General features: G+C 65.0%; 54 protein-coding genes and 1 pseudogene (1 of these 55 only partly in view). 33 read left to right on the top strand and 22 right to left on the bottom strand.

The window, feature by feature from the left end:
• Window positions 1-289 precede the first annotated feature (289 nt).
• A complete protein-coding gene (locus tag JQ591_RS04300) occupies window positions 290-1,405 on the top strand; it encodes an ATP-dependent DNA helicase (protein ID WP_211394778.1) in 1,116 nt (371 codons plus the stop codon).
• 171 nt (window positions 1,406-1,576) lie between these two features.
• Here the strand turns inward: JQ591_RS04300 and JQ591_RS04295 are convergent, their stop codons facing one another.
• Window positions 1,577-3,274 carry a tetratricopeptide repeat protein gene (locus JQ591_RS04295; RefSeq protein WP_211394777.1) on the bottom strand — a complete coding sequence of 566 codons (1,698 nt, stop codon included), beginning with the start codon at window positions 3,272-3,274 and terminating at the stop codon, window positions 1,577-1,579.
• Window positions 3,275-3,519: 245 nt separating this feature from the next.
• On the opposite strand from JQ591_RS04295, the gene msrA reads away from it, so the two are divergent.
• The 4 genes from msrA to JQ591_RS04275 all read left to right on the top strand — a co-directional run bounded on the left by msrA (window position 3,520) and on the right by JQ591_RS04275 (window position 5,454).
• The gene (gene msrA / locus JQ591_RS04290) at window positions 3,520-4,224 is read left to right on the top strand and encodes a peptide-methionine (S)-S-oxide reductase MsrA (RefSeq protein WP_211394776.1); all 705 of its coding nucleotides are present in this window, start codon (window positions 3,520-3,522) and stop codon (window positions 4,222-4,224) included.
• A 30-nt stretch (window positions 4,225-4,254) separates the two neighbouring features.
• Window positions 4,255-4,674 (top strand): peptide-methionine (R)-S-oxide reductase MsrB, encoded by a 420-nt coding sequence (msrB, locus tag JQ591_RS04285; protein WP_211394775.1) that lies wholly within the window; start codon window positions 4,255-4,257, stop codon window positions 4,672-4,674.
• A gap of 108 nt (window positions 4,675-4,782) precedes the next feature.
• Window positions 4,783-4,947 (top strand): DUF3309 family protein, encoded by a 165-nt coding sequence (locus JQ591_RS04280; protein WP_211394774.1) that lies wholly within the window; start codon window positions 4,783-4,785, stop codon window positions 4,945-4,947.
• 213 nt (window positions 4,948-5,160) lie between these two features.
• Window positions 5,161-5,454 carry a hypothetical protein gene (locus JQ591_RS04275; RefSeq protein ID WP_211394773.1) on the top strand — a complete coding sequence of 98 codons (294 nt, stop codon included), beginning with the start codon at window positions 5,161-5,163 and terminating at the stop codon, window positions 5,452-5,454.
• Window positions 5,455-5,545: 91 nt separating this feature from the next.
• Here the strand turns inward: JQ591_RS04275 and JQ591_RS04270 are convergent, their stop codons facing one another.
• The gene (locus tag JQ591_RS04270) at window positions 5,546-6,103 is read right to left on the bottom strand and encodes a DUF4112 domain-containing protein (protein WP_211394772.1); all 558 of its coding nucleotides are present in this window, start codon (window positions 6,101-6,103) and stop codon (window positions 5,546-5,548) included.
• A 61-nt stretch (window positions 6,104-6,164) separates the two neighbouring features.
• Window positions 6,165-6,590, bottom strand: a complete 426-nt coding sequence (locus JQ591_RS04265; RefSeq protein WP_211394771.1) for a DUF5413 family protein — start codon at window positions 6,588-6,590, stop codon at window positions 6,165-6,167.
• Between the two features lie 145 nt (window positions 6,591-6,735).
• Between JQ591_RS04265 and JQ591_RS04260 the strand changes: the two genes are divergently transcribed.
• From JQ591_RS04260 to JQ591_RS04250, 3 genes are all read left to right on the top strand, one after another.
• On the top strand, window positions 6,736-6,981 hold the full coding sequence (locus tag JQ591_RS04260; RefSeq protein ID WP_211394770.1) for a hypothetical protein: 246 nt from the start codon (window positions 6,736-6,738) through the stop codon (window positions 6,979-6,981).
• A 37-nt stretch (window positions 6,982-7,018) separates the two neighbouring features.
• Window positions 7,019-7,213, top strand: a complete 195-nt coding sequence (locus tag JQ591_RS04255) for a hypothetical protein (RefSeq protein WP_211394769.1) — start codon at window positions 7,019-7,021, stop codon at window positions 7,211-7,213.
• A 292-nt stretch (window positions 7,214-7,505) separates the two neighbouring features.
• Window positions 7,506-7,781 (top strand): hypothetical protein, encoded by a 276-nt coding sequence (locus JQ591_RS04250; RefSeq protein WP_249136385.1) that lies wholly within the window; start codon window positions 7,506-7,508, stop codon window positions 7,779-7,781.
• Window positions 7,782-7,854: 73 nt separating this feature from the next.
• Here JQ591_RS04250 and JQ591_RS04245 read toward each other — a convergent pair whose 3' ends face one another.
• Window positions 7,855-9,480, bottom strand: coding sequence for a hypothetical protein (locus JQ591_RS04245; RefSeq protein ID WP_211394767.1), 1,626 nt, complete (start codon window positions 9,478-9,480; stop codon window positions 7,855-7,857).
• 37 nt (window positions 9,481-9,517) lie between these two features.
• Complete coding sequence (locus JQ591_RS04240) at window positions 9,518-10,810, bottom strand: adenylosuccinate synthase (protein WP_211394766.1); 1,293 nt, start codon at window positions 10,808-10,810, stop codon at window positions 9,518-9,520.
• Window positions 10,811-11,216: 406 nt separating this feature from the next.
• On the opposite strand from JQ591_RS04240, the gene mgtA reads away from it, so the two are divergent.
• The 5 genes from mgtA (at window position 11,217) to JQ591_RS04215 (ending at window position 16,502) form a co-directional block, all read left to right on the top strand.
• Window positions 11,217-13,715 carry a magnesium-translocating P-type ATPase gene (gene mgtA, locus JQ591_RS04235; protein WP_211394765.1) on the top strand — a complete coding sequence of 833 codons (2,499 nt, stop codon included), beginning with the start codon at window positions 11,217-11,219 and terminating at the stop codon, window positions 13,713-13,715.
• A 158-nt stretch (window positions 13,716-13,873) separates the two neighbouring features.
• On the top strand, window positions 13,874-14,809 hold the full coding sequence (locus tag JQ591_RS04230) for a DMT family transporter (RefSeq protein ID WP_211394764.1): 936 nt from the start codon (window positions 13,874-13,876) through the stop codon (window positions 14,807-14,809).
• Between the two features lie 87 nt (window positions 14,810-14,896).
• Window positions 14,897-15,184, top strand: coding sequence for a hypothetical protein (locus JQ591_RS04225; protein WP_211394763.1), 288 nt, complete (start codon window positions 14,897-14,899; stop codon window positions 15,182-15,184).
• 119 nt (window positions 15,185-15,303) lie between these two features.
• The gene (locus JQ591_RS04220; RefSeq protein WP_211394762.1) at window positions 15,304-15,819 is read left to right on the top strand and encodes a hypothetical protein; all 516 of its coding nucleotides are present in this window, start codon (window positions 15,304-15,306) and stop codon (window positions 15,817-15,819) included.
• A gap of 8 nt (window positions 15,820-15,827) precedes the next feature.
• Window positions 15,828-16,502, top strand: coding sequence for a class I SAM-dependent methyltransferase (locus tag JQ591_RS04215; protein WP_211394761.1), 675 nt, complete (start codon window positions 15,828-15,830; stop codon window positions 16,500-16,502).
• A gap of 3 nt (window positions 16,503-16,505) precedes the next feature.
• Here JQ591_RS04215 and JQ591_RS04210 read toward each other — a convergent pair whose 3' ends face one another.
• Together JQ591_RS04210 and JQ591_RS04205 are read right to left on the bottom strand one after the other, a co-directional pair.
• Window positions 16,506-19,697 carry an adenylate/guanylate cyclase domain-containing protein gene (locus tag JQ591_RS04210; RefSeq protein ID WP_211394760.1) on the bottom strand — a complete coding sequence of 1,064 codons (3,192 nt, stop codon included), beginning with the start codon at window positions 19,695-19,697 and terminating at the stop codon, window positions 16,506-16,508.
• Between the two features lie 223 nt (window positions 19,698-19,920).
• Window positions 19,921-20,310 carry a DUF1330 domain-containing protein gene (locus JQ591_RS04205; protein ID WP_211394759.1) on the bottom strand — a complete coding sequence of 130 codons (390 nt, stop codon included), beginning with the start codon at window positions 20,308-20,310 and terminating at the stop codon, window positions 19,921-19,923.
• 105 nt (window positions 20,311-20,415) lie between these two features.
• Between JQ591_RS04205 and JQ591_RS04200 the strand changes: the two genes are divergently transcribed.
• Window positions 20,416-21,351 (top strand): DMT family transporter, encoded by a 936-nt coding sequence (locus tag JQ591_RS04200; protein ID WP_211394758.1) that lies wholly within the window; start codon window positions 20,416-20,418, stop codon window positions 21,349-21,351.
• Window positions 21,352-21,585: 234 nt separating this feature from the next.
• A complete protein-coding gene (locus tag JQ591_RS04195; protein WP_211394757.1) occupies window positions 21,586-22,563 on the top strand; it encodes a Bug family tripartite tricarboxylate transporter substrate binding protein in 978 nt (325 codons plus the stop codon).
• An 87-nt stretch (window positions 22,564-22,650) separates the two neighbouring features.
• On the opposite strand, the gene JQ591_RS04190 is transcribed toward JQ591_RS04195, so the two are convergent.
• Window positions 22,651-24,336, bottom strand: coding sequence for a methyl-accepting chemotaxis protein (locus JQ591_RS04190; RefSeq protein ID WP_211394756.1), 1,686 nt, complete (start codon window positions 24,334-24,336; stop codon window positions 22,651-22,653).
• Window positions 24,337-24,587: 251 nt separating this feature from the next.
• On the opposite strand from JQ591_RS04190, the gene JQ591_RS04185 reads away from it, so the two are divergent.
• The 8 genes and pseudogenes from JQ591_RS04185 (at window position 24,588) to JQ591_RS04150 (ending at window position 33,142) form a co-directional block, all read left to right on the top strand.
• Window positions 24,588-25,631 carry a C-terminal binding protein gene (locus JQ591_RS04185; protein WP_211394755.1) on the top strand — a complete coding sequence of 348 codons (1,044 nt, stop codon included), beginning with the start codon at window positions 24,588-24,590 and terminating at the stop codon, window positions 25,629-25,631.
• A gap of 87 nt (window positions 25,632-25,718) precedes the next feature.
• Window positions 25,719-27,062, top strand: a complete 1,344-nt coding sequence (locus tag JQ591_RS04180) for an ABC transporter substrate-binding protein (protein WP_211394754.1) — start codon at window positions 25,719-25,721, stop codon at window positions 27,060-27,062.
• A gap of 140 nt (window positions 27,063-27,202) precedes the next feature.
• Entirely contained in the window at window positions 27,203-28,159 is a 957-nt protein-coding gene (locus JQ591_RS04175; protein ID WP_211394753.1) for a carbohydrate ABC transporter permease, read from the top strand.
• Window positions 28,152-29,048 carry a carbohydrate ABC transporter permease gene (locus tag JQ591_RS04170; protein ID WP_211394752.1) on the top strand — a complete coding sequence of 299 codons (897 nt, stop codon included), beginning with the start codon at window positions 28,152-28,154 and terminating at the stop codon, window positions 29,046-29,048. Before JQ591_RS04175 ends, JQ591_RS04170 begins: the two co-directional genes overlap by 8 nt.
• 132 nt (window positions 29,049-29,180) lie before the next feature.
• Complete coding sequence (locus JQ591_RS04165) at window positions 29,181-30,152, top strand: MBL fold metallo-hydrolase (protein WP_211394751.1); 972 nt, start codon at window positions 29,181-29,183, stop codon at window positions 30,150-30,152.
• Between the two features lie 50 nt (window positions 30,153-30,202).
• Window positions 30,203-31,209 (top strand): annotated as a pseudogene (locus tag JQ591_RS04160) (alpha/beta fold hydrolase).
• A 19-nt stretch (window positions 31,210-31,228) separates the two neighbouring features.
• Window positions 31,229-31,702 carry a DUF6130 family protein gene (locus JQ591_RS04155; protein ID WP_211394750.1) on the top strand — a complete coding sequence of 158 codons (474 nt, stop codon included), beginning with the start codon at window positions 31,229-31,231 and terminating at the stop codon, window positions 31,700-31,702.
• A gap of 84 nt (window positions 31,703-31,786) precedes the next feature.
• Window positions 31,787-33,142, top strand: coding sequence for an esterase-like activity of phytase family protein (locus tag JQ591_RS04150; protein WP_211394749.1), 1,356 nt, complete (start codon window positions 31,787-31,789; stop codon window positions 33,140-33,142).
• A gap of 128 nt (window positions 33,143-33,270) precedes the next feature.
• Here JQ591_RS04150 and JQ591_RS04145 read toward each other — a convergent pair whose 3' ends face one another.
• From JQ591_RS04145 to JQ591_RS04120, 6 genes are all read right to left on the bottom strand, one after another.
• Window positions 33,271-34,098, bottom strand: coding sequence for an energy transducer TonB (locus tag JQ591_RS04145; RefSeq protein WP_211394748.1), 828 nt, complete (start codon window positions 34,096-34,098; stop codon window positions 33,271-33,273).
• The gene (exbD, locus tag JQ591_RS04140; protein ID WP_211394747.1) at window positions 34,098-34,544 is read right to left on the bottom strand and encodes a TonB system transport protein ExbD; all 447 of its coding nucleotides are present in this window, start codon (window positions 34,542-34,544) and stop codon (window positions 34,098-34,100) included. Before exbD ends, JQ591_RS04145 begins: the two co-directional genes overlap by 1 nt.
• Window positions 34,545-34,547: 3 nt before the next feature.
• Window positions 34,548-35,324, bottom strand: coding sequence for a tonB-system energizer ExbB (exbB, locus tag JQ591_RS04135; protein ID WP_211394746.1), 777 nt, complete (start codon window positions 35,322-35,324; stop codon window positions 34,548-34,550).
• A 27-nt stretch (window positions 35,325-35,351) separates the two neighbouring features.
• On the bottom strand, window positions 35,352-35,867 hold the full coding sequence (gene hutX, locus JQ591_RS04130) for a heme utilization cystosolic carrier protein HutX (RefSeq protein ID WP_211394745.1): 516 nt from the start codon (window positions 35,865-35,867) through the stop codon (window positions 35,352-35,354).
• Window positions 35,868-35,894: 27 nt separating this feature from the next.
• The gene (locus tag JQ591_RS04125; protein WP_211394744.1) at window positions 35,895-36,227 is read right to left on the bottom strand and encodes an antibiotic biosynthesis monooxygenase family protein; all 333 of its coding nucleotides are present in this window, start codon (window positions 36,225-36,227) and stop codon (window positions 35,895-35,897) included.
• A 96-nt stretch (window positions 36,228-36,323) separates the two neighbouring features.
• A complete protein-coding gene (locus JQ591_RS04120) occupies window positions 36,324-38,669 on the bottom strand; it encodes a TonB-dependent hemoglobin/transferrin/lactoferrin family receptor (protein WP_211394743.1) in 2,346 nt (781 codons plus the stop codon).
• Between the two features lie 258 nt (window positions 38,670-38,927).
• Here JQ591_RS04120 and JQ591_RS35220 point away from each other — a divergent pair, with 258 nt between their 5' ends.
• From JQ591_RS35220 to JQ591_RS04100, 4 genes are read left to right on the top strand one after another with little or no spacing between them, the layout of a single operon-like run.
• A complete protein-coding gene (locus tag JQ591_RS35220) occupies window positions 38,928-39,134 on the top strand; it encodes a hemin uptake protein HemP (protein WP_249136489.1) in 207 nt (68 codons plus the stop codon).
• Between the two features lie 6 nt (window positions 39,135-39,140).
• Entirely contained in the window at window positions 39,141-40,094 is a 954-nt protein-coding gene (locus tag JQ591_RS04110; protein WP_211394742.1) for a heme/hemin ABC transporter substrate-binding protein, read from the top strand.
• Entirely contained in the window at window positions 40,091-41,188 is a 1,098-nt protein-coding gene (locus JQ591_RS04105) for a FecCD family ABC transporter permease (RefSeq protein ID WP_211394741.1), read from the top strand. The genes JQ591_RS04110 and JQ591_RS04105 overlap by 4 nt, the downstream gene beginning before the upstream one ends.
• Window positions 41,185-41,994 (top strand): heme ABC transporter ATP-binding protein, encoded by an 810-nt coding sequence (locus JQ591_RS04100; protein ID WP_211394740.1) that lies wholly within the window; start codon window positions 41,185-41,187, stop codon window positions 41,992-41,994. The genes JQ591_RS04105 and JQ591_RS04100 overlap by 4 nt, the downstream gene beginning before the upstream one ends.
• On the opposite strand, the gene JQ591_RS04095 is transcribed toward JQ591_RS04100, so the two are convergent.
• Window positions 41,991-43,670 (bottom strand): mucoidy inhibitor MuiA family protein, encoded by a 1,680-nt coding sequence (locus JQ591_RS04095; RefSeq protein WP_211394739.1) that lies wholly within the window; start codon window positions 43,668-43,670, stop codon window positions 41,991-41,993. The two genes, JQ591_RS04100 and JQ591_RS04095, sit on opposite strands and share 4 nt — an antisense overlap.
• Between JQ591_RS04095 and JQ591_RS04090 the strand changes: the two genes are divergently transcribed.
• Window positions 43,567-43,845, top strand: a complete 279-nt coding sequence (locus JQ591_RS04090) for a hypothetical protein (RefSeq protein WP_211394817.1) — start codon at window positions 43,567-43,569, stop codon at window positions 43,843-43,845. The two genes, JQ591_RS04095 and JQ591_RS04090, sit on opposite strands and share 104 nt — an antisense overlap.
• 9 nt (window positions 43,846-43,854) lie before the next feature.
• On the opposite strand, the gene JQ591_RS04085 is transcribed toward JQ591_RS04090, so the two are convergent.
• Window positions 43,855-44,475 carry a response regulator transcription factor gene (locus JQ591_RS04085; RefSeq protein WP_211394738.1) on the bottom strand — a complete coding sequence of 207 codons (621 nt, stop codon included), beginning with the start codon at window positions 44,473-44,475 and terminating at the stop codon, window positions 43,855-43,857.
• 200 nt (window positions 44,476-44,675) lie between these two features.
• Here JQ591_RS04085 and JQ591_RS04080 point away from each other — a divergent pair, with 200 nt between their 5' ends.
• Window positions 44,676-45,713 carry an AraC family transcriptional regulator gene (locus JQ591_RS04080; RefSeq protein WP_211394737.1) on the top strand — a complete coding sequence of 346 codons (1,038 nt, stop codon included), beginning with the start codon at window positions 44,676-44,678 and terminating at the stop codon, window positions 45,711-45,713.
• Window positions 45,714-45,715: 2 nt separating this feature from the next.
• Here JQ591_RS04080 and JQ591_RS04075 read toward each other — a convergent pair whose 3' ends face one another.
• Entirely contained in the window at window positions 45,716-46,927 is a 1,212-nt protein-coding gene (locus JQ591_RS04075; RefSeq protein WP_211394736.1) for an NnrS family protein, read from the bottom strand.
• A 128-nt stretch (window positions 46,928-47,055) separates the two neighbouring features.
• Between JQ591_RS04075 and JQ591_RS04070 the strand changes: the two genes are divergently transcribed.
• Complete coding sequence (locus tag JQ591_RS04070) at window positions 47,056-47,766, top strand: Crp/Fnr family transcriptional regulator (protein WP_211394735.1); 711 nt, start codon at window positions 47,056-47,058, stop codon at window positions 47,764-47,766.
• Window positions 47,767-47,891: 125 nt separating this feature from the next.
• On the opposite strand, the gene JQ591_RS04065 is transcribed toward JQ591_RS04070, so the two are convergent.
• Window positions 47,892-48,089 (bottom strand): DUF1858 domain-containing protein, encoded by a 198-nt coding sequence (locus JQ591_RS04065; RefSeq protein WP_211394734.1) that lies wholly within the window; start codon window positions 48,087-48,089, stop codon window positions 47,892-47,894.
• 98 nt (window positions 48,090-48,187) lie between these two features.
• A complete protein-coding gene (gene hemN, locus JQ591_RS04060) occupies window positions 48,188-49,540 on the bottom strand; it encodes an oxygen-independent coproporphyrinogen III oxidase (RefSeq protein ID WP_211394733.1) in 1,353 nt (450 codons plus the stop codon).
• 159 nt (window positions 49,541-49,699) lie between these two features.
• On the opposite strand from hemN, the gene JQ591_RS04055 reads away from it, so the two are divergent.
• Window positions 49,700-49,906, top strand: coding sequence for a hypothetical protein (locus JQ591_RS04055; protein ID WP_211394732.1), 207 nt, complete (start codon window positions 49,700-49,702; stop codon window positions 49,904-49,906).
• Here the strand turns inward: JQ591_RS04055 and JQ591_RS04050 are convergent.
• Window positions 49,903-50,118, bottom strand: coding sequence for a hypothetical protein (locus JQ591_RS04050; protein WP_211394731.1), 216 nt, complete (start codon window positions 50,116-50,118; stop codon window positions 49,903-49,905). The genes JQ591_RS04055 and JQ591_RS04050 overlap by 4 nt on opposite strands.
• A gap of 29 nt (window positions 50,119-50,147) precedes the next feature.
• Between JQ591_RS04050 and nirK the strand changes: the two genes are divergently transcribed.
• Both nirK and JQ591_RS04040 read left to right on the top strand, forming a co-directional pair.
• Window positions 50,148-51,245, top strand: a complete 1,098-nt coding sequence (gene nirK, locus JQ591_RS04045; protein ID WP_211394730.1) for a copper-containing nitrite reductase — start codon at window positions 50,148-50,150, stop codon at window positions 51,243-51,245.
• Window positions 51,246-51,295: 50 nt separating this feature from the next.
• On the top strand, window positions 51,296-52,174 hold the full coding sequence (locus tag JQ591_RS04040) for an SUMF1/EgtB/PvdO family nonheme iron enzyme (protein WP_211394729.1): 879 nt from the start codon (window positions 51,296-51,298) through the stop codon (window positions 52,172-52,174).
• Window positions 52,175-52,436: 262 nt separating this feature from the next.
• Here the strand turns inward: JQ591_RS04040 and JQ591_RS04035 are convergent, their stop codons facing one another.
• Together JQ591_RS04035 and JQ591_RS04030 are read right to left on the bottom strand one after the other, a co-directional pair.
• Window positions 52,437-53,087 carry a 3-oxoacid CoA-transferase subunit B gene (locus tag JQ591_RS04035; RefSeq protein WP_211394728.1) on the bottom strand — a complete coding sequence of 217 codons (651 nt, stop codon included), beginning with the start codon at window positions 53,085-53,087 and terminating at the stop codon, window positions 52,437-52,439.
• A gap of 15 nt (window positions 53,088-53,102) precedes the next feature.
• Window positions 53,103-53,282: the end of a CoA transferase subunit A gene (locus tag JQ591_RS04030; RefSeq protein WP_211394727.1), read on the bottom strand. The gene runs 528 nt beyond the window's last position; the window shows 180 of its 708 coding nt (coding positions 529-708); its start codon lies beyond the right edge, outside the window; its stop codon occupies window positions 53,103-53,105.

The following is a 53,282-nucleotide window of genomic DNA, read 5'->3' as shown; positions in this document are numbered from 1 at the left end:
GTCCTCCCTCGAATCTTTGCAAATCCGAAGGAATCACAGGCCCGCCAATGCCGCTCACCTTTTTTCGGTCAGGCTCTGAGGTGCGAGGCTGAGCGGCATCTTTGCCCGTCGACATTGCTGCCGCGCACTCCACCCTCGTCCTGAGGGCCCGCCAAAGGCGGGCGTCTCGAAGGATGGGCCGCGGAGAAACAGCCTTGAAATGCGATTGCCCTGCGCTTGAACCGGCGGTGCGAATGGTTAGTTTTGGGGCTGGCGAATCGCTCCGTTTCGCCCCCTCCTCAAGACAGACATGGCCACATTCACCCCGCATCAGGACGCCGCGCTCAAAGCCGTTGGCGACTGGCTCAAGGCCAAACCCGGCCGCAACGGCACGCCGCCGGTTTTCCGGCTGTTCGGCTTTGCCGGCACCGGCAAGACCACGCTGGCGCGGCACATCGCCGACGGCGTCGACGGCGAGGTGAAATTCGCCGCCTTCACCGGTAAGGCGGCGCTGGTCATGCGCAACAAGGGTTGCGACGAAGCCTCCACCATCCATTCGCTGATCTACCGCACCCGCGAATCCGGTGAGGAGCAGCCCAGCTTCGAGCTGTGGGACGACGCCCCGGCCTCCAAAGCCAAGCTGATCGTGATCGACGAATGCTCGATGGTCGATGCCGAATTGGGCCGCGACCTGATGTCGTTCGACTGCCCGCTGCTGGTGCTGGGCGATCCCGCGCAGTTGCCCCCGATCCAGGGCGGCGGCTTCTTCACCAATACCGAGCCGGACGCGATGCTGACCGAGGTGCACCGCCAGGCCCAGGACGACCCGATTGTGCGGATGTCGATGGACGTCCGCGAGGGACGCGAGCTCGACATCGGCCGCTACGGCGAGAGCGAGGTGGTGTCGCGCAAGGATCTCGATCCCGATCGCGTCATGGGCGCCGACCAGGTCCTGGTCGGCCGCAACAACACGCGGCGCGCGTACAACATGCGGGTGCGCCAGCGCCAGAACATCGAGGACACTTTCCCGGTCGCCGGCGACAAGCTGGTCTGCCTGCGCAACAATCGCAAGAAGGGCCTGTTCAACGGCGGGCTGTGGCGCGTGAAGTCGCGCAACACCTCGCGTTCGAAATCGCGCATTCTCAGCATGCGGCTGTCGCCGGACGAGGATCTCGGCCACAAGGTGACGAAGGTTTCGGTGCGCGCCGATTGCTTCGAGGGCGGCGTCGAGGCGATCTCCTGGGAGCAGCGCAAGCCCTATGACGAGTTCGACTACGGCTACGTGCTGACCGTGCACAAGTCGCAGGGCTCGCAATGGGACGACGTCGTGCTGTTCGACGAGAGTTTTGCGTTTCAGGAGAGTCGCGCGAGGTGGCTGTACACGGGAATTACGCGGGCGGCGAAGCGGCTGAGCATCGTGGTGTAGCCGTCGTCCCGGCCTAGTGCGCACTTGCGCACGGGGGCCGGGACCCATACCGCGTCAGAAGGTTCGATCACTGTCAGTCTTCGTCAAACCACGCCCGTTGGCTATGGGTCCCGGCCTCCGCCGGGACGACACCTAGTGTGAGGGGACGAAGGTGCGCCCCACAAGCAGCATTCACTTCCCCGCGACGAAATAAAAATCCTCGCGCCCCGGCGGCGAGCCGTACGAAAACGGCTGCTGCTCGTGCTTGGTCACAACCCAGACGTCGTCGCGAACGATGTCGAACAGCTTCCGGATCTCGACGCGCGGCACCTTGATTTCGCGGGCGAGCGCGGTGGCGAACGGACTGTCGGCGCCGCCGTCGCCGTCCATTGCGGTCTCGCCGTGCTTGGCGGCGTAGACCACCATGAAGCCGGCGCCGGGCTCGATGTTGGAAAAGCCCTTGTCCACCAGCTTGAGCGACAGCGTACGCTGCATGGTCGGCGCGAACGGATTGTCGCGGCAGGCATCCAGCATCACCAGACGCACCTTGCGCGCGGCGCCGACGGCGGCAATCACCTGCTCCAGCGCAACCGCCTGGGTCTCCGCGTCCCTGTCGGCGGCAAGCTTGGCATCAACGGGAACGAGATAATTCACGCCGCCGATCTCGAAACCGTGGCCGGCGTAATAGACCACCGCCCAATCCGCCTTCTCCGCCTCGGCAGCAAACGCCTGCAACGCTTCGAAGAACTTGTCGCGGGTCAGGTCGCTGACGGAAATCACGGTCTGGAAGCCGACATCGCGCAGCACGCCTGCGATCATCTTCGAGTCGTGTGGCGGATTGGGCAAGGCGTGGACGTTCTTGTAGGCGCCGTTCCCGATCACAAGCGCCACACGGCGCCCCGTGGATCCGGCCGGCGCCTGCGGGGTCAGCGCGGCTAATCGCTCCTGCGCGATCGCGCGGGCGCGCGCGACATCGAGCTCGTCGAACTTCGTCAGCGAATAGGCCGCCGCACGATAGTCGGCACGGGCCTGGGCGAGGTCTTTCCTGCGCTCGTAGATCTGGCCGCGACCCGAATGTGCCCGCACATTGTTCGGGTTGATCTGGATCGCCGTATTGTAGTCCTTCAGCGCGGCGTCGAGGTCGCCCTTCATCATGTTGACGTCGGCGCGGTTGTTGATCGCGAACACGTTTTTCGGCTGCTTCTCGATCAGGCCGTCGCAATCCGCCAAGGCCTGGTCGTACTTGCCCATCATGCCGTAGGTGATGCAGCGATGGCCGGCGATCTGCTGTGCGTTCGGATCGATCTTGCCAGCTTCGGTGAAATCGGCAACCGCGCCGTCAAAATCCTTCATCAGCGTGCGCACGCGGGCGCGGTTGGTGTAGCCGAGCAGGAGCTTTGGCGCGTATTTGATCGACAGGTTGAAATCGTCGAGCGCGCTTTGCAGCGCCCCCCGGCGCAACTGGATGATGCCGCGGTTGTTGTAGGGCACACCGTAGGTCGGGCGCTTCTGGAGCGCGAGGTTGTAGTCCGCCATCGCATGGTCGTCCTGGCCCGTCCGCTCATAGGCGAGGCCGCGCAGGTTGAGCGTGGCGACGTTGTCGGGATCGAGGTCGACGGCCATGGACAGGGTCTCGATCGCGTGGACGTAGTCGCGCTTGTTGATCAGCGTATTGCCGCGCACGGAGAGCGCGATGGCCTTGTCCTTGCCGGTGACACGGTCGGCGTTGAGCAAATTGTCGCAGGCCTGCGCCCTCGCCTGCGCGTCCGCCTGGCGGTCGCGGCAAATGGCGAGGTTGTCGCCGGGTTGCGGTTCGGCCGCCGCGATCGAGCTCCAGGCGGCCAGGATGGCGAGCACGGCGACGAGGGTCTGGGATACGACGCGCAGCATGTTGTCAGGTCAGCTCCAGCAACGATTCCTTTAAGTCGATCACCGATCGCGCCGGTTCATCTAGCGCGGAGTTCCGGTCCTCGCCAAGCCGGGCCGGTCCAAGCGGCGCGTTTCACAGACTCGTGTCCGTCCGGCCGTAACAATCGCCCGGCCGGCCCGTATCTCGAATGTCCGAAAATGCCGGGCAGGCTGTTCGCCCGGCTCCAACAGCCGTAGACTGTGAGACCTTCCGAAAGAGGATCGCCATGCGCCGACCTGCCGTCCTGTCCCTGCTCGCCGCAACCACCGCCCTGACGCTGGCTTTTGCCGCGCCGACCCGGGCCGCAGAGGATGCGGTCGTGATCCCCGCCCCCGCCGTTGATGCGGCGCCCGCAAGCGGGATGCAGACCGCCGTGATCGCCGGCGGCTGCTTCTGGGGCGTGCAGGGCGTGTTCCAGCACACCGCAGGCGTCGTCAACGCGGTCTCCGGCTACGCCGGCGGCACCAAGGCGACGGCCGACTACCAGACCGTCTCGAGCGGCCGGACCGGCCACGCGGAATCGGTCGAGATCAAATACGACCCGAAGAAGATCTCCTACGGCAAGATCCTCCAGATCTACTTCTCGGTCGCGCACGACCCGACCCAGCTCAACCGGCAGGGTCCCGACACCGGCACGCAATATCGCTCGGCGATCTTCACCACCTCCGACGAGCAGAAGAAGGTGGCCGAGGCCTATATTGCCCAGCTCAACGGCGCCAAGGTCTTCAGCAAGCCGATCGCGACCAAGGTCGGCGCGCTGGAGGCGTTCTATCCGGCGGAGGCCTATCACCAGGATTATCTGACGCTGCACCCGAACCAGCCCTATATCGCCTACAACGACCTCCCGAAGGTCGAGAACCTGAAAAAGCTGTTCGCGGATAACTATATCGAGAAGCCGACGCTGGTGAGCGCCAGCAAGGCTACCAACTGATCGCGAGATCATCGAAAAAACGGGAGACCCATGCCCGACACCAAGACGAAAACCACGGACGACAAGGTCATCAAGAGCGAAGAGCAATGGCGCAGCGAGTTGTCGCCGGTGCAATACGCGGTGCTGCGCGAGAAGGCGACCGAGCGTCCCTTCTCCGGCGAATATGAACACGACCACCGCGCCGGCACCTATACCTGCGCCGGCTGCGGCAACGAGCTGTTCGAGTCCGACGCGAAGTTCGATTCCGGCTGCGGCTGGCCGAGCTTCACCCAGCCTGCCGTCGAGGGCCATATCGAGGAGGAGCGGGACGTCAGCCACGGCATGATCCGCACCGAGGTGCTGTGCGCCAAGTGCAGCGGCCATCTCGGCCATGTCTTTCCCGACGGCCCGGGGCCGACGGGCTTGCGCTACTGCATCAATTCCGCAGCGCTGAAGCTCGAACCCAAATAAACCTTGCGAGTCGCCTGGTTCCGACATGGAACCGGGCGGCGCGATGTGCTTTTCTTCCCTAGTGGTGCGGCCGACCATGACGTTGCGGCGGCCGCCAGGGAGGATGCCATGACGCTTGGGACCATCCTGATCATCCTGGTGATCATTTATCTCCTCGGCGGCCTGTCGGGCCGCTTCGGTGGCTACGGCTACGGAATGGGCCATTCCGGCATGGGGATCGGCGGCCTCGTCCTTGTGGTGCTGCTCGTGCTGCTGCTCCTTGGTAAGCTGTAAACCATTCAAGCTATTGATATTATTGCAACTTTCCGAGTTGCGGAGCTGCCATGCGTGGATTCATCATCTCGCATCGCAGGGGTCGCAATTTTGTCAAAACGGACTATATTAGAGGACGAAAATGACATGTGCGGCGGGCCCGCCTGATGGTGGCCCTCGCCCGTCCAAACCCCACGCGCTTAAAGCCCCAGAGAGATCACGAGGTCTTTGACCATGCGTCCACTGCGTCCGTTCAACTTCAACACCTCCGCCGAACTCTTCCCCGCCGCGATCCGCAAGAAGAAGCGCGCGGGCTTCACCTATCGGCGGTTCGGCACCGCGGCCGAGGCCGTCCAGTTCGCGATGGAGCAGTTGCCGACGGACTCGCTGAACGGCGCCTATCTCCAGGTCGAGGAAGCGCGCTTCGACCAGAACGGCATCCGCTCGCTCTACGAGAGCGAGGCCTTCCCGCTGCCCCGTCACCGCAAGCCGGTGGAGACCAGCACCGACGCCGCCGACGCGGCATAAGTTTTCGTAAAGCGCTGCGATGTGCGCCGAAGGCGCGATGGCCGAAAGGCCGTCGCGCTTTTTGCGTTTTGGGGAGTCATTTTGGGGCGTGTCAGATGCGCGGCTGCTTGTCGAGCCAGCGGCGTAGCAGGCGCACGTTGCGCATGTTGGCACGGAACATGACGTCGAAGGCGTCGCCCGCCAACGGCACCATGCCGATCACGCCGTCGACGGCGACATTGCCGAGCATGCGCGCGGTGATGTACCAGGGCGCCCCGAGCGCCCTCGCCTCTCGCACCAGCCAGAGCGAAATCGCGGTGGTGATGATGTCGCCGACGATGGGGATCAGTCCGATCAACCCGTCGATGCCATAGCGGATATTGGTTCCGGGCAGGACGAAGGCGATGTCGAGCAGCTTTGCGATCGCCTCGATCCGCGCGATCCGCTGCTCGCGCGTCAGATTGCCGAACGGGTTGCCAGCGAAGGGACTGTCCTTCCCGAACTCGAAGCGAAACTCGCGAAAGCCCTGCTCCAGCGTTTCGGGCCGGATCTCGCGACCGTCCTGATCGATGATCGGCCCGCGCGCCTCGGTGCCCGAAGAGGCCGCACCCGAGCGGTTTCCCGGACGGGATCGGCGCGGGGCAATAATATCGTCATCGGACATGGTCATGGCCCCTGGAGAACGCGCCAGCGCGGCGGAGGTTGCTGCGCCGCGCCCGAACGACGCGCCCTCACGTCGGTGCTGCCGCCGGCAGCGGCTCCTCGACATATCGATGCACGAGCCAGGATGAAATCACCGCCGGCACGAAGCCGACGAGGCCGTACAGGATGAACTGCACCGCGCCCGAGTCCGGCCCGCGCGAGCTGTAGGTCAGCGAGGCCAGGATGAAGGCGAACACGCCGACCAGCAGCATCCGCAGCACCGGGCCGATCCGGCGGATGTGGACCAGGATGTCGTCGACCGCACCGATCATCAGCGAGGGCAGGAAGCCGAACAGATAGCTGTATTGCAGGGATTTGAAGAACACTGCGAACAGCTTGCCGACCTCGCCAAGACTGGTCTGGGTCCAATAGCCGGACTGATAAGTCGTCGTCAGCAGCAGCAGGAACCCGCCCACGAACGGGCCAACCAGCGCAAACACGAGATAGCGTTTCATCAGGCACCCTCATCCTTCGCCCCGTTATAGCAGCGTCACGGGAACCTTGAATAGCGGCGGGTGCGGCTCGGCCTTTAGGGAACAAGCGGCACATCGACGAGTTCAGACAGGACTTGAAACTCACCTGTCAGATTTGGAGCCGCCGATGTCCCGCAAATTGTTCTTCCTGGCGACGATCGCGCTGACGGCCCTGACCGGCCTGTCGAGCCTGCCTGCTCGCGCGCAGGGCCACATGGGCAGCTCGCAGGAACAGCAAGCCTGCTCGCGCGATGCCTCGCGGCTGTGTCGCAAGGACCTCGGCAATGACGGTGCGGTGCAGGGTTGCCTGCAAGCCAACCGGGCAAAACTGTCGCGGTCTTGCAGCAAGGTGTTTGAGAGCCACGGCATGTGAGGACCGGAACCATCCCCGGCGAACGGAGAGTGAAGCCATGTTGCGCGACGAACAGCTCTCGATCCTCAGGGACATCAGCCAATCGTTCGCCTTCGCCGATGATCGGCAAGGCAAGGTGGGACAACTGATCGCCGACGGATACGTGATGAAGGACGGCGATCTGTTCGAGCTCACGGCAAAGGGCGTTACGGCTGTCGAGGAACACGCAGCGCTCGGCGCGGGCGACGCGTAACCAGCGTGCGTATCCTCCGATCGGTTGATCTGATCGGGCGCGCCCGCATTGTGCGTGACGTGCGCGCAACAATTGCGAATTGATTTCTGCTTGCCATTGCGGCCGCGCGACAATGGCGCATACTTGGCTCGGGCGGCGCAGCACTTTTCGATTCGAACATCACGAGAGATCGAGCGACCACATGCGGGATTGAGATCCCGGCGTGAAGGCTGTGACATGCGGCAGATCAAGCCGCGTGCGGCGCCCCAAAACCAAGTGGCTCAAGCCCACGGAACTCGGGGACGCATTCCGCATGACACGCTACCAGACGATCGCAACTCTCTTCGCCGTCACAACCGCAGCCGTCGCATTCCAGACATCGCCCGGCCTCGCCTTCTCGTCCGAAGCGCAGCAGATGTGCTCCGGCGATGCCATGCGGCTGTGCTCGAGCGAGATCCCCGACATCCCCAGGATCAGGGCCTGCATGGTGCAGAAAAAGGCTCAGGTCAGCCCCGGCTGTCGCGCCGTGATGGACCGCGAGGCCGCAGCCGCGACAGGATCGCGCAAGCGGGAAGCTGCCGCGCAATAGGCACGGTTCAATTTCGGTTGGATCGTCGAGAGGGCAGCTCACCTCCCCGGAAGAGAGGTGAACATGAGCTACCCTAATCGCCCCACTGCGCGAACGCGTCGTTGAAGGCGCGCTCGCCGGGAGCGCCCTTCTCGATGGCGATGATGGCGCGGCGCTGGTTGGCGTAGACCAGGGGCACGTCGAACCAGGAGCGCTCCTTCAGGAGCTGGACGTTGCGGCTGCGGTCGGCATCGACGTTGGAGAGGCCGACCAGGAAGAAGCCGTCGGTGACCTTGACCGCGAGCCCTGCGAGCGGCGTGCCGCGGGCCTGCTCGTTCGACTTCATCAAAATGCCGGGCACGTTGGAAACGCTGCCGCCCGGGAAATCCTGCGGCAGGATGAAGGTCAATTCCGCGGTGTGGCTCGCCGGCAGCGACGAGTCGGTGTTGCGACGGAACGACATCGTCATCTTGAACTTGCGGTCGGGGATCTCGATGTCGGCGCGCACGGCGACGTCGGCCTTCTGGTTGCCGGACGCCTTGATCGGCTCGAGCCGCCACACCACCGAGCCGACATATTGCTTGCCCTTCGGATCGGACGGATCCTCGTCATAGAGCACGACCTTCTGCGCCACCGGCGCGACCGGTTGGTCGCTGGCCGAGGGCTGGCCGACGCGATCCGGAATCTTGGGCTTGCTCTGCGGTTGAGACGGATCCTTCGGCGCCTCCACCACCTGCGTCGGCGAAGACTTGAACAGGTTGCTCGCGGTCTGGACCAGTTGCTTGCCCCAGAGGATGCCGGCACCGACCAGGATCAGCACGATGCCGACGGCGATTGCGCTCTTGAACGGAAAGACGGAGCCGGTGCGGGCGCGCTTCTTCCTGGTGTCGCGGTCGAGAACGGGGATGTGCGGACGCGGCGACGGCGGCTGCGACTGGGGCGCGTAGCGCTCGGCTTCCTCGATCGATTCGTCGTAGGAGTAGGGCGCGTCCGCCCCGGCGGCGCGATTCTCCAGGCTCGGCTCGAGCCGGTCGAATTCCGGCGAGGGCGAGGGCACGTTGGCGTAGGTGCGGCGCGCGGCACGGTTGGCCTGCGCGGCGGCGCCGCCGAGATCGTTGGCGTCGGCCGTGATGTCGCGGAAGCCGCGCACGCCCGGTGCCGGCGGCAGCGGCGGCGGAGGTCCCATGTCCGGCGGACGGCGCCCACTGGCGCGATCGCGTCCGGCCGGCGGAGGCTCCGGCATCGCCGGCGGTGCCGACGGACCCGGCTGGCGCGGCGCGTCGAAACGCGGAGCCCGCGGCGCACGCGGGGCGTCACCCTGGTCATCGACGTTGAAGGAGGGCCGGTCGGCGCGCGGCGGCGGCGGTGCCGGACGGGTGCGCGGCGGGGCAGCGGTTTGGGGCGCGGGCGAGTTACCCTCGGTGGCGCGGGTGCTGGCGCGGCGGAAGGCATCGCCACTGCCGCTGCTGCGAGCGCCGCCACCGGGGCGCGAGGCCTCGCGGGCACGCTGGGCAGCCTCCGATTCGACCTTGCGGACGGCCTCTTCCAGGGAGAGCCGCTCGCGGGTGATCTCGGATTCGGAGAGCGGCGGCTGCACGCTGCGGAGCTGCGCGATCAGCGCCGTGCGCGCCCGCTCGTAGAGCGCGCGACGGCTCTCGCCGGGAGCGTTGGGGTCCAGGGCGGCAATAGCGCGGGCGATCAGCGGATAGTAATCAGCCATTTCTACTCAATTATACGCGCGTCCCGGTAAGATATCGTTAAGCCTCAAACGGATTTTGCACCAGGATAGTATCCTCGCGTTCGGGGCTGGTGGAAAGCAGCGCCACCGGGCAGCCAACCAATTCCTCGATCCGCCGGACATATTTGATGGCCTGGGCCGGCAGGTCGGCCCAGGAGCGCGCATTGGCGGTCGGCTCCTTCCAGCCCTCGATGGTCTCGTAGATCGGCTCGACCCGGGCCTGGGCGCCCTCGCCCGCCGGGAAATGGTCGATCTCCTTGCCGTCCAGCCTGTAGCCGGTACAGACCTCGATCGAATCGAAGCCGTCGAGGATGTCGAGCTTGGTCAGCGCCAGACCGTTGATGCCGCAGGTCCGGACCGCCTGGCGAACCAGAACTGCATCGAACCAGCCGCAGCGGCGGGGCCGTCCGGTATTGGTGCCGAACTCGCGGCCGCGCTCGCCGATCTTGCGGCCGGTCTCGTTGTCCTGCTCGGTCGGGAACGGGCCCTGACCGACGCGGGTCGTGTAGGCCTTGCAGAGGCCGAGCACATAGCCGACCGCGCCGGGTCCGAGGCCCGAGCCGGTCGCGGCCTGCGCCGCCACCGTGTTGGACGAGGTGACGTAGGGATAGGTCCCGTGGTCGACGTCGAGCAGCGCGCCTTGCGCGCCTTCGAACAGCATGCGCTTGCCTTCGCGGCGCTTGATGTCGAGCAACCGCCACACCGTCTCGGCATAGGGCAGCAGCTGCGGCGCGAACGCGCTCAATTCCTTCAGGATTTCCTTGCGGTCGAATTCCGGCAGATTGAGGCCGCGGCGTAGCGCGTTGTGATGCGCCAGCAGGCGGTCGATCTTGTGCGGGAGCGTATCGAGATCGGCGAGGTCCATCAGGCGGATGGCGCGGCGGCCGACCTTGTCCTCATAGGCCGGGCCGATGCCGCGGCGGGTGGTGCCGATCGCGGTCGCGGCATTGGAAGATTCACGCAGCGCGTCGAGCTCACGGTGCAGCGGCAGGATCAAGGTGACGTTCTCGGCGACGCGCAAGTTTTCCGGGCTGATGGCGACGCCCTGTGCACGCAGCTTGGTGACCTCATCGAGGAAGGCGGCGGGATCGAACACCACGCCGTTGCCGATCACCGACAGCTTGTGTTCGCGCAGCACGCCGGAGGGCAGCAGCGCGAGCTTGTAGGTCTTGCCGTTGATCACCAGCGTATGGCCGGCGTTATGGCCGCCCTGGAAACGGACGACGATGTCCGCCTGCTCCGACAACCAGTCGACGATCTTGCCCTTTCCTTCGTCGCCCCACTGGGCGCCGACGACGACAACATTGGCCATTCGCGGGTAATCCCTATGCAATCTGTTAGATGCGCCCAGCCCAATCACGGCCGGGGCCGCTCGAACGCGAGGCAGCCAACCGGATAAAGGATGCAGCCTCTGTAAGCAAGCAAGAACGGGGCTTTTTCGGGGCCCAATGCGCTATCCAAGCCCTTGATATCCCCTAAAAATCCGCTTCGTCGGACGGGCTCTACGACGTTAGGCCCGGATGCGGCCGTCGACCACTTCGATGATGCGGTCGCAGCCGTGCTCGAGTTCGAGGTCAATGCCCTGCGGCACCTCGTTTCAGTCGGCAGACGCCGACGAAGCCAGGGCACCCTCGGCATTTCAGATTGCGGTAGGTCAACGGGTTACGCCGAATTTCGAGGCATTTGCCTGACGAGATACTTTGAATCGGGGGCCTCGCTTGTCGGACAGTCCAGCGCACGCCGACAACCACTTCTGGCGTCTTTCACCCGATCAGCTCTGCAAACGACTGGGTTGCGGCCTCACAGGTTTGGCTGCGGCGGACGCCTCCGGGCGCCTCGCACGCTGCGGGCCGAACAGCGACGCCGCGCCCCGCACCGAGGGCGCGATGCACGCGGTGCTCCGCCGCCTGCTGGAGCCCCTGTCGCTGATCCTTTTGGTTGCCGGCATCGTCTCGATGCTCACCGGCGATGAGATCGGCGGGCTCATCATCGTGCTGATCCTGACGCTCTCGATCGGGCTCGATACCATCCAGGAAGGTCACGCGATCCGCGCCGCGGACGTCCTCCGACGCTCGGTGGCGCTGAAGGCCGAGGTCAAGCGCGATGGCGCGTTCGGCCAGGTCGACGTCGAGCAGGTCGTCCCCGGCGATATCCTGCGCGTTCGCGCCGGCGACATCATCCCGGCGGATGCGCTGATCCTTCAGAGTACGGCGTTCACCGCCGGCGAAGCGGCGCTGACCGGCGAGCCCTACCCGGTGCAGAAGCGCGCCGGACAATGCGCCGGTCCCGACGACACGTCGAATGCGCTGTTTCGCGGCGCGGTGGCGCAAACCGGCGAGGCGATTGCGCTCGTCGTGTACACCGGACGCGATACAGTGTTCGGAGCGGCGGCCTCCGCGCTTGCCGAGGCCCAGACGCCTTCACCGTTCGAGCGCGACTTGCGCGAATTCGGCCTCGTGGTCGCGCGCGCCACGCTCGCGTTGGTGCTGGTCGTGCTCACCGTCCGCGTGGTGTTCGGCCGCCCCGTGATGGACTCGCTGCTGTTTGCCGTCGCGCTCGCGGTCGGGCTGACGCCGGAACTGCTGCCGATGATCACGACGGTGACGCTGTCGCGCGGCGCGCTGCGCATGGCCGGCCGCAAGGTGATCGTCAAGCGCCTCGCGGCGATCCACGATCTCGGCGCCATGACCGTCTTGTGCACGGACAAGACGGGCACGCTGACCTCGGCCGAGATCACGCTGGCCAGGAGCCTCGATGCCGCCGGCAAGGACGATGCCCGCGCCGCGCGGCTCGGCGCCATCGCCGCGAAACTCGGCGGCGATCGCGGCTCGCTCGACGCGGCGCTGGTTGCCGGCCAGTCGAATGCCGCGCAGGGCTGGACGCTGGCCGGCAGGCAGGCGTTCGACTTTTCGCGGCGGCTGGGATCCGTGCTCGCGACCGGTCCCGAAGGCGCGCTGCTCATCGTCAAGGGCGCGCCGGAGGCGGTGCTCGAGCTCTGCGCGATGGACGACGGCGCCCGGACCCGCGCGATCGCTCGCGTGCACGAGCTCGCGAGCGAAGGGCTACGCAGCATTGCGGTCGCCTCGCGCCCGTGGACCGGCGCAACGCGCGAGGTCGAGACCGCCGACGAGACCGATCTCGTCTTCGAAGGTTTTTGCGCCTTCGCCGACCCGCCGAAGCCGACGGCCGCGGCCGCGATCGCACGACTCGCGGCGACCGGCATCACACTGAAGATCCTATCGGGTGACGATCCGGTGGTGGTGAAGCGGCTCGCCGGCCTGGTCGGGCTGAACGCCGACCGCGTACTATCGGGGGCCGACATCGCCGAGCTCAGCGACGAAGCGCTGGCGGTCCAGGTTCAATCGACCGACGCCTACGGCCGGCTTGCGCCCGACCAGAAGTCGCGCATCGTGAAGGCGCTTCAGGCCGGCGGCGCGGTGGTCGGCTTCCTCGGCGACGGCATCAACGACGCTCCGGCGCTGAAGGCCGCCGATATCGGCCTGTCGGTCGAAGGCGCGACCGGCGTGGCGCAGGCCGCCGCCGACATCATCCTGCTCGCCCCGGATCTCGAAGTCGTCGCCGACGGCGTCGAAGAGGGCCGACGCACCTTTGCCAACATCATGAAATATGTCCGGATGGGCGCGAGCTCGAATTTCGGCAACATGCTGTCGATGGCGATCGCCTCGATGGCGCTGCCGTTCTTGCCGATGCTGCCGACGCAGATACTGCTCAACAACCTGCTCTACGATCTCTCCGAGCTCGGCATTCCCTTCGACCAGGTCTCGCGCGCGGCCACCGCGCAGCCGCAGGTCTGGAGCATGACGCGGCTGGTGCGTTTCGCGGCGATCATGGGGCCGCTGTCCTCGGTATTCGACTTCCTGACCTTCGGCGCCCTCATCATGCTGTTCCAGGCGTCGCCGGAGGAATTCCGCACCGCCTGGTTCATCGAATCCATGGCGACGCAGATCCTCGTGATCTTCATCATTCGCAACAATGGCCGACCGTGGCGCAACTGGCCCGATCCGGTGCTGTCCGCCTCCTCGCTGGTCGCCTTGCTGGTCGCGATGGTGGTGCCTTTCACGCCGGTCGGTGCCTGGTTCGGCTTTGTCACTCCGCCACCGATCATGATGGCCGGCATCGCGCTCCTGGTCGTCGTCTATCTCGCCTGTGCCGAACTGTTGAAGCCGTTTGCGATCCGTGCCGGGCTGAAGGGTTGAGCGAGGTTCCGGCCGCCGCTCCCGCGCATGGACGCGATGCGCCTCGCACCCATTGATATCGGCCGGATTTCCGTGTCTTTGAACGGGCCGGGTCTGAACCGGCCCGGGTGCCGCCGGGCTGGAGGCTTGGCGCATGACGCGGGGCCACAACAATCACAATGTCCGCCACCGACGAGACCACCGGCGCCGCCACGTCCGGCCACAACTGGATCGCCAACCAGCCTTATCTGCTGCTCAGCATCACCGCGCTGTGCTGGGCCGGCAACGCCATCGTCGGGCGGCTCGCCGCCGGTCATATCCCGCCGGTGACGCTGTCGTTCCTGCGCTGGTTCTTCGCCTTCCTGCTGGTGCTGCCGTTCGCCTGGAAACACCTTGCCCAGGACTGGCCCGCGATCCGCGGCAAGCTCGGCCTAATGGTCACGCTCTCGATCACCGGCATCGGCGCCTTCAACACGCTGCAATATTGGGCGCTCGAACATACGCAGGCGCTCAACACGCTGCTGCTCCAGTCGGCCGCACCGCTGGTCGTGGCGCTGTGGTCGCTGGCCATCCTCGGCGTCCGGCTCACCGCGGCTCAGGCCTTCGGCGTGCTGCTGTCGATGTGCGGCGTGCTGATCATCCTGCTGCATGGCGATTTCACCACGCTGTCGAACATCGATTTCAACAAGGGCGACCTCATCTTCGTCGTCGCGCTGATCATCTTCGCGCTGTATTCGGTCCTGACCTTGAAGCGTCCGCCGATGCACGGCCTGTCGTTCCTCGCCTTCACTTTCGGCTGCGGTGCTGCCTGTCTCATTCCGCTGGAGATCTGGGAGCTGTCCGCGCGTCCCGTGATGAAGCTCGACGGGCCGAACCTCCTGACCCTGTTCTATGTCGCGGTGTTCCCCTCGACGCTCGCCTATCTCTGCTTCAATCGCGGTGTCCGGCTGATCGGCGCCAACCGCGCCGCGCCGTTCTTCCATGTCGTGCCGGTGTTCGGCTCGATCATGGCGATGGCGTTTTTAGGCGAGCACCCGCAGGCCTTCCACTTCATCGGCTTCGCGCTGGTGCTGGCCGGCGTGTTCGTGGCGTCGCGGAAGCAGCAGGCGGCGTAGTTCGTCTTCAAATGTATCGCGCCGCACCCATGCAGAGCGTCGTCGTGCCGAGCAGCGCCGCGCCCACGCGCTGTGCAGTCGCAATGCGTGAATGCATGGCCGCTGAATCGCCCGAGCCGCGGCGCAAGGCGAGAACCGCGCGGGGCCGATTGCGGCCTGAACGCCGATCGCGAGGACCTGCTCGGTCTTGCCGAAGCTGCCGGCGTGGGCGAGATGGCCGAGATAGGCTCCGGTCAGGACCGCGATCGTCGCCACCTCAAGACGTTTGCGGCGCTGCGCGCGCGGCGGTCGCCCGAGGAGGTCTGCCGCTTGATGCGGGCCGCGTGTCGAGCCGCTGTTGATGGGTTGATACTGGAGGGGCAGAAAGCGCACTGAGCGGAAGAAGTAGGCCCACGAGCGTCCCGCTTTCCTTGCAATTTGTCCGGGACCAAGGTTCAATGTCCCGATTGCTGGCTTCCCGATCCAATAACCCCACTAATTGCAGGGAGAGTGATATGGGCGCATTGATGGCCGAGGACGATATCTATATCGGCCCGCTGTTCGATCTGTTCAATTTGAGATTTGGCCCCGAGCAGAAAGATATCGAACTGACTGCCGGGGGCGTGTCCGAAATCAAGGCCCTGCAGGACGAATTCGAAATCTTCCAGGAAGGACGGCCGTTCGTCGAGAGCGCAAAGCTCCTCGGATTGGGCGGCCTGAACAACAACCGTGCAAAGAACCGGTGGTACAGTGTGCTGGCCTGGCTGGCCAAGGTCCCGTCGGACCAGGACGGCGAAACGGGCGACCAGCGCATCGTGAACGCATTGATCAAGAATTTTGCGCGCAAGTCGCCGCTGCCTTGCTTCATGAAGGCCCATGATTCTCGCAATAGCGGCGGCTATGGCCTCAAGGTCGTCGTACGCGAGGACACCCCGATCTTCTACATCGACCGAACATATCTCACGATTTCGGTGCCGATGGCGCCCAAGGTCCCGCCCGCAGGCAAGGGCAAGAAGAAGTCGAAGAAATAGGCGGGCTGATGCGCGCCGCCGTTGTCGCGAGCGAGCTTGCCTCTCCGGGCGCCGGAGACCTGAGTCGGATTTACAGCGGCATCGCCGCCTATTATTCGGCGAAGGTCGCACGCTTCGGCGCGACGCCGAACGGCGTCGACTGGACCTGCCAGGCCACGCAGGAGATGCGCTTCGTCCAGCTCCTGAAATTGTGCGACTTCGCATCGCCCTTCTCGCTGAACGATCTCGGTTGCGGCTATGGCGCGCTGATCGCCTATCTCGGCCGCCGGCATGACGGCTGCGCGGTGGACTATCTCGGTATCGACGTCTCGGAGCCGATGGTTCGGCGGGCGCTGCGGCTTTGGCGGAACCGCGGCGACACCGCGTTCGCCATCGGCCATAGCAGCCCCCGGACCGCCGACTACGCGGTCGCCAGCGGCATCTTCAACGTTGCGCAGGATCAGCCGCAGCACGACTGGGAGCAGTTCATCGCGGCGAGCCTCGATGATCTTCATCGCACCACCAGGCGCGGCTTCGCAGTCAATTTCATGAAGCGGTCAGAAAGCGCGCCTGCCCGCCGAGGCCTCTACACCACCGACACCGTATCCTGGGCGCGCTACTGCGCCAGCCGGTTCAATGCCATTGCAGAGGTGCGCGACGGCTATGGATTGATGGAGTTCACGCTCATCGTGCGGAAACTCTAGCCTTCACGCGCCGACCGACAGCCGTCGTCGAGTCTCCTCCAGCAGCCTTCGGTAAATGCCCGCCCCCGTCAGCTCGATCAGGGCCTCGGCTCGATCGACGAGGAGGGCCACCTCGCCGAGGTGATCCGGGTTGTTGCTCGCCGCCAGCGCGGCGGCGAGCGCGATGGTGGCGCGGCATTCCGGCAGCCGGGCGTGCCGTTCCTGCGCCACCGCGATCGCTTCCCGCGCCTTATCGATGGCCGCGGCGTGGGCGCCGGAACGAAGCTGATAGTCGGCGATGCTCGCAAGCATCTCTGGTTCGATTTCCATGGCCACGCGCGCCGCGCGCACGAACTCGACGCCCTCCGTCAACGACAGGATTGCGGCCTGATAGTTCTGCGCGATGCCCTGCGCCGTGCCGATGCAGGCGAGCGAATAGGCGCGCAAATAGGGACTGGCCTGGCGCGTCGCCAGTTCGATCACGCGCCAGGCATGGGTGGAGGCCATCGCGGAATCGTCAAAGCACCAGGCCAGATCGACATACCCAAGATGGGCGATGAACTGCACCGTCGGATCGATCAGCGTCGGATCGATGGCGAGAATTCGATCGAAGCACCGCCGCGCCTCGTCGAAACGGGCGAGACGAACGAGGATTCGGCCACGGAGGCCGAGGATCCAGTGCTCCACATTGTAGCCAAGGAACTGGTGCTCGAAGTCGCTGATGCCAGGAACGCCGGCGAGCGCCGCATCACTCGCCGCCAGGGCTTCGCGCAAAAGGCCGGCCCAGCCGTAGGCTTGGCTGAGCGAGGCATTGAGCGTCGCGGCGCGGCTGGTAAGCTGTCGCGATTCCGTCAGCGCCAAGGCTTCCCTGACGGCGTTGACGTAGGCATCGGCTTGCCCGCCGCTCGCACCCGCGATCCGTCCTTCGACAAACAGCAGGAGCGGGATCATGGAATCGTCGATCTCCTGCGCCCATTCCAACGCTTCCTGAATGAAGGGTTTTGCGTCCTCCGACGTCATGCCCTCGCGCCAGCCTAGCCAAGCGATCTGGCTGCTGGCCGCGATCCTGAGCACATCGCCCGCCAGACTACGCTTCTGTCCCCCCTTCAGCGCGCGCACCTTGTGCCAGTGCCGAATCGCTTCTGCCGGACTGGTCGAGCCGATCCAGCGCGCGGCGCGCGCGGCGTATTCGGCGGCGGCGTCGATCTCACCGGCCTGCTCGAAATGGTGCGACAGGAGCGCTGAAAACTCCTCGAGCCGCTCCGGATAAAATTGCTCGATCGCGCGCGCCACCCGCGCGTGCAGAAGGCTGCGCCGCGCGCGGAGCTGGGTCGAGTAGGCGATCTCCTGAATCAGGGGATGGCGAAAGCTATAGCCTTGGCCGTCCTCGCCGCTGCGCGCCTGGAGCATCTCGCCGGAACAGAGCCGGGCCAGCGTCGCCTCGAGCTCGGCAGCGGGCACGCTGGCGACGCTCTGCAGCACCGCGAGCTGAAACTCCTTGCCGATGATCGCGGCCGTGTGCAGGAGGTCGCGATCGCCGGCCGCCAGCCGATCAATCCGCGCTCCGATCACGGCCTGCACGGTCGGTGGCAGCACGTCGGAGACACCGGAAATGCCGCGCCGATAACCGCCCTGCTCGCCAACGATGGCCAGATGCTCGACCAGGGAACGGATCAGCTCCTCAGCGAAGAACGGGTTGCCGCCGCTGCGCTCGGCGACGCGCCGCCGTACCTCGGACAGCTCGTCCCCCGGCCCGAGCAGCTCGTTGACGAGATCGTCCGTATCCGTCGGCGAGAGCTCGGCGAGCTCGATCTGCTGGTACAGCGGCTCGCGCATCCAAGGCGCGAAATAGGCCGGCCGGAAATTCACGATCAGGACGGTCTTGGTGGAGATCACCGCGTCAACGAGCGTTGCGACGAATTCCTCGCTCGCCTGATCGAGCCAATGCAGGTCCTCGATGATGATCACCGACGCCGACGCGCCGCGCTGGCGAACCATGTGTCGGACGATATCCAGCAGACGAACGTTGCGTGCGCGCGGACCAAGCCAGGAGGGTGGGCCCTGGCCGTGCCTGATGCCGAGGAAATCGCAGACCAGCCAGAGGTCCGCCTCGAATGTAGAGCCGAGCTCGGCGAGGCGCGTGGCGATCTGCTTCACCGCCAGATCAGGCTCGTCGTCCGGTGAGACGTTGAAATAGGTCGAACGCAAGAACTCCAGCACCGGCTGCAGCGGCGTTGCCGTGCCATAGGGCTGCGCGCGGGCCTCGAACACCGGGATGTGACGCGCGCGGCAATATTCAGCGAACTCGTAGCACAGCCGGCTCTTGCCGGTCCCAGGCGGGCCGACGATGCCGGTGACGCGCGAGCTGCCGGTCTCCACCGCCGCCAAAGTCCGCTGCAGCAGAGCCATCTCCCGTTCGCGCCCGCGGAACGTCGCCAAGGCGACACCGCGGAATTGCTGGCTAGCGACCGCCGGCTTGAGGTTCTTGAGAAGATACAGCTCGATCGGCTCCGGCACGCCGCGCAGGCGGTGACGGCCGAGCGGGCCGACGTCGCAGAACGAGCGCACCAGACGGTAGGTCTCGTCGGTCAGGCAAATCTCACCCGGTTCCGCCTTGGCCGGCAGCCGGCTCGCCAGATGAATGGTGAGCCCGTAAGCGCCGTGCTCGGTGACCGTGTCGACGAGCGGAGCATCCGCGACGATCTCGCCGGAATGCAGGCCGATGCGGACCGACATGGCATCGTCTCGCGCACGAAACGTGTCGCGGATCGCCAGCGCCGCCTCGCACGCCAGCAGGGCGTGGCCCTCCTGCGCGCGAGGTGCGCCGAAGAAGGCGAGGATGCCGTCGCCGAGAGTTCGGACCACCGTGCCCTCGAACCGCTCCACGCCGTCGCACATGGAATCGAGCGCGGGCTTGAGACGCTGCATGGCATCTTCGGCGGTTAGGCCGGCAACGATCTCGGTCGAGCTAACGAGATCGGCAAACAGCACCGTCACCTGCTTCAGCTCGCCCCGAAGCGGCCTCGTAGAATGCCCCGCCGCTGCCGGGATTGGCCTGCCCGCGGCGTTCAAGGCCGCGCCGCAGGCCCCACAAAAGCCCGAGCCGGGCGGGCTGAGATGATTGCAGACGGAGCAGGCCATCGGCAGAGCCGAACCGCAGCCGTGACAGAAGCGATTGGTCGCCGGATTGTCCCCGCCACAACGCTCACAGAGCATCTGATCCCCAACGAAGCAATAGTCGACCAGGAGGAAGCAGCACCGCAACGCGTTATGCCTAGCCTGCAATGCCGGTCATCCGCGCTCACCGGCCAAAGGCACCATCTTTGGCACCCTCAGGCAACCGAATAGTTCACATTTGGCGCGCAACTGCGTCGAAGTCGCGCCCAAAGGTTGCAAAAAATATCCAAACACGCACACTTGGTTCGTGAGTCCGGCAGGATCAGCCGGCGCTGAATTTACTGTACGCTTGCTCCGTCGCAACGATCACATGCTCGGCGCAGGCGTTGCGCCGGTGCGGATCGGCGTCACGCTCGTAGGCCTCCGACTTCATCATGTCGAGGAAGGCCGCGATGCTCGGATAGTAGACCAGCGCCACGAAATCCCTGTCGTTGCCATCGTGCGGGCCGAGCGCAACCGACTTGGCCTTCCCGGTCCAGAGCAGCGTGCCGCCGCGCGCCTTGATCATCGGCACTGTGACCGCACTGTAGCGCAAATAGGCGTCCCAGCCGGAACCGTCGCCGTCGCCCGAGCACGCGTGGAAGCGCATCAGGTTCAGCATCACCACCGGTGCATGCTGATCCAGCCGCTCCAGGCCGTCGATGTTCAACATATTAACCGCCAATGCCGCCTCCTCTGGTCATGCCTGCATTGTAGCATTGCGGTCGCGTGACTTGTGTCACGACGCAAACCCGGCGCAAGCTTGTATCCAACGCCAATGACGATCGCTTCGCCTGCGCCACCGGCCTCCAATCCGGCCAGTTGGCTCAACAACCAGCCTTATCTGCTGCTCAGCCTGAGCTCGCTGTTCTGGGCCGGCAACATCGTGCTCGCGCGCCACGTCGGCGCGCATGTGCCGCCGCTGACGGTGACCACGATCCGCTGGTTCGGCGTGTTCCTGATCCTGCTGCCGTTCGCCTGGCCGCATCTGAAGCGCGACTGGCCGAACTTGCGCAAGAACCTGCCGCTGATGCTGTTCCTGTCGCTGGTGGGCTTCGCCTTCAACAACGCGATCTCGTACTGGGCGATGCAATACACGGAGGCGCTGAACGCGCTGCTGATCCAGTCGGCCGGCCCGCTGTTCGTGGCGCTGTGGTCGCTGGTGCTGTTCGGCGTGCGGCTGACCGGTGCGCAGCTCGCCGGCATCGCGATCTCGCTTCTCGGCGTGCTGATCATCATCCTGCGCGGCGATCTCGGCACGCTCGCGAGCATCAGCTTCAACAGGGGCGACATCATGTTCGCTTCCTCGCTGGTGGCTTTCGGGATCTACTCCACCTTCATCCCGCGGCGACCGAAGATCCACCAGCTCTCCTTTCTCTCCTTCACCACCTGCTGCGGTGCGACGATGCTGCTGCCGACCGCGATCTGGGAGGCCTGGAGCGGCCGCGTCCTGCAACTCGACGGGGTGACGCTGGCGACGCTGGGTTACATCCTGATCTTTCCCTCGACGCTGGCCTATCTCTTCTTCAACCGGGGCGTGGCGCTGATCGGCCCGAACCGCGCCGCACCGTTCTTTCATCTGGTGCCGGTGTTCGGCTCGGCGATGGCGATCCTGCTGCTCGGTGAAAAACTCCAGCCATTCCACCTGATCGGCTACCTGCTGGTGCTCGCAGGCGTCGTGTTCGCCTCGCGCCAGGGTTCTGCGGTGAAGTAATTCCGCGACGCGGGCGCACGACAAGTCTCGTGTCCCGGTTCAGCAGCGCAGCACGCAGTGATGCGCTGCTGAACCGGGACCCAGTTTGCCGCGGCATGGGCCCCGGCTCTGCAGCGCACCGCTGAAGAAGCGCTGCGCTGCGTCCGGGGCACGGGACCAGGTTAACTCGCGTCTTCCGGTTTTGATGTGGACCGGCTAGGTTCCCCGCCAACGAAAAAGAGGGAACGACCACGCATGCTGTCATCACTGATCCGAGCCCTGCGCACCGCCGGCGCGGCCGCCCTTTGTCTCGCCGCCGCATCCGCTGCGCAGGCCGACACCTATCCGAGCCGCAACATCACGCTGGTGCTGCCGTTCGCGGCCGGCAGCGGCACCGACACCACGACGCGGCTGATCTCGCAGCATTTGTCGCAGGCACTGGGCGTCGGCATCGTCATCGAGAACAAGGCGGGCGCCAACGGCATGATCGCCGCGACCTATGTCGCGCGCGCCGCGCCCGACGGCTACACGCTGCTGGTGACCACCAACACCACGCATTCGGCCAATCCCTATCTGCTCAAGAACCTGACCTACGATCCGGTCAAGGACTTCACCCCGATCGCGCGCACCGGCGACCTGCCCTTCATGCTGGTGATCCACCCGGAGGTGCCGGCCAAGACCGTCGGCGAGCTCGTCGCCTACGGCAAGGCCAATCCGGGCAAGCTGAGCTACGCCTCGGGCTCGTCCTCGGCGATCGTGTCGGGTGCGACCTTTGCGCACAATGCCGGGCTCGACCTCCTGCACGTGCCCTACAAGAGCTCGCCGCCGGCGCTCAACGACGTCATGGGTGGCCGCGTCTCGATGATGTTCGTGGACATCCTGACCGGCCTGCCGCATGTCCAGGGCAACGCGCTACGCGCGCTCGCCGTCACGACGAAGGACCGCTCATCGCTGGTGCCGACCCTGCCCTCGATGCAGGAGGCCGGCGTGCCGGACTTCGACATCTCGTCGTGGCAGGGCTATTTCGGCCCCGCCGGCATGCCCAAGGAGATCGTGACGCGGCTCAACGCCGAGATCCGGAAGATCGTCGAGAAGCCGGAGATCAAGGCCCAGCTGGCCACCCTCGGCATGGACGCGTTTTCGGGCACGCCGGAGCAGCTCGGCACGTTCGTGAACGAGCAGCTCGTGTTGTGGGAGAGGCTGATCCGGGAGGCGGGGATCGAGAAGCAGTAGGGGGCGCCACCAGGAAGCTGTCATCGTCCGCCTTGTGCGCAATTGCGCACTGGGGCGGACGATCCAGTATTCCGGAGACAGCAAGCCTTACGCCGCACGCACCTTGGCGAGGAAGCCGTCGACTGCGCTGCGCAGCGCGCCGGACTGGCTGTCCAGCTCGCGGGCGTTGGTGAGCACGTCGGTTGCCGCCGTGCCGGTCGCTTCCGCGGCCGAGGTGACGCTGCCGATATTGGCGTTGATCTCGTTCGATCCGGCCGCGACCGACTGAATGTTGCGGGCGATCTCGCGGGTCGCCTCGCCCTGCTGCTCGATCGACGCGGAAATGCCCGCGGTGATCTCGCTCATCTCGGCGATAGTCTGGGTGATGCCGCCGATGGCGGCGACCGCATCGCTGGTCGAGGTCTGCATCGCCGCGACCTGGGCGGAGATTTCCTCGGTCGCCTTGGCGGTCTGGTTGGCGAGGGCCTTGACTTCGGAAGCGACGACGGCAAATCCGCGGCCGGACTCACCGGCACGCGCCGCCTCGATGGTGGCGTTGAGGGCGAGCAGATTGGTCTGTGCCGCGATCGAGTGGATCAGCTTGACCACTTCGCCGATCTTCTCGGCGCCGGTGGAGAGTTCCTGCACCGTGGCATTGGTGCGCTCGGCGTCGTTGACGGCGCGGCTCGCCACTTCGGTCGAGCGGGTGACCTGACGGGAGATTTCCGCGACCGAGCTCGACAGCTCTTCGGCAGCCGCGGCAACCGTGCCAACATTGCCCGACGCTCTCTGCGAGGCCGCGCCGACGGTCGCCGCACGCGAAGAGGCGTCGCTGGCGGTCGCGGTCATCGATTGCGCCGTGGCTTGCATGCCCGTCGCGGCCGAGGAGACCGAGCGGACGATGCCGTTGACGCTGCGTTCGAAGTCGCTGGCGATGCCCTCCATCGCGCTGCGACGTTCCGCCACGGCGCGATCCTTGGCATCGGCTTCGCTCTTCTCGATCTCGCGAATGCGCAGTGCGTTGTCCTTGAAGATCTGGACGGTCGACGCCATCGCGCCGACCTCGTCGCCCCGGCCGACGCCGGGAATGTCGCCGTCGAGCTTGCCGTCGGCCAGATCCTTCATGCGGGCTCCGAGCAGGGCGAGCGGGCGGCTGATGCTGCGACCGATCAGCCAGGCAACGCTGCCGGCGACGATGACGATGCCGAGCATGGCGAAGCCGAGCAGCCAGTAGACCGGACCCATCTTGGCGTCGATGTCATCGAGATAGGCACCGGTGCCGAGATACATGTCGAGGCCGGGGACCGCGACGGCGTAGCCGAGCTTGCGGATCGGCTTCTCCTGGCCGGGCTTCACATATTCATAGTACAGCAGGATCGAACCGTTGGCCTTGACGCCGTCCATCAACTCGACAGACAGCTTGCGGCCGTTGGTCACGACATCCATGCGGTTGCTGCCGATCTGCTTCGGATCGGGCGCGAGCTGCGTGATGCCCTCATAGGACGTGCCGAACAAATAGCCCGAGCCGTTGTCGTAGGTCATCGCATTGCCGTAGCGGCGAAGTTCGGCCATGGCCGCGTCCTTCGTCAGCTCGCCGGCGTCGACCCGCTTCTTGAGGGCGGCGGCGTAGTTGCGCCCCATCTCCACGATCGCCTTGGCCTGATCGATGCGGGCGTTCACCATCTCCTGCTTCATCAGGTATCCGGCGAGGACCCCGGAAATGCAGAGACCGAACAAGGTGACGCCGACGAGAATGCCGAGCTTGGGGGCGATCTTCAGATTGCTCAATTTCACGGGATGGCTCCGGCAACAAAGGGATAAGGACGCGCGAGTGAATCGATCGCAATTGAATCAACTTTTAGTGGGGACCCCTTAGCAACCTGTTACGGGACGCCCGTAGAAGCCCTGAGAAAACCTGGGAGGAGTCGCACAAATCGACGCAACGGCAACCGGCGATTGTACGCAGGCAACCCGATTTCGCGTAAAAGACGCAAAGGCCCGCACGAAGGCCGGGTCGCAACAAGAAACCAAATCGGGAGCAGGACATGCCGAAATACCGGGTGGTGACGCCGAAGGGCGCGAGCTTCACCGTCGCGAGCAGCGATTATTCCTACGAGCGCGAGGCGCTCGATCCGATCGACGCCGAGATCGTCGAGGCGCCGGCCGACGAGGCCGGGTTCATCGCCGCCGCGAAGACCGCCGACGCCATCTACGCCAAGGGCATCCCGATCACCAAGACCATCATAGACGCGCTGGAGACCTGCAAGGTCATCACGCTCGGCTCGGTCGGCGTCGACAGCGTCGACATCAAGGCCGCGACCGCGCGCGGCATTCCCGTCACCAACATCCCCGACACGTTCATCGAAGAGGTCGCCGACCATGCCATGATGCTGCTGCTCGCGGGCTTCCGCCGGCTGGTCGAGCAGGACCGGATGGTGCGCAGCGGCCGCTGGGCCGAGGGCCGGCCGGCGTTGTCGAAGATTCCGCGGTTGATGGGTCAGACGCTCGGCTTCATCTCGTTCGGCCGCGTGGCGCGTGCAGTTGCGAAGCGCGCGGCGCCGTTCGGCCTGCGCATGATGGCCTACGATCCCTTCATCCAGGAAACGCTGATGTCCGACCACGGCGTGATTCCGGCGACGCTGAACGAGGTGTTGTCGCAATCCGACTTCGTCTCGATGCACGCCCCCGCCCGGCCCGAGGTGCATCACATGCTCACCGAGAAGCACTTCCGGCAGATGAAGAAGGGCTCGGTCTTCATCAACACGGGCCGCGGCGCCACCGTGGACGAGGAAAGCCTGATCAAGGCGCTCCAGGAGGGCTGGATCGCCCATGCCGCCCTCGACGTGCTGGAGAAGGAACCGCCCTCGCACAACAACCCTATCTTCAGCATGGAAAATGTGACCCTGACCGCCCATGTCGCCTCCGCCTCGGCACGGTTTGACGAGGCGCGCAAGCGCCGGGTGGGCTACGAATTGTCACTGGTGCTTCAGGGCATGTGGCCGGTAAGCTGCGTCAATCCGTCGGTGCTGCAAGACACCGCGCTCCGCCGCTGGCAGCCTGTCAGCATGGACCGCGGCCCGAACAGCTAGGCGGCCGGCCGCGAAGGCGCGCCGGAAACCGGAAAGACCCTTCACCGGCGATCAACGCCGGGAAGGGAAACATATAGGGAGGAACCGATGAGGAACGACATCACACGTCGTGATGCCTTGGCGCTGGGCCTGTCCGCTGCTGCAATCGCAGCAACCGGTGCTCCGGCGAACGCCCAATCCGCGATCAAGGCCGCGGACGTCCCCACACCGAAACTGCCGATCGAGAAAGGCGCATCCCTGCGCATGCTGCGACCGGTCCGCTTCGTCCAGGCCGACGAGGATGTGTTCCGCGCCAATGCGGCAAAATTCACCAAGGAGACCGGCGTCGAGATCAAGGTCGACTTCGTCGGCTGGGAAGACATCAACCAGCAGACCGCGGTGACATCGAATTCCGGCGCGGGTCCCGACATCATCATCGGCTTCTCCGACGCACCGCACATCTATGTCGACAAGCTGGTCGAGCTGACCGACGTCGCAGACTATCTAGGCAAACGCTACGGCGGCTGGCAGAACCTTGCGAAGGCCTACGGCAAGAAGGCCAAGAGCGATACCTGGATCGGGCTCCCGTTCGGGGCCACCGCCGGTCCCCTGATCTATCGCAAGTCGATTCTCAAATCCGTCGGGTTCGACAAGGCGCCGGAAGACCTGGGCGGGTTCCTCGATCTCTGCAAGAAGCTGCAGAAGGCTGGCAAGCCCGCCGGCTTCGCGCTGGGCAATGCCGTGGGCGACGGCAACGGCTTCGCGGACTGGATGATGTGGTCGCACAACTCCTCGCTGCTGGACGAGGAAGGCAATGTCACCATCAACAGCAAGGAAACGATCGCGGCGCTGAACTATGTGAAGGAGCTCTATCCGACCTTCATCGCCGGCACGCCGTCCTGGAATGACGTCAGCAACAATCGCGCCTACTCGTCACAAGAAATCGGCCTGACCGCCAACGGCGTCTCGCTGTATTTTTCGCTGAAGAACGATCCAGCACTGGCGGCGATTGCAGAAGATTCCGAGCATCAGCTGTTACCGAAGTTCCTTGCGCCGGCCTCGCCGATGTCCGGACTGACGCTGAACGCCATGGTGTTCAAGCACAGCCAGTATCCCAATGCGGCGAAAGCCTTCCTGCTGTTCATGCTGGAGAAGGAGCAGTACGAGCCATGGCTCAACGCCAACAGCGGCTACTGGTCGCAACCGCTGGCGGCCTATGCCGACGCGGCGGTGTGGAAGGGCGACCCGAAGGTCGCGATCTTCAAGGACACAATGAACAGCAAATATTACGCCGGTTACAAAGGCCCGATCTCGACCGCCACCGGCGCCGTCCGCGCGGACTATGTGACGGTGCAGATGTTCGCCTCGGTCGCGACCGGTGCAGCGACGCCGGAAGCCGCGGCTGCAGAAGCCGAGCAGCGCTGCAAGCGGTACTTCCGGCGGCAGAAGTAACGCCAGAGGACAAGACGGCCGTCGTTGCGATGAGCGTAGCGGCGAAGCAATCCAGACTGCAACCGCGGAAACAGACTGGATTGCTTCGCTTCGCTCGCAAATGACGGTGTGGCGGAATTCAACGACAGGACAACGACCCGATGTCCGTGACCACACTTCCCACTCTCGCCCTCGCACGACGGCAGCCCTCCTGGCTGGTGCGCTTGTTCGACTACAAGCCGTTCCTGATTGTAATGTGCCTCGCGCCGGCGATCGGGCTACTCGCGGTGTTCCTGACCTATCCGCTGGGTCTCGGCATCTGGCTCGCATTCACCGACACCACGATCGGCCGGCGCGGCGTCTTCGTGGGCTTCGAGAATTTTCAGTATCTGCTCACCGATCCCCTGTGGTGGAACGCCGTCTTCTACAGCGTGGTCTACACCGCAATCGCGACCTTCGGGAAGTTCGCGCTCGGCTTCTGGCTTGCGCTGTTGCTCAACAACCATTTTCCGTTCAAGAGCCTGCTGCGGGCGATCATCCTGATGCCCTGGATCGTGCCGACGGTGCTCTCGGCGCTGGCGTTCTGGTGGATCTACGATCCGCAATTCTCGATCATCTCCTACCTGCTGGTTGACGTGCTGCATTGGCGCACGACCAATGTCGACTTCCTCGGCTCGCCCTGGCCGGCGCGTTTCTCGCTGATCGCCGCCAATATCTGGCGCGGCATCCCCTTCGTCGCGATCTCGCTGCTCGCCGGCTTGCAGACCATCTCGCCCTCACTCTACGAGGCCGCAATGCTCGATGGCGCCAGCGCCTGGCAACGCTTCCGCTACATCACCTTCCCGATGATGATGCCGATCCTCGCCATCGTCATGACCTTCTCGATCATCTTCACCTTCACCGACTTCCAGCTCGTCTATGCCATCACCCGAGGCGGTCCGGTGAACTCGACTCACCTGCTGGCGACGCTGGCCTTCCAGCGCGGCATCGCCGGTGGCGAACTCGGCGAAGGTGCGGCGATCGCGGTGTCGATGATCCCGTTCCTGGTGTTCGCGACGCTGTTCTCTTATTTCGGCCTGGCGCGCCGCAAATGGCAGCAGGGAGAGAGCAATGACTGACACCGCCGCGCAGCCGGCCGCCGTCGCCACCACACCGCCCGACACCATGGCCTGGGATTCCGGGCTGCGGCGGCTGATGATGATCTACCTGCCGCTCGGCTGCTTCGTGCTGATCCTCTTGTTTCCGTTCTACTGGATGGCGATCACGTCGTTCAAGCCGAACGCGGAGCTGATGAACTACAAGGAGCACAATCCGTTCTGGATCTCCTCGCCGACGCTTGCTCACATCAAGCATCTCTTGTTCAACACCGCCTATCCACGCTGGCTGTGGACGACGATGCTGGTCGCGATCGGTTCGACCACGCTGTCGTTGATCGCGAGCACGCTTGCCGCCTATGCGATCGAACGCCTGCGCTTCCGCGGCAGCCCCTATGTCGGCCTCGGCATTTATCTCGCCTATCTCGTGCCGCCGTCGATCCTGTTCATTCCCCTGGCAACCGTGGTCGTGCAGTTCGGCCTGTTCGACAGCCCGCTTGCCCTGATCCTGGTCTATCCGACCTTCCTGGTGCCGTTCTGCACCTGGCTCCTGATCGGCTATTTCAAGTCGATCCCCTACGAGCTCGAGGAATGCGCACTGGTGGACGGCGCCACAAGGCTCCAGATCCTGCGCCGGATCACGCTGCCACTGGCGGTGCCCGGCCTGATCTCTGCCGGCATCTTCTCCTTCACGCTGTCATGGAACGAGTTCATCTACGCGCTCGCCTTCATCCAGAGCGGCGCCAACAAGACGGTGCCGGTCGCGATACTGACCGAGCTCGTCACCGGCGACGTCTACCAGTGGGGCGCGCTGATGGCGGGATCGCTGCTCGGCTCGCTGCCGGTTGCGATCTTCTACTCGCTGTTCGTGGATTATTACGTGTCGTCGCTGACCGGCGCGGTGAAGGAGTAACGCACCACGCGCGCGAGTACGGTCGATCGTGCAATCGTGATAGACCGCCTACTTCATTCGTCCCACTCTGCATGCTGACAGCGGGGGCGATTATTGGCGCCGTCGATTGTCGCTTCAGAAAGCGGGAATTGCATGAGTTCGCCAAAAGTCGCCTCGTTATCTCGACGCGGGTTTTGCCTGTGTTGCGTCGGCGGCGCGACGTTCGCCGCCACCGCGGGATGGCTTACCCCCCGGCAAGCCTACGCCGAAGCGCGAGGCATCGTCAGCCTGATCAAGGACAGTGCTGCGGTATCGCCGATCGTCACGCACAAGCTCCGAAACAACATCACCGTGCTGGAAGGCTCCGGCGGCAACATTGCCGTCCTGACCGGCCCCGACGGCAAGGTGCTGATCGATGCGGGCATCCGTGTCTCACGACCCCAGCTTACCAAAGCGCTGACCGATCTCGGCGCCGATCCCGTCACCCACCTCGTCAACACCCACTGGCATTTCGATCACGCCGACGGCAACGAATGGCTGCATGCAGCCGGTGCCAGGATCATTGCGCACGAAAACACCCGAAAGCATCTCCTCCAAGTCGAGCGCGTCGAGGACTGGGATTATAATTTTCTTCCGCTCGGTGCGGGCGGAATCCCCAGTGAAGTCTTTGCCGGCAGCCACGCGCTCAAGCTCAACGGAACCTCGATCGATCTGAAATATTACGGACCTGCGCACACCGACAGCGACATCTCCGTCACCTTCACAGACGCCAACGTCGTTCACGTCGCCGATATGTTCTGGAACGGCATCTATCCGTTCATCGACTATTCGACCGGCGGCAGCATCGACGGGATGATCGCTGCATGCGACGCCAATCTCGCGGCGATGGACAAGGACACGATTGTCATCGCAGGGCATGGCAAGCCGGTCAGCAACAAAGCCGAGTTCCAGGCCTTTCGCGACATGCTCGGCGGAATCCGCGACAACGTCGCCCGGCTCAAGAAGCAAGGACGAACGCGCGACGAAACCGTCGCGGCGAAGCCGACCGCAGCGTTCGACGCGATATGGGGTCAGTTCGTGATCGATCCCGGCTTCTTCACCCGGCTGGTCTACCAGGGCGTTTAAAAAATCCCTCGCTGCCGTCGGCGAACTCATCGTTTTGAAAGGACATTGACATGGAAACCGCAGAGACCTCCCGCAAGCCCGCGCTCCTCGATCGCCGCCGTCTCGTTATGGGGTTGTCCGGAGCAGCTGTCGCAGTTGCTTCGACGGCAGCATCCGCGAAGCCGGAGCGCGACGAACACGCCGCCGCCAGCGCCTATCCGGTCACCTATCATCGAACCGCGACCGTAGATGGCATCAAGATCTTCTACCGTGAAGCCGGGCCGAAGGATGCACCGGTGGTGCTGCTGTTGCACGGCTTTCCAACTTCCTCGCACATGTTCCGTAACCTGATCCCCGCGCTCGCGGACCGCTACCACGTGATCGCTCCGGACTATCCCGGTTACGGCCAGAGCGACATGCCGCCGCGCGCGACATTCAAATACACATTCGATCGCTTCGGCGAGCTTGTTGGCGGCCTGCTCGACCAGCTCGGCGTCACCCGCTATGCGATGTATGTCATGGATTACGGCGCTCCCGTGGGCTGGCGCCTGGCGCTCAAGAATCCAGAGCGCATCAGCGGCCTGATCGTGCAGAACGGCAACGCCTATGACGAGGGATTGAAGGAATTCTGGGACCCGATCAAGAAATACTGGAACGACGGGTCCGATGCGAGCCGCCAGGCGTTGATGAAGCTGGTCACGCCCGAGATAACGAAATTCCAGTACACCGACGGCATGTCCGACGTGAGCCGGATTTCACCCGACAACTGGGTTCAGGATCAGGCGCTGCTCGACCGTCCCAGCAACAGCGAGATCCAGATGGATATGTTCTACGATTACCGGACCAATCTGCCGCTGTATCCCGCGGTGCAGGCCTATTTCCGCAAGCACCAGCCGCCGACACTGATCGTCTGGGGAAGAACGATTTCATCTTCCCCGCCGACGGCGCCCATCCCTACAAGCGCGACCTGCCGCAGGTGGAGTTTCACCTCGTCAATACCGGCCATTTCGCGCTCGAGGACAAGTTCGACGAAATGGTCCCGCTGATCCGCGACTTCCTCTCCCGCAAGATCGCTTGATCATTCGGAAGGAATGGACATGTATGCCGCCCTCGACTGCATGGCCGTTCTGGCGGCCTCCACATTGTTTGCAGCGGCCGCCGTCGCCCAAACCGCCAGAGATGTGCGCGGCCCGTCACCGCTGGTCGCGATCGAAAACGAGGCGCCCGCCCGGCTGATCGTCGATCCGCCGCTTGCCAAACAATTGGCGCAGGGCCTCGTCTTCATCCAGTACACGACTGAAAATCTCCGCGTCGTGCCGGTGTTCGGCAAGGGCGCGCTCGACGTGTCGCCGCGTATCGGCCACGTCCATATCACGGTCGACGATGCGCCGTGGCATTTTGTCGATGCCAGTGGCGAGACCGTGATCGTGGTCGGGCTGAAGCCGGGCCCGCACAAGATACTGTTCGAGCTGGCCGATCCGACGCACCGCGTGATCGACAGCAGGACGGTCAGCTTCGAGATTCCGCTGCACCAAAACCCGGCGCCGTCACCTGCGCCGGTAACGAAATAGCCCGCGGCCGCGGCGTTTGGCCCGGTTTCACAAAACTGCAACACGCGGTCCGCATAAGACGGCCTCCGTTAACAGGAGACGCACATGCGCGCGACTTTTCTCAGCACCGTCGCAATGATCATTCTCACTGCGGGCTCCGCGCTCGCGCAGAGCGAAGGCGAATTCCCCGCCAAGCTCGCCGGCCACGTGGTGATGCCAGCTGCCACGTTCATCGACGCGCCGGCCGACGCCCCCGCCGATCTCAAGACATCCGGCAAATACACCACCGGCAAGCGCGTCGACGCACTCGGCACGGTGATGGGCAAGTCCTATGAGCGTCCGACCGGCGTGTCGCTGCCGTTCAAGGGCCAGCCGCTGCAGGGCCACTCCGGCATCAAGCATATGCCCGACGGCAGCTACTGGGTGATCACCGACAACGGCATGGGCGCGCGTGCCAACTCGCCGGATTCGATGCTGTACCTGAACCGTTACAAGATGGATTGGGCGAACGGCAAGATCGAGCGTCAGGAAACCATCTTCCTGCACGATCCCGACAAGAAGGTCCCCTTCCGCATCGTCCATGAGGACACGCAAAAGCGCTACCTCACCGGCTCCGACTTCGACACCGAAGGTTTTCAGATCATCGGCGACACCTTCTGGATCGGCGACGAGTTCGGCCCCTACATCCTGAAGGCCGACAAGACCGGCAAGATCCTGGGCGTATTCGAGACGATCGCCGACGGCAAGCCGGTGCGCTCGCCGGACCATTGGGCCGTGGCGACGCCGGGCGCCCCGGGCGCGACCTACACCAACGTCAACCTCCGACGCTCCAAGGGTTATGAGGGCTTCGCGTCGTCCAAGGACGGCAAGTTCCTCTACGGCCTGCTCGAGGGCCCGCTGTGGGATGCCGACAAGAAGGACTGGGAGAAGGTCGACGGCAAGGAAGCCTCGCGCATCCTCGAATTCGACGTCGCCGCGGAGAAGTTCACCGGCCGCTACTGGCAATATGTGTTCGAGCAGAACGGCAATGCCATCGGCGACTTCAACATGATCGACCCGGCGAGCGGCCTCATCATCGAGCGCGACAATGGCGAAGGCACGCCCGACAAGGCCTGCCCGCAAGGCACCCGCGGCGAGAACTGCTTCCCTGACGTGGCCAAGTTCAAGCGCGTCTACAAGATCGAGCTCACCGACGCCAATGTCGGCAAGCCCGTGCGCAAGATCGGCTATATCGACCTCCTGAAGATCCAGGACCCCGACAAGAAGGCGAGGAAGCCGCTCAACGACGGCGTCTACACCTTCCCGTTCTTCACCATCGAGAACGTCGACCGGGTCGACGAAACCCACATCATCGTCGGCAACGACAACAATCTGCCGTTCTCGTCCAGCCGCGATCCCAACAAGGCCGACGACGACGAGTTCATGCTGCTCGATGTCGCGGACTTCCTGAAGGCGAAGTGACGCCGGACTCTCAACACGGTCATCGCCCGGCTTGACCGGGCGATCCAGTACGCCGCGGCCCCTCTTTGATACCGAAAGGCCGCGGAGTACTGGATGCCCCGCCTTCGCGGGGCATGACAGCGGAGGGCCTACCTCACCGTAAACTCCACCGGAATCGTAAAGCTCATCGCGCCGTTCTTGATCTCGTCCGGGATCGGCGGAAACGGCGAGGCTTGGCGGACCATCGACATGGCCTGGGCGTCGAACGCGGCAACACCGGACGAGCCGCTGAGCCGGCTCGACGTGACCTGCCCGCTCCGGCTGACCGTGAAGCTGAGCCTCGCAACGCCGCGCTGACCGCCGCCGCCGGCCGGATACTGGTGGAAGCGCATCAGATGCGCGCGGACGCGCTGATTATAGGAAGCGATCGCGGAGGCCACCGCGCCGGCGCTCATGGCCGATGCCATCGGCGCCTCACGCTCGGCGCGCGGCGGAGCGCTGGTGCGCGGTGCGGGCATCGCCTCCGACGGCTTCCTGGCCTCGCGACGGACCGGCTTCGGCTTCGCCGGCGCAGGCTTTTCGACCGGCACGATCTTCGCCGGCTCGGGCCTCGCCGGTGTCGGCTCGAGCTTCCGCTCCGGCGGCGCGACGTCCGGCTTCTCCTGCGACGGCGTCGGCGCGATGGTCTCCTCGACGGCCTGCTGCTGCACCGGCTCCGGCGGCGAGGCGTCCGCCTGCTGCATCACCGGTCCCGGCACAGCGTCGTCCTGCACCGACTGCGGTGCCGACGTCACCGGCGCCATGTCGATCATGATCGCCGGCAGGCTGACGCCCTGCTCGGGCTGTGACCTGAGCCAGCTCATCGCAAGAAGCGCGGCCGCGACGTGCAACGCCACGATCACCGCTGCCGATAGGCTCCATCGTGCGCCCTCGCGCTCGCCAAGCGGCTCGTGCAGGGCAAAGGCGTTCGCGGCCATCAACTGCGCCCGTCGAGGCCGACCAGCGCGACCTTCAGATAGCCGGCATTGCGCAAGCTGTTCATCACCTCCATCAGGTCGCCATAGGGGACGGCCTTGTCGGCGCGCAGATAAATGCGCTCGTCCTTGCGGCCCTTGGTGGCGGCCTCGAGCGAGGCACCAAGCGCATCACGGGCGACGACGTCCTCTCCGACAGCGATCGAGAGATCCGGCTTCACGGTGAGGAAGACCGGCTTGTCCGGCCGCGGGGCCGGCTCGGCCGCGGTCGCCGGCAGCTCAACGCCGATATCGACGGTGGCGAGTGGGGCGGCCACCATGAAGATGATCAGGAGCACCAGCATCACGTCGATGAACGGCGTGACGTTGATCTCATGGGTGACATCGAGATCGTCAGGGTCGCCGCGCTTGAGCGGCGATCCCGACCGTGCGCCGAGCTTCGCGGCCATGGCCTACTCCGCCGCCCGCGCCATGCGGAACTCTCTGTGGTCGCGCTGCCGGCTCACCAGCAACATGAGCTGCGCCGAGGCATCGCCCAGCAGCGCGCGGTAATTGGCGATGCCGCGGACCAGATGGTTGTAGATCACGACCGCCGGGATAGCGGCGACGAGGCCGAGCGCGGTGGCGAGCAGTGCTTCGGCGATGCCGGGCGCGACCACTGCGAGGCTCGTGGTGTGGCTCTCGGAGATGCCGATGAAGGCGTTCATGATGCCCCAGACGGTGCCGAACAGGCCGACGAACGGCGCCGTGGCGCCGATGGTCGCGAGCACGCCGGTGCCGCGCGCAATCTGCCGCGACATCGCGGCTTCGACCCGCTCCAGCCGCAACGCCACGCGCTCCTGAAGGCCATCGTCGAGGATGCCGCCGGAGAGCTCTGCTTCCTTGGCGCAGGACTGGATCAGCTGGGCGACGGCGTCATGGGCGTCGCCGGCCCGTGCGGCTGCGTCGGCCATCGTGACGTTGCCTTCGAGCGCGCGCGTCCGCTGCAAGGCGAGCGCCCCCTTGCGCCGTAGCTCGATGGTCTTGGCGAGCCAGACCGTCCACGTCGCCAGCGAGGCGATGGCGAGCCCCGCCATCACCGCCTTCACGATGATGTCAGCGCCGAGGAACATCCCCCAGGGCGACAAATTGCGCGGCAACAGCACCTCGTCGATAGCAAAGGCGGGCGCCGGCGCGAGCGCCAGCACGATGGTCACGATCGCGTGCCGCAGCCTGGAATTGCCCTGCATCCTGATCTCCCGACAGACAAAAGGAAGCTATGTCGCGGGCTGCGCCGCGATCCGATCCGCAAGCTGCCGGAACCGCACAAGCTGGTCCGCGCGCAGTGCCCGGTTCTCGTCGCGGCCGACGAAGACCTTGAACATGATGCCGCCGTCCGCGTTGACGAACGCGACGAAGGCGGACGTCTTGCCCATGAACGGACGCTCGACGAAAGCAACGGCCGCACAGCGCTCGTGGCGGAGATGACCGTGCAATCCTTTCGGCTGCATCAGGTTGAAATAGCCGCGGCCGATCTCGCCCGCGGGAATTGCGCCCGTGAATTCGAAGATCGCGTCATCCGTGTGGACGATCAGCGTCACCTCACCCCACCCGGCGATGTCCTGCATGGCGGCGGCGAAATGCTCGCCGCCACCCACCCGAACCATCGACGACGGCAGCGCCTCGATCACTGCGCGCGGCGTGACCTTGCGCTCGCGCGCGACGTCCTCGATCACCGCGCCGGGATTGTCGGCCATATACGCCTTGAGATCGGCGAGATCGGTGCTCAGCATGTCCGGCTCCTTTCGTGTTCGTCCGCCTCAGGCAGCCGCCGCCTTGCGCTCGCTCTGGATCACCTCGAAGCCCTCGAACTTGGGATGACCGAGATAGAGGCTCTCGCCGGTCGGATTGTCCGCGCGGGCATGGGCACGGCGAAATTGGTCCGAGCGCGTCCAGGCCTCGAACGCCGCCTTGTCGATCCAGGTGGTGTGGGAGGAATAGAGCGTGTGGTCCTCGGCCTCGGGGCCCTTCAAGAGATGAAACTCGACGAAGCCCGGCATGCTGCCGAGATAGGATTCGCGGGTAGCCCAGACGGTTTCGAATGCGGTCTCCGCGCCCTTCTTCACCTGGAAGCGGTTCATAGCGATGAACATAAAGTCTCTCCTTCTTATCAAGACGAAAACGCGCCGAAACCGCGCTGGAGCATCAACGCGGCCCGGCGGAGATTGATGGTGTTGCGATGCCTGCGGCTAGGCGCCTCCAAAGTGAATCTTCAGGCCCGCCTTGTAGACCCTGCCCGGCCCCGGGCTCGACCACAGCACGTCATTCTGCGTGGTGCCGTCGGTCGAGCTGCCGGGAATGGCGTAGGGCCGGTAGTACTGGTTCAAGAGGTTGTCGATCGAGGCCGAGAACACGATGTCCCTGGTCGCGTTGTAGGTCAGGTACAGGTTGACCAGTTCGTATCCGGTCGCAGGCAGATAACCGGCGGGGACGTCGTTGTTGGGGCCGAACGAAGCCCACTGCGCCGTCAGGATCAGGGTACGATCGAGCAGGCGGACACCGCCGGTCGTGACGACCTTGCGCGGGGTGATGGTCGCGAGCCCGACATTGGTCGCGACGTTCTTGCCCTGGATGTAGTGTCCGGCGACGCCGACGAACCAGCCGCCGGCATCGTACATGGTCTCGGCCTCGAAACCCTGGATGCGGGCCTGCGCGATGTTCTGATACTGGTAGTACTGGCTGAGCAAACCGAACGGCGTCGCAACCGGCGTCGAAGGAACGAGGTCGATGTAGTCGCTGACGTCATTGCGGAACAGGTTGATCTTACCGCGGAACGAGTCGGACGCGGCGAAGATGCCGTCATATTTCAGATTGACGCCCACTTCCTTGTTCTTGCCGACTTCAGGACGAAGGTTCGGGTTGGGCAGGAAGCAGAACAGGCCGCTGGTCCCATCAGGGCAGGGAAAGAAAGCCGGTCCGCCGCCGGTCGCATGCGCGCCCGAGATCACGGTCTCGGTGATCGAGGGTGCGCGGTAGCCTTCGGCATAGCTGACATAGGGCTGGAAGCCGGCCACCGGCGTGACGCCGAGGGTGATCTTCGGCGAAAAGCGGTCGCCGCCGGTGCTGGTATTGCCCGACTGCAGATTGTAGCGGTCGTAACGGATTGCGCTCACCGCCTCGAACCAGGTGCCGTAGTTCTGCTTCAGTTGCAGGAAGCCGCCCGACACGGTGCGGATGCCGCTCGGCGTGGTGATGTTGGAGTTGCCGCGGCTGTCGGTCGTGACGACGTCGTCCTGGAACGCGTCAACGCCGTAGGTCAGCGCATTGCGCCAGTCGCCGACGTTGAAGCGCGTGGTGTTGTTGGCATCGACGCCGTACGTATTGAGGACATAGCCGCGCTTGTCGCCGACACAGCCCGAGACGTTGTTGCCGAAGCCGCCATTGCAATAGGCGGACGCGGTCGTGCCGTAGTGATAGGTCTTGGTCTGGTCGTTGTCAGTGCGATTGCCGTAGACCGACATGTGCCAGTCGAACAGATTATCGCTTGGCAGTGCATAGTTCCAGGTGATCGTGCCGGTGTAGGTTTTGGCATCGGACGCGTAGACGGACGAACCTCGGTTCAAAGCGACCAACGCGGGGGTTGAAGTAGGGCCCCGGTTGAACTGGCCGATATCGTACTGATAGTCCTGGAACACGGCGCCGAACTTGACCTCGTGGCCAAGGGCCGGCCGCACGGTGAGCTTCATCAGGCCGCTCTCGACCTGGTTGCCGGTGTTGCCGATCTCGGTGCCGTTGCCGTCCTTGTAGTTTCCCTGCGTGCGGTAGACCGCGCCGCCAAAGATATCGACGTCCGGCGTGGCGCGTACGCCGCCGAATACCGAACCGAGGCCGCGGTTGTTGTTGGAGCCGTACGAGCCGGAGAGATCGACGCCCCAGCGCTCACCGGGGCGCAGCACGTCGTTGATGTCCTTGGTGCGGAACGAGACGAGGCCGCCGATTGCACCGGAGCCGTAGATATTGGCGGTCGGGCCGCGGACGACGTCGAGGCCGCCGATCAATTCAGGGTCAAGGAAGAACGAGCCGTTCGCGTTGTGACCGGTGCGCTGATAGTTCTGCCGCGCCCCGTCGACGACCACGGCGACGCGCCCGAAATCCTGCAGGCCACGGACGTTGATGACGGTCGCGGGATCGTCGCCGCGCTCCTGGAACGACACCCCGGGCACCGCATAGAAGACATCCGACAGCCGGTTTGGCTGCAGACCCTGGATCTTGTCGAGCGAAACGGAGCTGACCGGTGCGAGCGCATCGATCGCGCGCTCCGGGGTCTTGGTTGCGGCGACCGTGATGGTGTCGAGCGTCTGCACCGGTGCAGTGCCGCCGGCCTGGGCGCGGGCGTTCATGACATCAGGCGCCGCCTGCTGCGCGACTTGCGGCTTGGCGGGCTTGCGCTTGGCCTGCTTCGGCCGTTCCGATGACGCACTTTCGACCTGCGGCTGGGCCGTCTGCGCGAGACTGCTCCCCGTCGTCACTGCCGCAATTGAAACCACCGACGCGCCCAAAATGAGGGCGCGCGAATACCTAGCCCCGTCAGCCATATCAGCCCCAGCCTGCACTTTACTTTTTTGGTGTCGTTTGGCTGGCGCGCGTTCGCAAAGGGAACGACTGGCTGGCTGATTTTCTCAAGGCGCGGACAAGCTGTCCGCTGCCATAATTGGTTACGTGGCAACACTTCGACGGTCAATGACATCAGGTTGCAGTTTATATCGATTGTAAATTGTCGCCGTTGGAATGCGCATCACGCCGCCTATACAAGCAAGACGCATCTGAAATTTCGAAAGCGCATCACACTTACCATGTCAGCAACGTCCGGAGACAGCGGCGGCGATGCGGCAGGGCCGACTCAAAGCCCTTCTGCAACAACGAGAACCCTCACCATGCGAGGGAGCCGGATCGACAGCCGCGAGCTGTTTGCGGCCGAGCGCGAGATCATCATCGCGCATGGCGAGGACAATTATCGTCTCCGTTTGACCTCGCAGAACAAGCTGATCCTGACGAAGTAACCTGCAATGGCATTTTGTCGCACCCTCACGAATCTCCTGCTCTCCGGCACGATCACGCTCGGGTCCAGCGCGCACGCCGCCGGCATCACGGTGCATGACGCGCGCAACCGCGATGTCGCTGTCGCCGACTTCGCGCGGACGATCTCGATCGGCGGCGCCATCACCGAGATTCTCTATGCGCTCGGGCTCGAGAGCCGGCTGGTCGGCGTCGATACCACGAGCCTTTATCCAGCAGCGGCGCTGCACGACAAACCCAATGTCGGCTACATGCGCCAGATTTCAGCCGAGGGCGTGCTCGGCCTCAACCCGACGCTGATCCTGGCGATCCAGGGGTCGGGCCCGCGCGAGACCATGGACCTGCTGGAGACGGCGAAGGTGCCGCTGGTGCTGGTGCCGGAGACCTTCACCGAGGACGGCCTGATCGAGAAAATAAGACTGGTCGGCCATGCCATGGGCGTCGACGCGCGCGCCGAATGCCTGAGCGCCGCGGTCGGCGCCGATCTCGCGCAGCTGCGCGCACTGCGCGCCAGGGTGACGAAGCCGGTCCGCGTGATGTTCGTGATGTCGCTCCAGAACGGACGCGCCATGGTCGCCGGTCACAACACCGCTGCCGACGAGATCATCCAGCTCGCGGGCGCCGCCAACGCCGTCGACGACTACGACGGCTACAAGATCATCGGCGACGAAGCGATCGTCGCGGCGAAACCCGATGTCGTGCTGTCGATCGAACGAGGCAAGGACTCACTCCAGGCCGACGCGATCTATGCCCATCCGGGCTTCGCGTTGACGCCGGTCGCGGCCAACAAGAGTTTTATCACGATGGACGGGCTCTATCTGCTCGGCTTCGGGCCGCGCACCGCGGCGGCGGCGCGTGATCTCTCCGTCCGGCTCTATCCGGCATTGGGCGACCGGGGCGGCACGTTCACCTCGGCCCTGTCGGCGGCGAACTGCCGGCAATGAGTGTCGCGGTCAGAACCGGGGCGCATAGCACCGGGCAACGCACCAGCAGGGGACGCAGGTTCGCGTCGGTTGCGCTTCCCCTGCTGCTCGCAGCGCTCGCAGTCGCCGCGATCGTTGCGCTGACCGTCGGCGCGGCCGGCATTCCCCTCTCGCGGCTGCCTGCCGCGCTCGGCTTTGCCGGCAACGCAGCCGCCGATGCCATGACCGCCCGTGACCAGCTCGTGCTGTGGTCGATCCGCATCCCACGGATCGCGGCGACCGCGATGGTCGGCGGCCTGCTCGCCGCGGCCGGCGCGATCATGCAGGGCCTGTTTCGCAATCCGCTCGCCGATCCTGCGCTGGTCGGCGTCTCCAGCGGCGGCGCGCTCGCGGCCGCAAGTGCCATCGTCTTCACCGATTCGCGCTTCGGCGAGACGCTGCGTTTCCTCCAGACCGAGCTGTTGCCACTTGCTGCTTTCGCGGGATCGCTGGTCACGACCGCGATCCTCTACGGCATCTCCAGCCGCGCCGGGCGGACCTCGATCGCGATCTTCCTGCTCGCCGGCGTCGCCATCACCGCGATCACCAATGCCGGCATCGGTCTGCTGGTGTTCGTCGCCGACGACCGCCAACTCCGCGACATCACGTTCTGGCTGCTGGGCTCGATGAGCGGCGCGACCTGGACCAAGGCCGCCGTGCTCGCGCCCATCCTGGTCGCCGGGCTCGCGGCCTGCACCTACATTGCTCGCGGCCTCGATCTCCTGGTGCTCGGCGAGGCCGACGCCTTCCACGGCGGCGTCGACGTCGAGCGTCTGAAGCGGATCTCGATCGTCATGGTCTCCGCCATGACCGGCGTCGCGGTGTCGATCAGCGGCGTCATCGGCTTCGTCGGCATCGTCGTGCCGCATTTGTTGCGCCTCGTCATCGGCCCGGCGCACCGCCTGCTGCTACCGGCCTCGGTGCTGCTCGGCGCGATCCTGATGGTCGGCGCCGACACGCTGGCGCGCACCATCGTGGCGCCGGCGGAGATGCCGATCGGCATTTTGACCGCCGCAGTCGGCGCCCCGGTCTTCCTCGCCATCCTGCTGCGGCAACGCGGGCTCGCCTCGCTATGAGCGCCGTGATCGAAGCCCGAGCTTTAAGCAAGCGCGCCGGCCGCGCGACGCTGCTCGATGGCGTCGGCCTGAGCGTGGGGGCCGGCGAGATGATCGCGATCGTCGGCCCGAACGGCGCCGGCAAGTCGACGCTGCTGCGGCTGCTCTCCGGCGATCTCCGCCCGAGCGAGGGCGAGGTGCGGCTGAAGCAGCGCGACATCCGCAGTTTTACGCCGCGCGAGCTCGCCGCGCGCCGCGCGATGCTGTCCCAGCATATCAACGTCACCTTCCCCTTCACCGTCGAGGAGATCGTGCAGATGGGCGCGGGCGACCGCAGCCCGGGCGATGCGGGACGGCTTGTCGACGCCGCGTTACATGAGGTGGGCCTCGAACATTTCCGCGAACGACAATTGCCGACGCTGTCAGGCGGCGAGCAGCAGCGCACCCATTTCGCCCGCGTGCTGGTCCAGCTCGCCTGCGGCGAGGCCGAGCTTGGCCCCGGACTCTTGCTTTTGGACGAGCCGACATCGAGCCTCGATCTGCGTCACCAGATCGACCTCGTCGAAGCCGCGCGCCGCCGCGCGGCGGACGGCACCGCCGTCATCGCGATCCTGCACGACCTCAACCTCGCGATCCGCTTCGCCGACCGGCTGGTCGTGCTGAACCGCGGCCGGCTCGCCGCCGACGGCCCGCGCGCCGATGTCGTCACACGCGAGGCCATCCGCGACATCTTCGAGATCGACGCCGTCGTCCATCAGGCTGACGACGGCGTACCTTACGTGCTGCCGCAATCGATGCGCGCGGCGCCGCCTGTGGCGGGAATTTAGCCAGCCGGCACGATCACCATGCTCTTGTCCTTCGGCCAGCGGATGCGCCAGGCGAAGTTGATGTCCTTGACCTCACCGGGTTTGGCGTCGAACGACCATTCCAGGACGCCGCGCCGGTCGCGGATGTTGCTTGCGGTCGGCGGCGTGGTCGCAGGCAACATCTCGACGAGGATGTCCTCGTTCTCGCTGACCGGCAACTGATCCTCGATCGCGACCTTGATCGGGAAGTCGTGACCATTGCGGACGGTGGTCTTGAATGCGCGCTCGTCGGTCTTCGACGTTGTCACCAGGAGGCCGGCCGAACCTTCGTTGCGCTTGAGCACGGCGCGCTCGACCTTGATCTTGTCGTCGGCGCCGAAGCCGAGCCGCACGATGTCATCCTTGGCCGAGGCCGAGAGCTTGCCGCGGCCGACGAAGACGCCGTCGCGATAGATCGCGACCTTGCCCGGCAGCAGTGTCGCGTCATCGGTCTGCTTGAAGCTGGCTTCGAGGAAGGCGGTCGGGTCCATCACCGGTGCCGCGCGCACCATGAGATCGACGGGCACGTTCATCGAAGTGATGCGCAGGCTCTTGGCGCCCTCGGCGGCGCCGAGGCTAACGCGGCCGGGAATCCGGAAGGTGGCCTGGAAATCGCCTATTTCGGCAACCGCCTGCTGTTCTTCGGCGCGTTCCGCAAGATCTTCCCTGGATCTGCTGACGTAGGCGGGGGCTTCCATCTTTCGCTGCATCGGTGCCGCCGCAGGCATTGCCGTATCGGAGACTGAACCCAGCGCGCGCGGCTTCGGGACTTGCGGATATTGTGCAACCAGCGAATTCAGCTCCGGCGCGCTGCCGCCCCGACCGATGCGAACCGTGGAAACGCCGAGCGCGACGTTCGACCAGTCCTCGCCGGTCGATTGCGTGACCTCGGCGCGGCGGACCAGCTCGACTTGCGGCTTGCGATCCTTGGCACCGGTGTCCAGCCGGGCATCATAGAGCGGCATCCAGCGCGCGTTGCGCACATTATAAGTGACCCGCAACGTCGCCTTCGTTGTGGCGGCCGCGGCGAGGTCCATGCGAACCTCGAGCTTGCTCGGCGGCTTGGCCTTGCGCTCGGCCTCGAGCTGGGCGATCTGACGATCGATCTCGCGCAGCTTGCGCGTGGCGTCACGGACGGCGCCGTCGGCACTTGCAACTTCCTCGCCGACCGCAGCAAAGGCCGCGCGCCATTCGGCGATCGGACGCGCCTCGCCCTTGTCGCCGATGCCTACGGGGGAAGCTTCTGCAAAGTGCTCCGCGAACTTGCGGCGCGCATTGGCCGAGTCGATCGCGCCTTGCAGGTCGGCGCGCTGGTCGTTCAGGGCCTCGATACGCTTTTCAAGCTCGGGCAGGTTGACCGGTGCTGCGCGCGGCGTTCGCGCATCGATCGTCCCGATGGTGAGTTTTGCGCCTCCTTCACCCTCGACCCGGAGGGAGGACGTATCGAGGGCGAGCGGGAAGTCCCTGGCGATCAGCGTCGAGTCGCCGGACGGCAGATCGACTGTGATGATGCGGGTGACGGTGGCGCCATCCGGATAGACGGTGACGGTGTCGATGGTCGATGTGGCGTCCACATCGGCGGCCCATGACGGCAACGCCGTCGCCATGGTCACTAGAACCAGGCTCGTCGTCGCCAAACATCTTGCGGTGATGCGCATGAAATCCCTCCTGCAATATCGCCGCACCGCCAGCCGGACGCGCGCGATCAAATGCCTCGCCAACAAGGTTGGACGCGGCAGGAAAGGAACTGGTTCGATTGGGGTTTCCGTGGGGCGCCGCGGCGGCGGCACCATGGCCGCGGAACGTGTCATCGTCCCGCAGCAAAGCCGTTAATCTTGGTTCTCAGATTTGGGGAGGCGAACCCTGCCCGAAGATGCGGCGAAGCAAGTCTGTCACATTCCTAGCGCCCGCCTTCTTCAGGATACCGGCGCGATAACCCTCGACCGTGCGCGCGCTCAGATGCATGCGCCGGGCGATCTCCTTGTTGGTCAGGCCGGCGGCAAGATGCTCGAGCACGTCGCCTTCTCGCGCGGTCAGGGGTTCGCAGCCGGGCAACCAGCGCTGCCGGTTGGAGCCGGGCTGCGCGAACTCGTCGATGGCGGCATCGATCCGATCGACGATGTCGCGGGTGCGGAATGGCTTCTCGATGAAGTCGGCCGCACCGCTCTTGATGGCATCGACCGCCATGGCGATGCTGCCGTTTGTCGCGGTCACCAGCACCGGCGCCATGCAGTTGTCCTCGCGCAGGCGCTTGAGCACGTCGAGACCGGAGCGATCAGGCGGCATCTCCAGCAGCACGCAGGCCGGCATCCGCGCCTTGGCTTCCGAGAGCAGAGACGCACCGTCGGCGAAGCAGATCACGTTGTAGGCGCTCTGTTGGAGCGCGGTGGACAATTGTTCGCGGGAGGCGGCGTCGGTGTCGATGACGAATACCTCACCCTTGGAAAGCACGTTCCCCGGCATAATTCCGATCCAGCAATATCTTGGTCAAATGGCCCGAGCCGGCAGCGGGCCCCGTCGCGCCGCGCCGTCATATGCACGGCATTCACGCCCGTGCTTCGGTTTCACATATGTATGTTCCACCATGTTCCCGGATTTGACGGATCGGGACAGAAACTTTACATTTCGGGACATCTGCGGGATGGCTGGCAGGAACGGGGCGCATGACCGACCTCATTCGCAGCGCAGGCTTGAGCTATTATCCGGAGGTCGCCCGGTCGGTCGGGCTCGACCCCAAGCAAATGTTGCGCAAGGTCAGGTTGCCGCTGGCCTGCCTCGACAAGCCCGACACCCCCATTGCCGTCACCGGTCTCCGCCGCCTGCTTGAATTGTCGGCAGAGGCGTCCGGAGCCGAAGATTTCGGCTTGCGGCTTGCCGAGCGCGGCGGTCTGACCAATTTCGGCGCCGTCGGCCTGATCGTGCGCGAACAGGCGACGGTCGGCGAGGCGATCGAAGCCTTCTCGCGCTTCATCCCGATCCATCACGACGGCATGAAGCTGGACGTCACCCGCGACAAGCAGTCCGTGACCGTCACGCTGCACCTGCGCGGCCGACAGCCGACCGCGCCGCGCCAGTCGATCGACATGGCGCTCGGCAGCGTCCACCGCATCATCCAGTCGCTGTTCGGCAGCGATTGGCGGCCGCAGGAAGTGCACCTGCATTATCCGCCGCCGCACGACCGCAAGCGCTACCGCGAATTCTACGGCTGCCGTGTGACCTTCAACGCAGAGGACGATTCGATCCTGTTGTCGGCGCACGACATGGAGCGCCGGATCCCGAGCGCGCATCCGCTGATCGCGACCTATCTGCGCAAGCGGATCGAGGCGATCGAGACGCGGCCGGCAAGCTGGGAGGAGAAGGTCGACGAGGTCGTGCGTCTCCTGCTCGCCAGCGGCGACTGCACGGTCGAGCGCGTCGCCGAGCACCTCGCCTGCACCCGCCGCACCATCCACCGGCACCTTGCCGAAGCTGGCACCAGCTTCTCGGCCATTCTCGACGCGCAGCGCGCCGATCTCGTGGTCCAGCTGATCGACGACCCCGGCCGGCCGCTGGCCGACATCGCCGTGCAGCTCGGATTCTCCGCGCAGAGCGCCATGGCGCGCTGGTTCCGCGGCCGCTTCGGCTGCACCATCACCGCATGGCGCAAAGGCGTCCGGCCACCGGCATCATCGACCGCGGTGCCCGCGGCGACCGCGGCCTGAATTCAGCGTGCCGGGACGGGCACGCCCATGATGGCGAGCGCGCGGCGGCGGCTGCCGGCGAGCAGCGGGCCGAACGCGACGGCAAAGCCGAGGAAAGCGACGATCCAGCCGCAGGCCGCAATGTGCAGCAACGCGTCGCTGTGCGCAGGCAAAACCACCGCCGTGACCCGCGCCAGCGCCGCGACGATGATCGCGGCATAGATGCCTTGTGTCGCCGGCGAAGCCGTCAGCGCCTGTCCGGTATGGCCGAGACTCGCACGGGTCATCACCGCGAGCGTCATGGTTCCGGCCGCGCCCGCCATCCAGGCGTGGATGCCAGCGCTTGGCGGCAGTGCGCCCGAGCTCGCCAGAGCATGCAGGAGGAAACCAAGCGGCACGAAGGCGTAGCCGACATGGAGAATCAGGAGCAACCGCTCGCGCGAGGTGCGGTCACCGGCCCAGCGTGCAAGCCGCACCAGGTGCAACACACCGACCAAGGCCATCACCACGCCGGTGAAGGTGCTCAACGGCGCCACGATCCACGCGATGATCGCAATTGCGCTGCATCCGATCACCACGCCGTCGAAGCGTCCGAATGGCACCGGGAGGCGGCCAGGGTTGGACTTGACCAACCAGTTTCGGGTGAAGCTCGGGATGATGCGGCCGCCGATCAGCGTGATCAACAGCACGACCACGCCGACGCCGACGCGGATGCCGACATCGGCCGCACCCGCGTAATGCGCTTCGAGATGGAAGGCGATGTTGCCGGCGAGCAGCACCAGCACCAGCACCACCACAGGAAGGTTGCGCCAGTTGCCGCCGGCAATGATCTCGCGCGTTGCAGCGGCGACGACCAACGTCAGGAAGGCGGCATCGACGGCAAGCGCAAACGCCCAGCCGATATCGGCGGACAGCGTCACCGCGACACGGCCGGCGAGCCAGACCGCCAGCAGCGCACCCAAGGACGTCCCCTGGATCGGCAGCCGCCCGGTCCAGTTCGGAATCGCCGTGAACAGGAATCCCGTGATCACCGCAGGCAGGAAGCCGTAGAGCATCTCATGGACGTGCCAGTCGCGCGGCGCGAAAGCGGAGCTCACCGACAATTCGCCGTAGAACATCGGCAGCCAGGCCAGGATCGAAAGCCCTGCCTGGATCGCGGCGAGCAGGAAAAAGGGCCGAAAGCTGTTCGCAAACAGCGGCCAGCCCTTAAATTTACGGGATCGGGCGCCAGCCATGGGTCAACTCCAGTCGATTCAAATCGTCGCCTGGAAAAATACTGCCGTTCGGCCTGCCCGTTTTGAGCTATCGCAAACACCCTGACGATTGCAGGTGCCATCACACTTCCCGGCGCCAAGGAGGCAGAATGGCCAAGGTCGACACATCGCTGGTTGCGCATTTGCCGCTGTTTGCGGGTGTCAAACCCGAGGACCTTGAGGAGATCCTGCGCGAGGCCCGCTCGGCGCGCTACCCCAAGAACAGTGCCATTTTCGAGCAGGGCGCGGACGCACAATCCTTCTTCCTGCTGCTGCACGGCCATGTTCGCGCGGCCAAGACCACACCGACCGGCGAGCAGATCGTGGTCCGCTATGTCGCGCCGGGCGAAACGTTCGGTCTCGCGATGGCGATCGGAGCCACGCGCTATCCGGCCACGGCGATCGCGGTCGACGACAGCGTCGCCCTGATCTGGCCGACCTCGGCCTGGCCGCGGCTGGTCGAGCGATTTCCTTCGCTTGCCGCCAACACGCTCCAGACTGTCGGCACGCGGCTCCAGGAGAGCCACACCCGGATCCTGGAAATGTCGACCCAGCAGGTCGAGCAGCGCGTCGCGCATGCGCTGCTGCGCCTCGCCAAACAATCCGGCAAGAAGCTCGACCGCGGCATCGAGATCGACTTCCCGATCAGCCGCCAGGACATCGCGCAGATGACCGGCACCACGCTGCACACCGTGAGCCGCATCCTGAGCGGCTGGGAACAGCAGGGCCTGGTCGAGAGCGGACGTCAGCGCATCATCCTGCGCGATCCACATGGGATCGTCGTGCTGGCGGAGCGGAGCCCCGACAGCGGCGTGGCGTGAAAGCCGCGCCAGAACGTCTCCCTAAAGACGCGTTTCCGAAAATAGGGGTGAGGGTGCGTCCGCTTACGGCGAAAGCGCCCCTCACCGGGGAATCCGCGCGCGGCCCGCGCGAATTCCAGACCGCTTCACGCCGGCACGCAGTCGCACAGCGCGGCGAGGAATTTGTCGCGATCGATGCCATGCTCGCGGCAGGCGTCATCGACCGTGTGGAAGGTTGCGATCGGACAGCCGACGCAAGCCATCCTGAAGGCGAGAAACACGCGGATCGTGTGCGGCGCCGTGCGCATGATGTCATCGACCAGATCGTCGGATCCAAAAGGCATGGACAACTCCGTTCCGAAACGACGATAGCGGAGCGGGCGGGAGTCTCTTTGTCGAAGCGCAAGCTGGCCCGTCATTCCGGAATGACGGCAAAGTGATTTCACACCGCCCGGCTGTGCAACTGCTTCGCCGGATCCAGATGTGCGTCGAACGCGGCTGCGACGCTGCGCACGAGAAAGCGCGAGTCCTTGGCGACTGCGATGCGGTCGCCGTCCAGTCTCACGACGCCGTCGGAAATCAGCGGCTTCAGACGCGACGCCGATTTCAGCATTGCCCCGGCCTCTGCGCCATGACGCGCGCAGATGTCGCCAAGATCGACGCTGAACTCGCACATGATGCGTTCGATGATGTCGGCGCGCAGCCGGTCGTCGTCGGTGAGCCCATAGCCTTTCGCGGTGGCCAGATGGCCCGCGGCGATGCTCTGCGCATAGGCGCCGATCTGCACCTCGTTCTGGACATAGCCCTGCGGCAAATGTCCGATCGCGCTGGCGCCGAAGCCGAGCAGAACTTCGCCCTTGTCGGTGGTGTAGCCCTGAAAATTGCGCCGCAGCGTGCGTTCCTCGAAGGCCACAGCCATGGAATCGTCGGGCCGCGCGAAATGATCAAGCCCGATCTGCACGTAACCGGCCTCCTTCAACGCATTGGCGATCGCACAGGCCTGGTCGTGGCGTGCAAGGCCGTCAGGCAGCGCGGCCTCGTTGATCATGCGCTGGTGCTTCTTGAAATCAGGTACATGCGCGTAGCCGAACACCGAGAAGCGGTCGGGCCCAAGCTCGAGCGAACGTCGAACGGTATCCAGGCACGAGGCAACGGTCTGGTGCGGCAGCCCGTAGATCAGATCGAAGTTGATCCCGTTGATCCCGGCGCGCTGGAGCATGTCGACGACGGAAGCCGTCTGCTCATAGCTCTGCACGCGGTTGATCGCGCGCTGCACGACAGGGTCGAAGCTCTGCACCCCCAGGCTCGCGCGATTGACGCCGGAGAGCCGCATGGCCTCGACCATGTCGGCAGTCAGCGTGCGGGGATCGATCTCGACGGCAATCTCGGCCGACGGCAGCACGAAAAACGAATGGCGCATGGCCGCCATCAACTCGGCAAAAGCCTCCGGCGCCATGATCGTCGGCGTGCCGCCGCCGAAATGGATGTGCTCGACCTTGATGCGCCGGCCGATGGTCTCGGACACCTGCGCGATCTCGCTGCGCAGCGTGCGCAGATAGGCCGCGATGAGCCCGTCTCGACGGACGATCTGGGTATGGCAGCCGCAATACCAGCACATCTCGCGGCAGAACGGCACGTGCAGATAAAGCGACGCGCTGGCCCCCGTCGGGAGCTCCGCCAGCCACCGGGCGTAGGCGCCCTCGTCGATCGCCGGCGAGAAGTGCGGTGCGGTCGGGTAGCTCGTGTAGCGCGGCAGTCGTTCTTCGCCGTAGCTCGCCGCAAGATCGGCCCTCATATCTTACCCATTCGTAAATCAATGCTGCGCAGTGGGGCGGCGCATCCCGGATGGCACTAGATTACCCATTTTCGGGCGCGCTACCTTGCGTTCGCTCAAAGTCCGAGCGCCTGATCGGAGCCATGGTGATATTTGACTATTGCCCTCTGGAGATAGGCTATGGCGTCGTTCGCGCTCGATCTCGTTCTGTGGCTCACCGGCGTTCGCGACCATATCCCGCGCTTCGACGATTTTCGTCCCGTCCCCTCCGCGCCCGCCGCCGGCGCCGGCCACCTCGTACGCGTGATGGTCATCACGGCCGCCGTCTTCGTCGCGCTGTCGCTCGCCGTCTGGGGTACGGTCTGGATTGCGATCCAGTTGCTCTAGTCGACAACGATCCGCGACAACAATCCATTCGCAATAAACGCAATTGAACATGCGAACGATTTGCGACCGACGCGGCTGACGTCGCGCGCTGTCGCGTCTTTCGTATCGCCGACGCGATGTTCGACAAACTCCTTAAGGATTTTACCGGAGGCGAATCCGGCAAAAGCTTGTCGCAGCGCAAACACACTTGCCGCGATCGGCGCACACTGCATTCCGTCATCACAGATGAAGGATGCTTCCGATGTTCACCCGCCGAGCCGCATTGATCAGCGCCGCCGCGACTGCCTTGATGCTGGCGACACCCGCCTTGGCCGCCGATGATCTCAAACTGCCGCGCCAGAAGATCGAGCTGGTCGCTCCGCCCTTCGTGCATGCGCACGAGCAAGCGACCAAGCAGGGTCCCAAGATCGTGGAGTTCAAGCTCACGATCGAGGAGAAGAAGGTCGTCATCGACGAGAAGGGCACCACCTTCCAGGCAATGACCTTCAACGGCTCGATGCCGGGCCCGATGATGGTCGTGCACGAGGGCGACTACGTCGAAACGACGCTGGTCAATCCCGCAACCAACTCCATGCCGCACAACATCGACTTCCATTCCGCGACCGGCGCGCTCGGCGGCGGTGCTCTCACGCTGGTCAATCCCGGCGAGCAGGTCGTATTGCGCTGGAAGGCGACCAAGACCGGCGTGTTCGTCTACCATTGCGCACCGGGCGGTCCGATGATCCCCTGGCACGTCGTCTCCGGCATGAACGGCGCCGTGATGGTGCTGCCGCGCGACGGCCTCAACGACGGCAAGGGCCACGCACTGAAATACGACAAGGTCTACTATGTCGGCGAGCAGGACATGTACGTCCCGCGCGACGACAAGGGCAATTTCAAGTCCTATGACTCGCCGGGCGAAGCCTTCACCGACACCGAAGAGGTGATGAAGAAGCTGATCCCCTCCCATGTCGTGTTCAACGGCAAGGTCGGCGCGCTCACCGGCAAGAATGCGCTCACCGCCAATGTCGGCGAGAACGTGCTGATCGTGCATTCGCAGGCCAATCGCGACAGCCGTCCGCATCTGATCGGCGGCCATGGCGACTATGTCTGGGAGACCGGCAAGTTCTCCAACGCGCCGGAGACCGGGCTCGAGACCTGGTTCATCCGCGGCGGCTCGGCGGGAGCTGCGCTGTACAAATTCATGCAGCCCGGCATCTACGCCTATGTCACGCACAATCTGATCGAGGCCGCCGACCTCGGCGCCACCGCGCACTTCAAGGTCGAAGGCAAGTGGAACGACGATCTGATGACGCAGGTGAAGGCCCCTGCGGATATCCCGGCCCCCAACACCAACTAGACGTGACGAGGGGCCGGTGATGACCGGCCCCTTTTCCTTGGGGAACGACCATGCTGATAGCATTCAAGCTGAAACTGCTACTCGCCTGCGCCGCCGGGCTTGCAGGGCCGATCGCGGTGGCGCCGCTGGTGTCGGACATCGGGACCCACGGCACCGCTGCGGAGCCTGCCATCGTCAGGGTCGCGCCAGGTAGCCTCTCCTATCGCGAGGCCGGCGATTTCACGCGTGCCGGGCAGCAGGCGGAAGCGCCGCTGCGCGCGATGCGCTTCGAGAGGCCGCTGCACATCATGCGGCATCAAGTCTCGTCATCCGACTATCAGATTTGCGTGCAGGAGGGCTCTTGTCGCGCGCTTGATCGCGGCGTGGCAATCGCCTCCGATCGGCCTGCGGTGCAGGTGAGCTGGCACGATGCCGAGGCTTATGCGGGTTGGCTATCGCGCAAGACCGGTCACAACTACCGCCTGCCGAGCGACGCGGAATGGGCCTTTGCGGCCGGCTCCAGATTTAAGGATGACGGCCTTCCGGTGGACGCAGCAGATCCATCGAAACGCTGGATCGGCCGCTACGAGCGTGAATCCGAACGCGACCTCTTCGACACGACGGCCTATCCGTTCGGCAGGTTCGGTTCGAACGAGCACGGCATCGAAGATCTCGCCGGCAATGTCTGGGAGTGGACCTCGACCTGCTTCGTGCGCTCGCGGATCGACGAGGCCGGCAATGCCGGCCGCCCCACCGTGAACTGCGGCGTGCGTATCGCCGAGGGTGCGCACCGCGCCTATGTCACCGATTTCATCCGCGACGCCCGCGCCGGCGGTTGCGCGCAAGGCGTGCCGCCCGCCAATCTCGGCTTCCGCCTGGTTCGAGAGGAAACCTCCTGGGTCGCGAGCGTGTCGGCGCGATGGGGTCGGGCATGGTTGGTCAAGTCATGATGCGATTGTGGAGGCAACGTGCGCGCTGCCTCCACAATGTCGTCCTGGCGAAAGCCAGGCCCCATAACCACCAGGCAAAGTTTGGCGAAGTCTCGCGTTGACAGCCCTTGGGACGCCCACCGACTGCGCTCGATAGACCTCGCGGTATGGGTCCTGGCCTTCGCCAGGACGACACCGAAGATGTGGTCACAGCGGCGCCAAAGCTGAAACGGAAATGGCCGGGACGATGCCCGGCCATTCACGATCATTCGCGACTGCTGTATCAGGTGTTCTTCAGCGCGACGCGGAATTCGGCTTCGGTCTTGGCCTTGACCTCGTCGAGCGAAACGCCGTCGGCGAGCTCGATCAGCGCCATGCCGCCGCCGCCGTGCTTGTCGATGGTGAAGACAGCCAGGTCAGTCACGACCATGTCGACCACGCGCTCGCCGGTCAGCGGCAAATTGCACTGCTTCAGAAGCTTGGCACCGTCCTTGGCCGAATGCTCCATCACCACGACGACGCGCTTGACGCCGGCGACGAGATCCATCGCGCCGCCCATGCCCTTGACCATCTTGCCGGGGATCATCCAGTTGGCGAGATCGCCGTTCTGGGCCACCTGCATGGCGCCGAGGATCGACAGATCCATGTGGCCGCCGCGGATCATGCCGAAGGAATCCGCGCTCGAGAAATACGAGGTCGACGGCAGCTCGCTCACGGTCTGCTTGCCGGCGTTGATGAGATCGGCGTCCTCTTCACCCTCATAGGGGAACGGGCCCATGCCGAGCATGCCGTTCTCGCTCTGGAGGCTGACGTCCATGCCGTCCGGGATGTAGTTCGAGACCAGCGTCGGGATGCCGATGCCGAGATTGACGTAATAGCCGTCACGCAGTTCCTTCGCGGCGCGCGCAGCCATCTGTTCACGGGTCCAGGCCATATCGGTCTCCTGATCTCAAGCTGCCGTGCGCGGGCGGGTGTTGCGGAATTCGATGCGCTTCTTGGCCGTTCCGACCTCGACGATGCGCTTTACGAAAAGTCCGGGCGTGTGGATGTGATCGGGATCGAGCTCGCCGGCCGGAACCAGATGCTCGACCTCGGCCACCGTGACCTTGGCGGCGGTCGCCATCATCGG

It is taken from the genome of Bradyrhizobium canariense, from assembly GCF_018130465.1.
Taxonomy (GTDB): Bacteria; Pseudomonadota; Alphaproteobacteria; order Rhizobiales; family Xanthobacteraceae; genus Bradyrhizobium; species Bradyrhizobium canariense_C.
Note: the sequence above shows the minus strand (reverse complement) of the source record. Positions and strands in the feature narration are given on the sequence as shown.

Coding starts and splice junctions, on each gene's coding strand:
- JQ591_RS04040 (WP_211394729.1), top strand. CDS start 51,296: ATGCTGATAGCATTCAAGCTGAAACTGCTACTCGCCTGCGCCGCCGGG.
- JQ591_RS04145 (WP_211394748.1), bottom strand. CDS start 34,098: ATGGCCGCGAACGCCTTTGCCCTGCACGAGCCGCTTGGCGAGCGCGAG.
- JQ591_RS04180 (WP_211394754.1), top strand. CDS start 25,719: ATGAGGAACGACATCACACGTCGTGATGCCTTGGCGCTGGGCCTGTCC.
- JQ591_RS04175 (WP_211394753.1), top strand. CDS start 27,203: ATGTCCGTGACCACACTTCCCACTCTCGCCCTCGCACGACGGCAGCCC.
- JQ591_RS04240 (WP_211394766.1), bottom strand. CDS start 10,810: ATGGCCAATGTTGTCGTCGTCGGCGCCCAGTGGGGCGACGAAGGAAAG.
- JQ591_RS35220 (WP_249136489.1), top strand. CDS start 38,928: ATGTCAGCAACGTCCGGAGACAGCGGCGGCGATGCGGCAGGGCCGACT.
- JQ591_RS04065 (WP_211394734.1), bottom strand. CDS start 48,089: ATGCCTTTTGGATCCGACGATCTGGTCGATGACATCATGCGCACGGCG.
- JQ591_RS04075 (WP_211394736.1), bottom strand. CDS start 46,927: ATGGCTGGCGCCCGATCCCGTAAATTTAAGGGCTGGCCGCTGTTTGCG.
- JQ591_RS04205 (WP_211394759.1), bottom strand. CDS start 20,310: ATGTTGAACATCGACGGCCTGGAGCGGCTGGATCAGCATGCACCGGTG.
- msrB (WP_211394775.1), top strand. CDS start 4,255: ATGCCCGACACCAAGACGAAAACCACGGACGACAAGGTCATCAAGAGC.
- hutX (WP_211394745.1), bottom strand. CDS start 35,867: ATGCTGAGCACCGATCTCGCCGATCTCAAGGCGTATATGGCCGACAAT.
- JQ591_RS04170 (WP_211394752.1), top strand. CDS start 28,152: ATGACTGACACCGCCGCGCAGCCGGCCGCCGTCGCCACCACACCGCCC.
- JQ591_RS04090 (WP_211394817.1), top strand. CDS start 43,567: ATGGTCGATGTGGCGTCCACATCGGCGGCCCATGACGGCAACGCCGTC.
- JQ591_RS04255 (WP_211394769.1), top strand. CDS start 7,019: ATGTTGCGCGACGAACAGCTCTCGATCCTCAGGGACATCAGCCAATCG.
- hemN (WP_211394733.1), bottom strand. CDS start 49,540: ATGAGGGCCGATCTTGCGGCGAGCTACGGCGAAGAACGACTGCCGCGC.
- JQ591_RS04280 (WP_211394774.1), top strand. CDS start 4,783: ATGACGCTTGGGACCATCCTGATCATCCTGGTGATCATTTATCTCCTC.
- JQ591_RS04295 (WP_211394777.1), bottom strand. CDS start 3,274: ATGCTGCGCGTCGTATCCCAGACCCTCGTCGCCGTGCTCGCCATCCTG.
- JQ591_RS04125 (WP_211394744.1), bottom strand. CDS start 36,227: ATGTTCATCGCTATGAACCGCTTCCAGGTGAAGAAGGGCGCGGAGACC.
- JQ591_RS04120 (WP_211394743.1), bottom strand. CDS start 38,669: ATGGCTGACGGGGCTAGGTATTCGCGCGCCCTCATTTTGGGCGCGTCG.
- JQ591_RS04155 (WP_211394750.1), top strand. CDS start 31,229: ATGTATGCCGCCCTCGACTGCATGGCCGTTCTGGCGGCCTCCACATTG.
- JQ591_RS04080 (WP_211394737.1), top strand. CDS start 44,676: ATGACCGACCTCATTCGCAGCGCAGGCTTGAGCTATTATCCGGAGGTC.
- JQ591_RS04185 (WP_211394755.1), top strand. CDS start 24,588: ATGCCGAAATACCGGGTGGTGACGCCGAAGGGCGCGAGCTTCACCGTC.
- JQ591_RS04260 (WP_211394770.1), top strand. CDS start 6,736: ATGTCCCGCAAATTGTTCTTCCTGGCGACGATCGCGCTGACGGCCCTG.
- JQ591_RS04150 (WP_211394749.1), top strand. CDS start 31,787: ATGCGCGCGACTTTTCTCAGCACCGTCGCAATGATCATTCTCACTGCG.
- JQ591_RS04050 (WP_211394731.1), bottom strand. CDS start 50,118: ATGCAGTGTGCGCCGATCGCGGCAAGTGTGTTTGCGCTGCGACAAGCT.
- JQ591_RS04100 (WP_211394740.1), top strand. CDS start 41,185: ATGAGCGCCGTGATCGAAGCCCGAGCTTTAAGCAAGCGCGCCGGCCGC.
- JQ591_RS04200 (WP_211394758.1), top strand. CDS start 20,416: ATGACGATCGCTTCGCCTGCGCCACCGGCCTCCAATCCGGCCAGTTGG.
- nirK (WP_211394730.1), top strand. CDS start 50,148: ATGTTCACCCGCCGAGCCGCATTGATCAGCGCCGCCGCGACTGCCTTG.
- JQ591_RS04300 (WP_211394778.1), top strand. CDS start 290: ATGGCCACATTCACCCCGCATCAGGACGCCGCGCTCAAAGCCGTTGGC.
- JQ591_RS04270 (WP_211394772.1), bottom strand. CDS start 6,103: ATGACCATGTCCGATGACGATATTATTGCCCCGCGCCGATCCCGTCCG.
- exbB (WP_211394746.1), bottom strand. CDS start 35,324: ATGCAGGGCAATTCCAGGCTGCGGCACGCGATCGTGACCATCGTGCTG.
- exbD (WP_211394747.1), bottom strand. CDS start 34,544: ATGGCCGCGAAGCTCGGCGCACGGTCGGGATCGCCGCTCAAGCGCGGC.
- JQ591_RS04230 (WP_211394764.1), top strand. CDS start 13,874: ATGTCCGCCACCGACGAGACCACCGGCGCCGCCACGTCCGGCCACAAC.
- JQ591_RS04220 (WP_211394762.1), top strand. CDS start 15,304: ATGGGCGCATTGATGGCCGAGGACGATATCTATATCGGCCCGCTGTTC.
- JQ591_RS04110 (WP_211394742.1), top strand. CDS start 39,141: ATGGCATTTTGTCGCACCCTCACGAATCTCCTGCTCTCCGGCACGATC.
- JQ591_RS04195 (WP_211394757.1), top strand. CDS start 21,586: ATGCTGTCATCACTGATCCGAGCCCTGCGCACCGCCGGCGCGGCCGCC.
- JQ591_RS04215 (WP_211394761.1), top strand. CDS start 15,828: ATGCGCGCCGCCGTTGTCGCGAGCGAGCTTGCCTCTCCGGGCGCCGGA.
- JQ591_RS04085 (WP_211394738.1), bottom strand. CDS start 44,475: ATGCCGGGGAACGTGCTTTCCAAGGGTGAGGTATTCGTCATCGACACC.
- JQ591_RS04055 (WP_211394732.1), top strand. CDS start 49,700: ATGGCGTCGTTCGCGCTCGATCTCGTTCTGTGGCTCACCGGCGTTCGC.
- msrA (WP_211394776.1), top strand. CDS start 3,520: ATGCGCCGACCTGCCGTCCTGTCCCTGCTCGCCGCAACCACCGCCCTG.
- JQ591_RS04250 (WP_249136385.1), top strand. CDS start 7,506: ATGACACGCTACCAGACGATCGCAACTCTCTTCGCCGTCACAACCGCA.
- JQ591_RS04210 (WP_211394760.1), bottom strand. CDS start 19,697: ATGCTCTGTGAGCGTTGTGGCGGGGACAATCCGGCGACCAATCGCTTC.
- JQ591_RS04275 (WP_211394773.1), top strand. CDS start 5,161: ATGCGTCCACTGCGTCCGTTCAACTTCAACACCTCCGCCGAACTCTTC.
- JQ591_RS04095 (WP_211394739.1), bottom strand. CDS start 43,670: ATGCGCATCACCGCAAGATGTTTGGCGACGACGAGCCTGGTTCTAGTG.
- JQ591_RS04070 (WP_211394735.1), top strand. CDS start 47,056: ATGGCCAAGGTCGACACATCGCTGGTTGCGCATTTGCCGCTGTTTGCG.
- JQ591_RS04105 (WP_211394741.1), top strand. CDS start 40,091: ATGAGTGTCGCGGTCAGAACCGGGGCGCATAGCACCGGGCAACGCACC.
- JQ591_RS04035 (WP_211394728.1), bottom strand. CDS start 53,087: ATGGCCTGGACCCGTGAACAGATGGCTGCGCGCGCCGCGAAGGAACTG.
- JQ591_RS04165 (WP_211394751.1), top strand. CDS start 29,181: ATGAGTTCGCCAAAAGTCGCCTCGTTATCTCGACGCGGGTTTTGCCTG.
- JQ591_RS04245 (WP_211394767.1), bottom strand. CDS start 9,480: ATGGCTGATTACTATCCGCTGATCGCCCGCGCTATTGCCGCCCTGGAC.
- JQ591_RS04265 (WP_211394771.1), bottom strand. CDS start 6,590: ATGAAACGCTATCTCGTGTTTGCGCTGGTTGGCCCGTTCGTGGGCGGG.